The 49,746-nt window shown below is 70.9% G+C and carries 47 protein-coding genes and 5 pseudogenes; 24 read left to right on the top strand and 28 right to left on the bottom strand.

All coding sequences use genetic code 11. From position 1 onward, the window contains the following. From C1I99_RS05860 to rpmB, 15 genes are all read right to left on the bottom strand, one after another. Window positions 1-448, bottom strand: a 448-nt coding sequence (locus tag C1I99_RS05860; RefSeq protein ID WP_233512355.1) for a carbohydrate-binding protein, incomplete at its 3' end; no start/stop codon positions are given. A gap of 177 nt (window positions 449-625) precedes the next feature. Further along, window positions 626-1,603: an ATP-binding protein gene (locus C1I99_RS05855; RefSeq protein WP_111133174.1), complete on the bottom strand. Its 978-nt coding sequence runs from the start codon at window positions 1,601-1,603 to the stop codon at window positions 626-628. 151 nt (window positions 1,604-1,754) lie between these two features. Next, a complete protein-coding gene (locus C1I99_RS05850; RefSeq protein WP_111133173.1) occupies window positions 1,755-2,831 on the bottom strand; it encodes an LLM class flavin-dependent oxidoreductase in 1,077 nt (358 codons plus the stop codon). Continuing rightward, window positions 2,821-3,213 (bottom strand): SCO5389 family protein, encoded by a 393-nt coding sequence (locus C1I99_RS05845; RefSeq protein ID WP_111133172.1) that lies wholly within the window; start codon window positions 3,211-3,213, stop codon window positions 2,821-2,823. Before C1I99_RS05845 ends, C1I99_RS05850 begins: the two co-directional genes overlap by 11 nt. 459 nt (window positions 3,214-3,672) lie before the next feature. Next, a complete protein-coding gene (locus C1I99_RS05840) occupies window positions 3,673-4,317 on the bottom strand; it encodes a choice-of-anchor M domain-containing protein (protein ID WP_111133181.1) in 645 nt (214 codons plus the stop codon). A gap of 5 nt (window positions 4,318-4,322) precedes the next feature. Next, entirely contained in the window at window positions 4,323-4,976 is a 654-nt protein-coding gene (locus C1I99_RS05835) for a choice-of-anchor M domain-containing protein (protein ID WP_111133171.1), read from the bottom strand. A gap of 149 nt (window positions 4,977-5,125) precedes the next feature. After that, window positions 5,126-5,995, bottom strand: a complete 870-nt coding sequence (locus tag C1I99_RS05830) for an anchored repeat-type ABC transporter permease subunit (RefSeq protein WP_111133170.1) — start codon at window positions 5,993-5,995, stop codon at window positions 5,126-5,128. Next, window positions 5,992-6,741 (bottom strand): anchored repeat-type ABC transporter ATP-binding subunit, encoded by a 750-nt coding sequence (locus C1I99_RS05825; protein ID WP_111133169.1) that lies wholly within the window; start codon window positions 6,739-6,741, stop codon window positions 5,992-5,994. The genes C1I99_RS05830 and C1I99_RS05825 overlap by 4 nt, the downstream gene beginning before the upstream one ends. After that, window positions 6,738-8,327 (bottom strand): TIGR03773 family transporter-associated surface protein, encoded by a 1,590-nt coding sequence (locus C1I99_RS05820; RefSeq protein ID WP_111133168.1) that lies wholly within the window; start codon window positions 8,325-8,327, stop codon window positions 6,738-6,740. The genes C1I99_RS05825 and C1I99_RS05820 overlap by 4 nt, the downstream gene beginning before the upstream one ends. Next, complete coding sequence (locus tag C1I99_RS05815; protein WP_111133167.1) at window positions 8,324-9,841, bottom strand: anchored repeat ABC transporter, substrate-binding protein; 1,518 nt, start codon at window positions 9,839-9,841, stop codon at window positions 8,324-8,326. The genes C1I99_RS05820 and C1I99_RS05815 overlap by 4 nt, the downstream gene beginning before the upstream one ends. Further along, entirely contained in the window at window positions 9,838-11,022 is a 1,185-nt protein-coding gene (locus C1I99_RS05810) for a WxL protein peptidoglycan domain-containing protein (RefSeq protein WP_111133180.1), read from the bottom strand. Before C1I99_RS05810 ends, C1I99_RS05815 begins: the two co-directional genes overlap by 4 nt. 101 nt (window positions 11,023-11,123) lie before the next feature. Then, window positions 11,124-12,596 (bottom strand): choice-of-anchor M domain-containing protein, encoded by a 1,473-nt coding sequence (locus C1I99_RS05805; RefSeq protein WP_111133166.1) that lies wholly within the window; start codon window positions 12,594-12,596, stop codon window positions 11,124-11,126. A gap of 101 nt (window positions 12,597-12,697) precedes the next feature. After that, window positions 12,698-13,003 carry a 30S ribosomal protein S14 gene (gene rpsN, locus C1I99_RS05800; protein ID WP_111133165.1) on the bottom strand — a complete coding sequence of 102 codons (306 nt, stop codon included), beginning with the start codon at window positions 13,001-13,003 and terminating at the stop codon, window positions 12,698-12,700. Continuing rightward, on the bottom strand, window positions 13,003-13,170 hold the full coding sequence (gene rpmG / locus C1I99_RS05795; RefSeq protein ID WP_111133163.1) for a 50S ribosomal protein L33: 168 nt from the start codon (window positions 13,168-13,170) through the stop codon (window positions 13,003-13,005). The genes rpsN and rpmG overlap by 1 nt, the downstream gene beginning before the upstream one ends. Continuing rightward, window positions 13,170-13,406, bottom strand: coding sequence for a 50S ribosomal protein L28 (rpmB, locus tag C1I99_RS05790; RefSeq protein WP_111133161.1), 237 nt, complete (start codon window positions 13,404-13,406; stop codon window positions 13,170-13,172). The genes rpmG and rpmB overlap by 1 nt, the downstream gene beginning before the upstream one ends. Window positions 13,407-13,645: 239 nt before the next feature. Here rpmB and C1I99_RS05785 point away from each other — a divergent pair, with 239 nt between their 5' ends. The 6 genes and pseudogenes from C1I99_RS05785 to C1I99_RS05760 all read left to right on the top strand — a co-directional run. Further along, complete coding sequence (locus C1I99_RS05785; protein ID WP_199561997.1) at window positions 13,646-14,950, top strand: CobW family GTP-binding protein; 1,305 nt, start codon at window positions 13,646-13,648, stop codon at window positions 14,948-14,950. After that, complete coding sequence (locus C1I99_RS05780; protein WP_111133157.1) at window positions 14,947-15,198, top strand: type B 50S ribosomal protein L31; 252 nt, start codon at window positions 14,947-14,949, stop codon at window positions 15,196-15,198. The genes C1I99_RS05785 and C1I99_RS05780 overlap by 4 nt, the downstream gene beginning before the upstream one ends. Before the next feature lie 1,173 nt (window positions 15,199-16,371). Further along, window positions 16,372-18,138: a thiamine pyrophosphate-dependent enzyme gene (locus C1I99_RS05775; protein ID WP_111133155.1), complete on the top strand. Its 1,767-nt coding sequence runs from the start codon at window positions 16,372-16,374 to the stop codon at window positions 18,136-18,138. Continuing rightward, a complete protein-coding gene (locus C1I99_RS05770; protein WP_111133153.1) occupies window positions 18,135-21,239 on the top strand; it encodes an FAD-binding and (Fe-S)-binding domain-containing protein in 3,105 nt (1,034 codons plus the stop codon). The genes C1I99_RS05775 and C1I99_RS05770 overlap by 4 nt, the downstream gene beginning before the upstream one ends. Continuing rightward, window positions 21,230-22,309: an enolase C-terminal domain-like protein gene (locus C1I99_RS05765; protein WP_111133179.1), complete on the top strand. Its 1,080-nt coding sequence runs from the start codon at window positions 21,230-21,232 to the stop codon at window positions 22,307-22,309. The genes C1I99_RS05770 and C1I99_RS05765 overlap by 10 nt, the downstream gene beginning before the upstream one ends. A gap of 82 nt (window positions 22,310-22,391) precedes the next feature. Next, window positions 22,392-22,694 (top strand): annotated as a pseudogene (locus C1I99_RS05760) (SDR family oxidoreductase); the annotation flags it as partial. A 162-nt stretch (window positions 22,695-22,856) separates the two neighbouring features. Here C1I99_RS05760 and C1I99_RS05755 read toward each other — a convergent pair. Then, window positions 22,857-23,480 (bottom strand): maleylpyruvate isomerase family mycothiol-dependent enzyme, encoded by a 624-nt coding sequence (locus C1I99_RS05755; RefSeq protein ID WP_111133151.1) that lies wholly within the window; start codon window positions 23,478-23,480, stop codon window positions 22,857-22,859. 113 nt (window positions 23,481-23,593) lie between these two features. On the opposite strand from C1I99_RS05755, the gene C1I99_RS05750 reads away from it, so the two are divergent. The 3 genes from C1I99_RS05750 (at window position 23,594) to C1I99_RS05745 (ending at window position 25,408) form a co-directional block, all read left to right on the top strand. Beyond that, a complete protein-coding gene (locus C1I99_RS05750) occupies window positions 23,594-24,556 on the top strand; it encodes a sigma-70 family RNA polymerase sigma factor (protein ID WP_111133178.1) in 963 nt (320 codons plus the stop codon). Window positions 24,557-24,727: 171 nt separating this feature from the next. Next, window positions 24,728-24,886, top strand: a complete 159-nt coding sequence (locus tag C1I99_RS33195) for a hypothetical protein (protein WP_199561995.1) — start codon at window positions 24,728-24,730, stop codon at window positions 24,884-24,886. Window positions 24,887-24,931: 45 nt separating this feature from the next. Next, window positions 24,932-25,408 carry a DUF2269 domain-containing protein gene (locus tag C1I99_RS05745; protein WP_199561994.1) on the top strand — a complete coding sequence of 159 codons (477 nt, stop codon included), beginning with the start codon at window positions 24,932-24,934 and terminating at the stop codon, window positions 25,406-25,408. 183 nt (window positions 25,409-25,591) lie between these two features. On the opposite strand, the gene C1I99_RS05740 is transcribed toward C1I99_RS05745, so the two are convergent. Together C1I99_RS05740 and C1I99_RS05735 are read right to left on the bottom strand one after the other, a co-directional pair. After that, entirely contained in the window at window positions 25,592-26,311 is a 720-nt protein-coding gene (locus C1I99_RS05740) for a hypothetical protein (RefSeq protein ID WP_111133148.1), read from the bottom strand. Then, window positions 26,304-26,891 (bottom strand): RNA polymerase sigma factor, encoded by a 588-nt coding sequence (locus C1I99_RS05735; protein ID WP_111133146.1) that lies wholly within the window; start codon window positions 26,889-26,891, stop codon window positions 26,304-26,306. The genes C1I99_RS05740 and C1I99_RS05735 overlap by 8 nt, the downstream gene beginning before the upstream one ends. Before the next feature lie 114 nt (window positions 26,892-27,005). Here C1I99_RS05735 and C1I99_RS05730 point away from each other — a divergent pair, with 114 nt between their 5' ends. Next, window positions 27,006-28,220 (top strand): YncE family protein, encoded by a 1,215-nt coding sequence (locus C1I99_RS05730; protein ID WP_233512352.1) that lies wholly within the window; start codon window positions 27,006-27,008, stop codon window positions 28,218-28,220. Window positions 28,221-28,426: 206 nt separating this feature from the next. Beyond that, window positions 28,427-28,651 carry a hypothetical protein gene (locus C1I99_RS32230; RefSeq protein WP_199561993.1) on the top strand — a complete coding sequence of 75 codons (225 nt, stop codon included), beginning with the start codon at window positions 28,427-28,429 and terminating at the stop codon, window positions 28,649-28,651. A 300-nt stretch (window positions 28,652-28,951) separates the two neighbouring features. On the opposite strand, the gene C1I99_RS05725 is transcribed toward C1I99_RS32230, so the two are convergent. From C1I99_RS05725 to C1I99_RS05715, 3 genes are all read right to left on the bottom strand, one after another. After that, a complete protein-coding gene (locus C1I99_RS05725; RefSeq protein ID WP_111133177.1) occupies window positions 28,952-29,731 on the bottom strand; it encodes a formate/nitrite transporter family protein in 780 nt (259 codons plus the stop codon). 134 nt (window positions 29,732-29,865) lie between these two features. Then, window positions 29,866-30,723: a hypothetical protein gene (locus C1I99_RS05720; RefSeq protein WP_111133143.1), complete on the bottom strand. Its 858-nt coding sequence runs from the start codon at window positions 30,721-30,723 to the stop codon at window positions 29,866-29,868. Window positions 30,724-30,748: 25 nt separating this feature from the next. Next, on the bottom strand, window positions 30,749-31,474 hold the full coding sequence (locus tag C1I99_RS05715; protein WP_111133141.1) for a YoaK family protein: 726 nt from the start codon (window positions 31,472-31,474) through the stop codon (window positions 30,749-30,751). A gap of 495 nt (window positions 31,475-31,969) precedes the next feature. Here C1I99_RS05715 and C1I99_RS05710 point away from each other — a divergent pair, with 495 nt between their 5' ends. Further along, window positions 31,970-32,269 (top strand): hypothetical protein, encoded by a 300-nt coding sequence (locus C1I99_RS05710; RefSeq protein ID WP_111133139.1) that lies wholly within the window; start codon window positions 31,970-31,972, stop codon window positions 32,267-32,269. A 120-nt stretch (window positions 32,270-32,389) separates the two neighbouring features. Here the strand turns inward: C1I99_RS05710 and C1I99_RS33800 are convergent. The 4 genes and pseudogenes from C1I99_RS33800 to C1I99_RS33795 form a co-directional block, all read right to left on the bottom strand. Next, window positions 32,390-33,615: pseudogene (locus C1I99_RS33800) on the bottom strand (low temperature requirement protein A). A 323-nt stretch (window positions 33,616-33,938) separates the two neighbouring features. After that, a complete protein-coding gene (locus C1I99_RS05695; protein WP_199561992.1) occupies window positions 33,939-34,451 on the bottom strand; it encodes an SgcJ/EcaC family oxidoreductase in 513 nt (170 codons plus the stop codon). A gap of 300 nt (window positions 34,452-34,751) precedes the next feature. Then, entirely contained in the window at window positions 34,752-35,390 is a 639-nt protein-coding gene (locus tag C1I99_RS05690; protein ID WP_233512351.1) for a LysR substrate-binding domain-containing protein, read from the bottom strand. Between the two features lie 146 nt (window positions 35,391-35,536). Beyond that, a pseudogene (locus C1I99_RS33795) lies at window positions 35,537-35,581 on the bottom strand (hypothetical protein); the annotation flags it as partial. A 147-nt stretch (window positions 35,582-35,728) separates the two neighbouring features. Between C1I99_RS33795 and C1I99_RS05685 the strand changes: the two are divergent. The 3 genes and pseudogenes from C1I99_RS05685 to C1I99_RS05675 form a co-directional block, all read left to right on the top strand. Next, window positions 35,729-36,658, top strand: a complete 930-nt coding sequence (locus C1I99_RS05685) for a serine/threonine dehydratase (RefSeq protein ID WP_111133134.1) — start codon at window positions 35,729-35,731, stop codon at window positions 36,656-36,658. 34 nt (window positions 36,659-36,692) lie between these two features. Beyond that, window positions 36,693-37,223 (top strand): GNAT family N-acetyltransferase, encoded by a 531-nt coding sequence (locus tag C1I99_RS05680; protein WP_233512356.1) that lies wholly within the window; start codon window positions 36,693-36,695, stop codon window positions 37,221-37,223. A 203-nt stretch (window positions 37,224-37,426) separates the two neighbouring features. After that, window positions 37,427-37,961 (top strand): annotated as a pseudogene (locus C1I99_RS05675) (transposase family protein); the annotation flags it as partial. A gap of 83 nt (window positions 37,962-38,044) precedes the next feature. Here the strand turns inward: C1I99_RS05675 and C1I99_RS05670 are convergent. Then, complete coding sequence (locus tag C1I99_RS05670; RefSeq protein ID WP_199561991.1) at window positions 38,045-39,406, bottom strand: HAMP domain-containing sensor histidine kinase; 1,362 nt, start codon at window positions 39,404-39,406, stop codon at window positions 38,045-38,047. Then, window positions 39,403-40,119 (bottom strand): response regulator transcription factor, encoded by a 717-nt coding sequence (locus C1I99_RS05665; RefSeq protein ID WP_267897478.1) that lies wholly within the window; start codon window positions 40,117-40,119, stop codon window positions 39,403-39,405. The genes C1I99_RS05670 and C1I99_RS05665 overlap by 4 nt, the downstream gene beginning before the upstream one ends. A gap of 401 nt (window positions 40,120-40,520) precedes the next feature. Here C1I99_RS05665 and C1I99_RS05660 point away from each other — a divergent pair, with 401 nt between their 5' ends. The 6 genes and pseudogenes from C1I99_RS05660 (at window position 40,521) to C1I99_RS34540 (ending at window position 45,568) form a co-directional block, all read left to right on the top strand. Continuing rightward, window positions 40,521-41,765, top strand: a complete 1,245-nt coding sequence (locus C1I99_RS05660) for a pectate lyase (protein WP_111133128.1) — start codon at window positions 40,521-40,523, stop codon at window positions 41,763-41,765. Window positions 41,766-42,137: 372 nt separating this feature from the next. After that, window positions 42,138-42,374 carry a Rossmann-fold NAD(P)-binding domain-containing protein gene (locus C1I99_RS33790; protein ID WP_233512350.1) on the top strand — a complete coding sequence of 79 codons (237 nt, stop codon included), beginning with the start codon at window positions 42,138-42,140 and terminating at the stop codon, window positions 42,372-42,374. A gap of 261 nt (window positions 42,375-42,635) precedes the next feature. Next, window positions 42,636-43,724: a hypothetical protein gene (locus tag C1I99_RS05650; RefSeq protein ID WP_146603900.1), complete on the top strand. Its 1,089-nt coding sequence runs from the start codon at window positions 42,636-42,638 to the stop codon at window positions 43,722-43,724. Window positions 43,725-44,084: 360 nt separating this feature from the next. Further along, window positions 44,085-44,753 carry a hypothetical protein gene (locus tag C1I99_RS05645; RefSeq protein WP_111133125.1) on the top strand — a complete coding sequence of 223 codons (669 nt, stop codon included), beginning with the start codon at window positions 44,085-44,087 and terminating at the stop codon, window positions 44,751-44,753. 121 nt (window positions 44,754-44,874) lie between these two features. Next, window positions 44,875-45,243: pseudogene (locus C1I99_RS34545) on the top strand (TetR/AcrR family transcriptional regulator); the annotation flags it as partial. Between the two features lie 79 nt (window positions 45,244-45,322). After that, window positions 45,323-45,568, top strand: a complete 246-nt coding sequence (locus C1I99_RS34540; RefSeq protein ID WP_267897477.1) for a TetR/AcrR family transcriptional regulator C-terminal domain-containing protein — start codon at window positions 45,323-45,325, stop codon at window positions 45,566-45,568. Between the two features lie 321 nt (window positions 45,569-45,889). Here the strand turns inward: C1I99_RS34540 and C1I99_RS05635 are convergent, their stop codons facing one another. Then, entirely contained in the window at window positions 45,890-47,101 is a 1,212-nt protein-coding gene (locus C1I99_RS05635) for an FAD-dependent oxidoreductase (protein ID WP_111133123.1), read from the bottom strand. A gap of 92 nt (window positions 47,102-47,193) precedes the next feature. Between C1I99_RS05635 and C1I99_RS05630 the strand changes: the two genes are divergently transcribed. The 3 genes from C1I99_RS05630 to C1I99_RS05620 form a co-directional block, all read left to right on the top strand. Further along, window positions 47,194-47,820 (top strand): TetR/AcrR family transcriptional regulator, encoded by a 627-nt coding sequence (locus tag C1I99_RS05630; RefSeq protein WP_146603899.1) that lies wholly within the window; start codon window positions 47,194-47,196, stop codon window positions 47,818-47,820. Between the two features lie 256 nt (window positions 47,821-48,076). Further along, window positions 48,077-48,487, top strand: coding sequence for an SCP2 sterol-binding domain-containing protein (locus C1I99_RS05625; protein WP_146603898.1), 411 nt, complete (start codon window positions 48,077-48,079; stop codon window positions 48,485-48,487). Next, window positions 48,484-49,746 (top strand): amylo-alpha-1,6-glucosidase (locus C1I99_RS05620; RefSeq protein WP_325049194.1); only part of this gene is annotated, 1,263 nt, incomplete at its 3' end. The genes C1I99_RS05625 and C1I99_RS05620, both read left to right, overlap by 4 nt.

Here is a 49,746-nt window from a genome sequence, read left to right as displayed (position 1 = left end):
GGCTGCTGGTGGGGGGCGGGTTGCCGCAGGTGTAGGGGTCCCAGTACCAGGTGCTGATGGTCGGGTCGTAGCCGGGGTTGTCGTGCTCGGCGATGTAGTACAGGCCGTTGGTGTACCGCACGATGGTCCCGGTGACGTACCAGGTGCCCGCGACCCAGTTCTGGTAGGTGCAGGTTCCGCCGGGGGGCGGCGAAGGGCTGGTGCCTCCGCAGGCGCCGAGGTCCTGCCAGACGCCGGAGGTACCCGGTGGGGTCTCGTTCTGGGTCCACCACTTCGCCTGGTAGTTGCGGCCGCTGTGGGAGACCTGCATGCCTCCCGTGTAGACGGCCGAGGACTGCCACGGTGTCGCGCAGGCCGCAGCCGACGCCGCCGTCGACGGGATGATCGCCACCAGTCCGCCCGCGATCGTCAGTGCCGCGAGCGCGACTATGGCGCGCAGTCTCGACATGTGTCACTCCCTCCTGTGGATGCCAGGGTCGACGCGGGTTCGCACATCGACGAGAGTGACTGTAACACTTACTGTTCATAATCCTTACTATTGAGGGATGGTGGAGCGCGCAGCCGGCCCGCGGGCGCCCGGTCCCGACCCGGAACACGCCACCGGGGACCCGTCACCGCGTACCGCTCAGGCGGTCACGGCCGTCGGGACGCTGACCGCCTGCGGGCCCATCCGGAAGTCGGGATCGATCTGCGCGGTGAGGTCACGTCCGGCGCGGTCGTTGGCCCACGCCGCGGCGTTGCGCCGGTGGAACTCGTGCGCCCACCGGGTGAAGGCCGCCCAGTCCTGCCCAGTGCCGTCGACGGTGTCGGTCAGTTGGCCCAGCACCGCGCGATTGGCCGCTTCCAGTTCCGCCAGTGGCCCGACCGTGCCACGCTCCGCCCGGCGCACGTACGCCGAGCGGCTCACCCAGGTCAACAGGTCCGCGCCCACGTGCTCACGCAGGAAATCCACGTCCGCCGCGTCCTCGACCTTGTTGCCGATCACCGACAGGGCCACGTTGTAGTCGCGGGCGTAGCCGGCGTACTGGCGGTAGACCCCGACGCTGCGCACGGTCGGCTCGCAGACCAGGAAGGTGCGGTCGAAGCGGGTGAACAACCCGGAGGCGAACGAGTCGGCCCCGGCGGTCATGTCCACCACCACGTACTCGCCGGGCCCGTCGAGCATGTGGTTGAGCAACAACTCGACGGCGCCGACCTTGGAGTGGTAGCAGGCCACACCGAGGTCCTCGGCGGTGAACTCGCCGGTCATGGCCATCCGCACCCCGCCGACCGTGCCGACACAGGCCGCGTAGACCGGGTTGTCCTCGACGACCCGCAGCAGCCGCGACCCGGCCCCCGGCGGGGTGGTCTTCACCATCTCGCTGGCAGAGCCGATCCGGCGGTTGTCGCCACGCAGGTATTCCTTGATCGCGGGCAGGTGCTCACCCAACGGCGTCATCGCCGTCGTCGCGTGCGCCGGCCCGCCGAGGGCCACGGCGAGGTGTTGGTTGATGTCGGCGTCGATGGCCAGCACCGGCCGGCCCTCACCGGCGAGGTGGCGGGCGTACAGGGCGGCGAGGGTGGTCTTCCCGCTGCCGCCCTTGCCGACGAACGCGACCTTCATCGCTGCCGCTCCCGAAGAATGCTAACGGTAACCGTTTCCACGAGCGCCACTGTAGCCGGTCGGTCCGCCGGCCGGAGCGAACTCGCCGAAAGGGGTCGGATGAACGGCGCGGTGAATGGGAGCCGCCAGCGGCAGGGAAACACCGCGCGGGTCACCCCCTCGGCGTGGCGTGCTCGTACCGGGATCCCCTGGCGGGTAGGTCGAGCACGTCCGTGGCCACGCGGTGGATCGTGTCCAGGGTGCGGTCGCGGCCGCCGGCCGCCTCCACCATGAGCAGCAGGTGCCGCACGCCCGGCAGGGCGGCGGCCCGGTCGATCGCATCCCGGCAGCGGCGGGGCGAGCCAACCGGGTGGATGTCGATCAGGCGGTCCACATAGGCAACCAGGTCCCGCCGTCCGGCCGGGGTGCCGTCCAGGCGGACGTACTCCCGGGTGCCGGCCAGCAACGCGGGAAGTCCGGCACGCACGGCCCGCGCCGCCTTCTCGTCGCCGTCCTCGACGTGGGCCAGGTGCGCGCTGGCGTGGGCGACGCTGTCCGGGGCGTGGCCGTGGGCGGCGGCCACCCGTGCGTAGCGGTCGAGCAGGCTCGCCTTCTCCGCCAGGTCGGCATGTAGGCCGAGCAGCAGTGGCATGCCGTGCCGCGCGGCGAGCTCCACCGTGCCCGGCGAGGTCGCGGCGACCCAGACGGGCATCCGACGGCGGGGGCGTGGCACCACCGGCACCGGCCGGAACGGGAAGCGGCGGTTGCCGGCCACGGCCGGCTCCCCGGAGAGCCACCGCGCCAGAACGTCCAGGGAGTCGCCGAAGCCGTTCTGGAAGCGATCCAGGCCGGTGCCGAAGACTTCCAGGTCGACCCACGGGCCACCCCGGCCTACGCCCAGCCGGAACCGGCCGCCGGACAGCTCGTCGAGGAGCACCGCCTCCTCGCCGAGGGCGACCGGATGGCGGTCCGACAGGATGCACGCCGCGGTGCCGACCTCGATGGCCTGGGTAGCGCCGAGCAGGTGCGCGGCGAAGGTGATCGCCGAGGGACACACCCCGTAGGAAATGAAATGATGCTCGGCGATCCAGACGCCGGCGTATCCGGCAGCCTCCGCCGCGCGGCCGTAGTCGTGGGCGTCGGCGAGGGTGTCGGCGTGGATGGCACCGGGGCGGTTCCCGGCGAGCAGGAACAGGTGCGCGCGTACGTCCCGTCCTGCCCGCCGGGCGGCGGCCGGATCAGCAGTCACGCAGCTCGGGCGACTGGTTGAGCAGTTGGCCACGGACGGAGACGAAGCGGCGGTAGGTGTCGGAGTCGACGGCGGACAGGCGGAACGCCGCGACCCGGTGGCAGTTCTGGAAGGCCAGCTTGACCCCGAAGTGGCGTTCCAGGCTGGACCGGATCGCGTCGCTGGCCAGGGCACGCAGCAGCTGACCCCGCTCCGCCTCGGTCGGCGGAGGGACGACGTTGTCGGCGAACTCGGCCTCGGACGACTCCAGTTCCGCCGCCACCCGGCTGACGGTCTGCCAGGCGTACGGCAACGAGTCGCGCACGCAGGCCACGAAAGCCTCGTCGTCCACGGTCCCTGACTCTGCGGCCCGCAGCAGGCTCGGCGGCACGGTGAGAGACATGCTCCTCCTTACGCACGTTAACGATCACGGTTGTCGTTAGCGTTGCGTGGTGAGCACATCACGTCACCGTGACGACGTCAATGGCGCGTCCGATCCGGACCCGCATGGCACGGCCAGCCGCTTTTCTCGACGCCTGCCCCGCCCCGCCGACGCTCGGGCGCGAGATGCCGAGCGACCGCGGCGGCGCCGCGTGCCGGCGCGCCGGGCGGCCGGCCCGCCACTCGTCACAACGCAACGGTCGTCGCTCGCCTGACCACGAGCGACCAGGGTGCGCACCACTCGTCGCGGTACGCCGATCGGCCGCCGAGCCCGGTGACCCTTGGGGCCCCGTGTACGGCCTGGCGGCCGGCCGGCGCGGCGTTCGGTGGGTGTGAGCGCCGCGCCGGCCGGATCCGCCGCCCGGAGGCACCCCCTACCTCGGCGGAACCGCACATGGTAATGGGTTTCGTTATAGCTGGATCAGGCGAGGACCTCGAACGTGAAGGTCTTCGCGCCGGAGGTGATGGTGCTGCCGTTGGCGGCGAGCGTCCCGGTCACCTCGAAGGTGACCGAGTAGGTACCGGCGGCGTCGAAGCCCCAGTTGGCGTGGGCGTGGATGTTGCGGTTCACGGTGAGGCTGTCGGGCAGCCCGTTGCCGCTGTCCAACAGCACCGTCGGCGTGCCGCCGGAAACGGTGTAGACACTGAACCCGGCAGGCCCGGTGACGCTGGTCAGCTTGAACGTGACGCGGTTGTTCTGGAAGATCCCGCTGGGCACCTCGAGGGTGTTCCATCCGGCCCAGAGCAGCCCGCTGGTGTTCGACTGGGGCAGGATCCACGCCTGGCCGCCGGTGCCGAGGAAAGACCAGGCCGACCCGGAGGGCACCGCGGTCTTCGCGGCGGCGGGCACCTGGAACAGGACGTCGGCCGGGTTGCGTTCGACGTCGGTGGTGCCGGTGTAGTCCATGACGTTGACGGTGAGCGCACCGGCGGCGTAATCGACGTCGATGACGTCGACATGCCCGCTGGAGAGGGTGACCGTCGCCGCCTGAGCGGGGCTGACGGCCCCCGCGAGCAGTGCGACGGTCAGGGTGAGGCCGGCGAGGACGCGACGCGGCGTACGCATGGCGGTCACGCCTTGACCACGATGCGGAGGGTGGCCGGGTCGGAGGTCACCTGCTGGCCGTCGGCGAGGGTACCCGTGGCCCGGAAGGTGACGCAGTAGGTGCCGGCGTTGTCGAAGGCCCAGTTGGCGTGGGCGTGGTCGCCGACAGTGAGGGTGAGGGCGTCGGGGACGCCATCGCCGCTGTCGGCGAGGACGACCGGCTGGCCCACCGCGTTCTCGGTGTAGATGGCCAGTTGGCCCGGACCGACGACCGACTGCAGGTTGAGCGTCAGCTGGTCGTTGGCGAAGACCCCGGCCCCGACCTCCTCGGCGGCGATGCCGGGCCAGACGAGGTCGGTGTTCTGGATCTCGGGCAGGATCCACACCTTCGACACGCCGGGCGTTCCGAGGAAGCCGAACGCGGGGTCGTTCGGCACCGTGACCTTGGCCTGGCGCTTCACGACGATCTTGACCTCGTCGGTGGCGTACTCGACGTCGTTGTCCTCGTCGTGGACACCGATCTCCAGCTCGCCGCCCTCGTACGCGACGTCGGCGAGATCGACGTGTCCGGTGCTGAACACGACGAGCGAGGTGGTCGTGGCCTGCGCCGGCAGCGCGGACGCGACCAGCGCGGTGGCGACGGCGCCCGAGGCGAGCAGCAGGCGGAAGGAATTTCGCACGTGGAACTCCTTTCCCGGATCCCCAGTGGACCCGGTACTGAAAATGGTAGTCGTTTTAGTTAGGTCGGAGAAAGGGCCGAACGGATGAGCGCCCGCGTCCGATCCCGGGTGCGGGATCGGACGCGGGCGCTCATCCGCCGACGTCGGGCTCAGGCGGGAACAGTCGCCGCACCGCTCTGCCGCCGTCGACGCCACCGTCCGAGCAGGCCGTAGCGGGGTGCGGCGATCCAGCAGACAGCGAAGACGGCGGTCAGGGCGAGCACGATCAGGCCGCCTGAGGCGAGGTTGTAGTAGTAGGAGACGTAGAGGCCGGTGACGGCGCAGGCCGCACCGATGCCGGCGGCCAGCAGCATCATCACGCCGAGCCGGTCGGTGAGCATCCGCGCCGCGGCGGCCGGGGTGATCAGCAGGGCGAGGACGAGGATGTTGCCCACCGCCTGCAACGAGATGACGATGGCCAGCGTGACCATCACGTAGAGGGCGGTGTCCAGCCAGAAGACCGGAAGCCCGGACGCGGCCGCGGTCTCCCGGTCCAGGGTGACCGTGACCAGTTCCTTGCGCAGCAGCAGGGTCACCGAGATCAACAATGCGCCGACGACGGCGACGGTGATGACGTCACCGTCGGAGAGGCCGAGGATCTGCCCGAACAGGAACGAGGCGAGATCGCCAGTGTAGCTGCCCTGCGTGCTGACCAGGACGATGCCGAGGCCGAACGCGAAGGCGAAGAAGACGCCGATGACGGCGTCCTCCTTCAGCCGTCGGTTTTGCGCCACCGCCGCGATGGTCAGCGCGGTGACCACACCCGCCACCGCCCCGCCGAGGGCGAGGTTGGCGCCGAGCACGTAGCCGACCGCCACCCCGGGGAAGACGGCGTGCGCGACGGCGTCCCCGATGAAGGCCATCCCGCGCAGCACCACGAAGGTGCCGACCACCGCGCAGACGACGCTGGACAGCACGGCGACGGCGAAAGCGCGCTGCATGAAGACGTGCTGCCACGGCTCGGTGATGACGTCGATCATGACGTGATCCCGAGCGTGGTCAGCAGCTGCTCCGACGAGGTCACGCCGAAGGCCCGCAGCCACACGGCCGGCTCGCGCAACTCGCCCGGCGGGCCCTCCGCGACCACCCGCTGGTTGAGCAGACAGAGCCGGGTACAGGCGCCGGCCGCCGCGGGCAGGTCGTGGGTGGTCATCAGCAGCGCCGCGCCGTCGGCTGCGAGCCGGGCGAGCAGCTCGGTGAGCAGCTCCTGCGTCGGCACGTCCACGCCGGTGAACGGCTCGTCGAGCAGCAGCACCGCCGGGCGCAGCGCCAGCGCCCGGGCGACGAGCACCCGCTGGCGCTGCCCGCCAGAGAGCTGCCCGATCGGTCGTCCCCGCAACGCGGTGAGGCCGACCCGCTCCAGCGCCTCGTCGACGGCCGCACGATCGACGGCACCGGCTCGGCGCAGCCAGCCGATCGACCGGGTGCGGCCAGTCAACACCGCACCGGCCACGTCGACCGGGAAGTCCCAGGCGAACTCGTGGCGCTGCGGGACGTACCCGATCAGGTGCCGGACCCGCGCGGCCGGCTCGTCACCGACGAGTACCCGCCCCGACTCCGCCGGGGTGAGCCCCAGCACCGCACGCAACAACGTGGTCTTTCCCGCGCCGTTCGGGCCGATCAGTCCGACCAGCTCGCCCGCCGCGACGGCCAGGTCCACGGCGTCGACCGCGAGCCGCTCCCCGAGCCGGACGGTGAGCGACTCGACCCGCAACACCGGGCTCATGACACGTCCGTTCCGCTCGCGCCGGCGGCGGCACGCCGACGCCGGGTGACGACCACCAGCAGCGCGCCGGCCGCGACGAGGACCCCGCCGACACCGACCGCCGACAGGACCCACCCCGCGCCGGTACGGGGCAGCGGACCGGCGCCACCCCCGTCTCCGGCGCCGCCGGAGTCGATGGAGCCACCACCGAAGCCGCTGCCCGGGTCGGTGCCGTCACCGACGGCGATGGTGAGAGTCTTCGTGTCGCTGACCGCCGCGCCGGCGGTGGTGGTGCCGCTCATCTGTACGGCCAGGCGGTACAGGCCGGGCTTGCTGAACGCCCAGTTGCCGTGCGCGTGGGTGTTCGGTGGGATGCTCAGCTGCTGCGGGAACGCCCTGGCGGAGTCGAAGAGCATGTCGGGCTTGCCGAACGAGCCGGTCAGGAACAGCGCGAACCGCCCCGGGCCGGTCACTTTCCTCAACGTCCAGGTGACGCTTCCCCTGGTGCCGGAGACGACGGATTCGTGCTGGGTGTTCCAGCCCGGCCAGATGATGCCGGCCTGCTGGGACTGCGGCAGCAGCCAGACCGTGTCGCCCTGCGCGCCGAGGAAGTCCGCCCCGGCCGGCACGGTGATCTTGGCGTTGTCCTTGACCTGGAGCACCACGTCCGAGGTTTCCCGCCACACCGCGGGGCTGACCGTGTCGTCCTTGATCCGGATGGTGAAGGTGTCACCGGTCAGCTGCGGACCCATGTCCAGGTGCCCGTCGGAGATGACCTTCCGCTCGCCGGTGCGGGCTGCGGCCGGGACGGCGTTGGCGGGCGCCGCGGGCGCCGCCAGCACCTGGGGTGCCGCTGCCGGCCGGGGCTGCGGCACGGGTACGCGCAACTCGGTCGGCGCCGGTGGGCCGGTCGCGGCGACCGCCGGCGCGGGCAGCGGTGCGGCGGGAGACGGATCGATCGCCGGGACCCGGACCCGGTAGGTCCTCTCCGTCGACAGGGTCTTCCCGGACGGCAGGACCACCGAGGCGGCGAGCGTGACGTGGTGCTCCCCCGGGGCGTCGAACATCCACACCGTGGGGCCGGTCCGCACGGCGGCGGGCAGGCGCAGGGCGCGGGGCGCGCCCCGACCGCTGCCGAACAGCAGGGTTGGCACGCCCAGCGGGGAGAGGGTGTACGCGGTGAACCGGCCGGGCCCGTCGACCGAGCGCAGCGACACGTCCACCGCGTCACCGGCCGTCGCTCCGGGTCGTACGCCCGTCGCATCCAACCCGGGGAAGCCCGCGTCTCCGCCGGTCAACGACCAGACGGGGTGGCCCGGCTCACCGAGGAAGGCGAACGCCTTCCCGCCGGGAACCCGGCCGGCGGACCCACCGCCCGCGTCGACGACCACGTCCTCGGGGTCATGCCCGGGGAGACCGAGGTTGGCCTGTACCGCGTCACGGATCCGCAGGGCGAGCACGCCGTCGTGGAGGGAGACCGAGACGAGATCGGCGCCTGCCGCCCGGACGCCGGCCGCAGCGGCGGTGGCCGGGGTGGGGCCCGTCAGCAGCGTGAGGACGCCGAGTGCGAGGCCGGCGGCACCGGCACGGATACCTCTGATCTTCATCGTGTCCTTCCCAGACAGCGCAGGAGTTCGTCGGCGTTGTGCCGCATCATGGCGACGTAGGTCTTGGCGTTGGCGTCGAAGGCGTCGCCGTAGACCAGGCAGATGTCCACCCCCTGGTCGGTGGCGACCCGGCGCAGCACGCTGGCGCGGGCGGCGAGGTTCGGCTCGATGAACACCGCCGGCACCTGCAGGTTGCGGACCGTCTCGGACAGCTTCGTCACCTGCGCGGCGCTCGGCTCCTGCGCCGGGTTCGGCACGACGAAACCGGCGATGGTCATCCCGTACGCCTTGGCGAGGTAACCGAACGCGTCGTGGGTGGTGATGAGCTGCCGGCGGTCTGGCGGGAGCTTCGCGAGCTGGGCCCTCACGTAGTCGTGCAGCTCGCTCAGCTCGCGCAGATAGCGGTCCCGGTTGGCCTGGTAGGTGTCGCGACCGTCCGGGTCGACCTCGGCGAGGGTGTCGGCGATGACCTGGACGTAGGCCTTGGCGTTGCGGACGTCCTGCCACAGGTGCGGATCGATCTCGCCGTGGACGTGCTTGCCCAGCACCGCCTGCGGCAGCTGCCACACCCTGCTGCCCGGCGTGCCGACGAAGGCGAACCGTTCGTCGTCGGGCACTTCCTCGATCGCCCGGTTCGGCACGTCGATGACGACCTGGTCGGCGGGGATGTCGCCCTGCTCGTCGGTGCGGGCGAACACCTGCGCGGTGTCCAGGTCGACGGCGAGGTCGGCGTGCCCGGCATCCAGCAGTCGGGTCCTGCCGTCGCGCAGCAGGGTCTGCGGTGCCACCCCGACGGCGAAGGCGAACGTGCCGGACCCGAGTTGCCGGGCCGGGCTGCCGTCGCCGGCGTCGACCTGCGCGGACAGGGTCAGCCGGTACTCCCCAGGCTGGCTGAACGCCCAGTTGAGGTGGGTGTGTGCGTCCGGCGGCAACACCGCGACATCGCGCGCGTCCAGTCCGTCGGTCGAGTCGATGTAGACCTGCGGCTGACCGAGCGCGTCCGTGAGGTAGAGCGCGAACTCCCCCGGGCCCGTCATCTTCGTCGCCGACAGCCGGATGTCGGCGCTGCGGCTGGGGCCCTTGCCCCGGACCGCCAGACCGAGCCAGAGCACGTCGAGACCGACGTCCTCCACCAGCGGGATCAGCGTGGCGCCGTACTGTTCGGCGCTCTCCGCGAGGGAGATGTTGGGCGCCCCGTCGGGGACGTTGTTGTCGAAGAGCTTGATCAGCGCATGCTCTTCGAGCAACAGGTGGTTGGTGAAGGCGGCGTCGGCGCGCGCGACCTTCGCCGCGTCGGCAGGGGTGGGTTCGTAGGAGTGCGGATCACCCCCGGCCGGCACCACGGTTTCCACCGCGACGCGGTCACCGCCGACGTTGCGCGCCAGGTCGGCCAGGATCTCCGTGCTGACCGCCACCGTCACCCGCCCGTCGTCACCCGGTCGGCCCGGCGCACAGCCGGCCGCGGCGACGGTCAGGGCCAGCGCGAGACCGCAGGCCCGGCGGTTTCGTCTCATTGGTCGTCCTTCCCCATGTCTCGGTCAGGCGGGGTGTCACCGACCGCCGGGCCGGCGGCGCGGCGCACCGATGTGGCCGGCTGTGACTCGCGGGCGGCCTCGGCGCGTCCCTGCGCGCGGGCCTGGTCGAGCGCGAGCGCGAAATGCGTCCGCCGGCGCCGGCGGATGAGGGTCACCGTCCATCCCCCCAGTCCGAGCGCGAGTGCGAGCAGCAGTTGCGGCCAGGGCAGGGCCCAGAGGCCGGCGTCGGCGGTGGCGGTCGGTGGCGGCGGGTCGAGCACCTGGTCTCCCACCGGCCGGGGCTGCGCGGCGGCGGTGGCGCTCAGCCGGACCAGCGGCGGCACACCCGTCATCCGCACCGTGGTGCGTAGCGACCCGCCGGGCAGGATCTCCGGCAACGGCGCGGCCCCGGCGGTGCGGGCGGCCACGCCGAACGGGCCGGCCACCCGCAGGGACGGACCGGCGGTCAACCGGACGTTCCCGGTGTTGCGGACGGTGAAGGTCGCGGTGACCGTGCCGCCGGCGAGGGGGTTGATCGCGCCGGCGTGCCGGATGACCAGGTCCTCGACCGCCAGGGCGGGTGCCAGTTCTCCGGTGACCCGCAGGTGGATCCGGGAGCCGACCCGGTGGTCGACGCTGACCTGGTTGCCCTGCGCGTCCGTGGTCGTACCGGCCAGGGAGGCGACGATCCCGCCGGCGTGGTCGCCGGGCGTGGCGTTGTCGGGCACGGTGAGGGTGAACGGCACGTCGAGGCGGGAGGTCGACGGCACCGTGACGGTCCGAGACGGCAGTCGTACCCAGGAGCCGACGTCGACCGGCTGACGGCCCGCGGGCAGGAGGTCGTAGCCGCCCTGGGCGGTGGTGAAGGCGTCGCTGGCGTACACCGACACCGTGATCGGGCGCGTCGAGTGGTTGACGATGCCGACGTGGTCGGTGATGGCGGCACCCGGGTTCAGCTTGTAGACAAAGGCCGACCGTCCGTTCGGCCCGGTCGGGGTCGAGGGCACGACCCCGACGGTCATGGCCGGTGGGGGGTCCGGTACGGCGACTTTCGGGCCGCCGGACCCTGCGGGCACCGGGACGGCGGTCGGTCGGGGCGCCAGCGGGGCAGCCGCGACCCGGGGCGCTGGTGTGACGGCGGCGAGGACGAGGGCCGCGGCGAAGACGGCGGGCAGGCGCATGCGGTCGGCGATCCGTTTCACGCGGGAGGGGGCCTCGGGTGGACTGGACGGAGCGGCCGGGCCGGGGCGGGCGCGGACGCACCCGCCCCGGGTTCGGGTGGTCAGATCGCGGTGAGGGTGAGCGTCGCGGTGTAGGTGCCCGCGGCGGTCTCCGTGGGCAGGCTCAGCCGCAGCCCGGCGCCGAGCCGCGCGGTGCCCCGGCCGGCCCCGGCCGGCGCCGAGCCGAGCACCGCGCTGCCGCCCAGCCCACCACCGACCCCGACGACGTACGGCGCCACCTCCGGTCCCGGCACCACGCCCTGGCCGGTGCCCTGGCTGAGCACCCGCGGCGTCCAGCCGAGGAAGCCGGCGCTGAAGCTGGCCCCACCGTCAGCCGTGAAGTCCTGCGGTATCTGCCCGGACGCGCTCCACCCCGGGCTGTCGGCCCGGGTGTCGGTGACCGTCACCGGCCGCAGCTCACCCAGGCTCTCCCACCGGTCGCCCGCGGCGGTGAGCTGCGCGGGCGGCAGCACCACGGCGCGGTCGTCGGGGTTGACGCTGATCGTCAAGGCCCCGGCGGTCGCGTCGATTGCCGCGGTGATGGTCTGCGACGCTCGCGGCTCCTGCGGTGGGAACGCCACCCACAGCGACACCGGTTCGCTCGCGGCGGCGACGTTGTGGTCGTCCTCGTAGAGCTTCGCGACGTATTCGCAGGCGTTCAACTCGCGGGTGGCGGTGAACGAGTAGCTCGCAGCCGCCTCCCCCGGGATCACCGCGAACTCCTCGGCGCCCGGGCACCTGCTGAACCAGCGGTAGCGAGCCAGCTCGGTCTGCGGCGTCTGCGTCGCGTGGAGGGTGACCGTGTCCCCGGGCTGGTACTCGTCGGCCATCCCGGTGACCGCGAGGGTCACTCCCGGACCGGTGCCCGGCAGCTCGCCGACGATGAACGAGTAGTTCACCGGCCCGGTGCTGACCTGCGTGCCGTTGGTGAGTGTGGCGTCGGCCTGGAACGTCAGCGTGTAGCTGCCCCGCGCGGTGAACGCCCAGTTGGCGTGGGCGTGCGTGGCCACCGGCACGTCGATCGCGTCCGGCAGGCCGTCGTTGCCGCGGAACTTGACCAGCGGCCCGCCGAACACGTCCTGCATGAAGAGACTGACGTCGCCCGGGCCGGTCACGCCGACCAGGCTCAGCCGCACCTGGTTGCCGGAGAACACCCCCGAGGCGAGCTTGGTGGTGTTCCAACCCGGCCAGAGCAGCTGCGGATCCTGCGTCATGGGCAGCAGCCAGACCTGCGAGCCGGCCGGCCCGAGGAAGGCGAACCTCGGGTCGTCGGGCACCGGCGTCGCCGCCTGCGGCAGCACCTGGAAGGTCACGTCCGCCGGGTCCCGGGACACCGCAGGAGTAACCGTGTCGTCGTTCACCTTCAACGACAGCTCGCCGTTCGCGTAGTGCACGTCGACCGCATCGGTGTGCCCCTGGGACAGCACCACCCGGTCGGCCGCCGACGCGGTGGCCGGTGCCAGCACCACGCCGGCGGCGACCACCGCCCCGGCGATCAGGGCCGCGATCCCGCGCGGCCTCGTGGCAACCTTCATATCTCCCCTTCCGGGGCACGCACCTCGCGGCGCGTGCCCGGCTTCCCGAGAACCGGCCGGTCGGCAACCGGCCGGAGGTCACACCGGCAGCACGCTGCGGGTCACCAGGACGCCTTGCGGATGCCGGGGAGTTCGCCGCGCAGGGCCATCTCGCGGAACCGCACCCGGGACAGGCCGAAGCGGGTCAGCACGCCACGCGGCCGGCCGTCGATCACGTCCCGGCTGCGCAGCCGTACGCGGCTGCTGTTCCGGGGCAGCCGGGCGAGCTGCCGGACGGCCTCGTCGCGTACGCCGGGCTCGGTGTCGGGGTGGGCGATGGTCCGCTTGAGGTCGGTGCGGCGGGCGGCGTGCCGCGCGACGAGCTCCTCGCGGCGGGCCTGCCGGTTGCCCAGGCTCTTGCGGGCCATCAGCGTTCCTCGCGGAAGTCGACGTGCCGCCGCACGAGCGGGTCGTACTTGCGCAGCACCAGCCGGTCCGGGTTGGTGCGCCGGTTCTTGCGGGTGACGTAGGTGTAGCCGGTGCCGGCGGTGCTGCGCAGCTTGATCACCGGCCGGATGTCGGTCTGCCGGGCCATCAGATCTTGACCCCCCGGCCGCGCAGCTCCGCCACGACCTTCTCGATGCCCTTGCGGTCGACGGTCTTCAGCGCCTTGGCGGTGAGGGTCAGGCTGACCCACCGCCGCTCGGACGCCAACCAGTAGCGGTGGTTCTGCAGGTTCGGGTTCCACCGGCGGCGGGTGCGGCGGTGGGAGTGGGACACGGCGTTGCCGAAGCTGGGCTTCGCGCCGGTGACGTCACACCGTCTGGACACGGGGGCTCCTCCTTCGTACGGTCTTGACCATAACGACAATCGTTTTCGTTTCTACATCGGCCGATCGGTCAACCTTTTTGCGGGGTGATCTCCCGGCATGACCGAGCCCGGGCGTCGACCGACGCCGCGCACGGGAGTACCCGCAAACGACAGCGGGGCCGAGCCGTAGGGCCCCACCGACGCCAGCATCAGACACTCACTATATAATGACAACCGTTTTCAACAGAGTCGAGAGGACCCTGATGTCGACGTCACCACTCGCGCCGGCCGACGCCGGCGCCTCGGCGGCCGACACCCGCCCGTCGCTGACCGTGCTGAGCGGCTTCTGGCCGGCCGCCACGTACGCCGTCGCCCGTACCCTGCTCGCCGCGGACCCAGCCCTGCTGCTGGTCCGGCACGACCTCACCGCCGTGCGCAACGGCACGGTGCACCGGGTGGTGCGCACCGGCGAGGGCCTGCTGGAGGACGAACGGGTCGCCCTCGCGCACGGCTGCGCGTCCTGCACGCTGCGCGAGGACGTGCTGCCCACCCTGGCCCGACTGGCCCGTACCCACCCGCACCGGGGCCTGGTGTTGATGCTGCCCGAGGTGGTCGAACCGGAGGCGGTCGCCGCCGCCTGCGCCCACTGCCTCGTCGACGGCGCACCGATCACCGACCTGATCCAGGTCGACTCCTACGTCACCGTCGTCGACGCCGAGCACCTTCTCGATGGCCTGGCCAGCACCGACGACCTGACGACCCTCGGCATCCACGCCGCCGACAACGACGACCGGGCGCTCGCCGACGTCGTCGTCCGCCAGATCGAGTACGCCGACACCCTCGTCCTGTGGGGGCAGTCCCGCGACGGGGCGTACGACACCAGCCGCCTGTCGGTGCTGCTGGAACGGATGGTGCCGTGGGCGGCACAGGTCCGCGTCGACGGCGATGTCGTCGACGCCGCCGAGCTGACCCGCCAGCTGCGCGACACCCACCGGCACCGCCCGGAGACCCCCGGCGTCCTCGCCCGCGGCCTGGAGGGCTACGCCGTCGGCGTACACGAACCGCACCCCGACTGCGGCGTCGTCTCCGCCGTCTTCCGCGCCCGGCGCCCCTTCCACCCCCGCCGCCTGCACGACGTCCTCGAGGACGTCAACGCCGGGGTGATCCGCTCCCGTGGACACCTGTGGCTGGCCAGCCAACCCGAGACCGTCATCGCCTGGGACTTCGCCGGCGGCGGCCTCGGCCTCGGGTCACTCGGTCACTGGCTCGCCGCCCTCCCCGACGCCCACTGGGACCACGCGTCCGCCCACCGGCGTCTCGCCGCCGCCCTCGACTGGGACCCCTACTACGGCGACCGCCACCAGCACCTGGTCTTCATCGGCCTGGACCTCGACCCCACCGACCTGCACCGCGCCCTCGCCGCCTGCCTGCTCACCGACGACGAACTCGCCGACGGCGAGGACACCTGGCGGACCTACGACGACCCCTTCGCCGGCTGCTTCCCCCGCACCGCCCTCGACCCGGATGACACCGACACCGACACCGAAGGAGATCTTCCGGCATGAAGCCCGGTATCCACCCCACCTACCGTCCCGTCGTCTACCGTGATCGCGCCGCCGACTTCGCCTTCCTCACCCGCTCAACCGCCACCAGCGACCAGACCATCGAATGGACCGACGGCAACACCTACCCCGTCATCGACGTCCAGATCTCCTCCGCCAGCCACCCCTTCTGGACCGGCCGGCAGCGGCTGCTCGACACCGCGGGCCGGGTGGAGAAATTCCGCGCCAAGTACGCCCGACGCGGTCGCTAACCATCCGCCCCAACCCCTACCGGGTACTCAGACACGTCGCCGCGACCCTCGGCGAGGAAGACCGTCGAGCATGATCCGTTGCCGACATCAGCTCGACAGGCCAACGAGCAGCAGCCTCCGACCGGCAGAGCAGGGCACCCAGCGAGGACCTCCTCGACACCTGGTCGAGCTGCCCCATCCGTGCGCCCACGCTCGACACCTCAAACCCCGCCACCCACCGACTCGAACTCGACACCTCGCAAACCGCGCCGCGCCCGACCCCACCGCCCCATCTGTGCGGGCAGCTCGACAGCACGCCGAACACACCCACCGTCGCGAAGACCGACAGGACACCGCCCGGCCGCCACACAGGCACCACCCGACGGAGGGGCGGGCACCGGTTCGCATGCGACGCAGCGCGCGCCCGCACCAGCCCAGACGATGAGGACCTGCACGCGCGGAGCCGGCTGCTGCGGTTGTGGGCCACCCGATGCGCTTGACCTGCGGACGACGCCTGGCTGGGCCTGCCCGCTGATCTGGGGGGCGTGCTTGAGGCCCAGCGCCCGCCCGGGGCGCTCCTGACGCCACGACCGGTGTCGAGGGCCACCGCCGCGCAACCGCGCCACGGGGCCGAGGCCGGCACCGCAGCGGCAGGCGATGCCACGAGCCATGGCGTGACGCGGCCCAGGTGGAGCGGCCCGGGCGGTGCTCGTTTGGGGCCGAGGACGCGGTGCGGGGTGGTCTCTCCACTCGCGCGCCCGTGGCGCTCCGGCCGACTATCGCCCGAGCAATACGTCGCGGATCGACGCATCAGGTGACAATTCCCCTAAAGCGTTTATAACCGGATGAACAATACTAGCGTCCATCGTGATGACCAAGACAGGGAGGTCGACGAGCGGTGTGCTGGCGCGGGCGCTGCGCCACAGCGACGTCCCCGACCCGGGGCTCGGTCCACGTGGCGATCCTCGAACAGCCAGGCCGGCTCTCGGTCGGACGGACGGGTACCGCCCTCCGGTCGCCGATCGCCGGCACGCACCGTCGCCCTCCGTCCGGTTCTTCCCCGGCAGCGAGGTTTGCTGCCGAAAACGGCGGGTAGCCGCCGCACCGTCGGGCTCCCGGGTTCGTGGGCCCACCTGACCGTGACCGCAAGAACCGCGGTGCACACATCCCAGCTCCACAGCCAGGAGGAATGACGTGCAGGAAATTGTTGGCGAGAGCCTGGCCCGACGGTTGCTGGAGTGGGGGGTGGACACCATCTTCGGCCTGCCCGGCGACGGCATCAACGGCTTGATGGAGGGCTTCCGGCGGCAGCGCGAGAAGCTGAGGTTCGTACTGGTGCACCACGAGGAGGCGGCGGCCTTCATGGCCACCGGCTACGCGAAGGCCACCGGCCGCCTCGGGGTATGCGCCGCGACGTCCGGGCCGGGCGCCATCCACCTGCTCAACGGGCTGTACGACGCCAAGCTCGACCGCGTGCCGGTGCTGGCCATCACCGGCATGCAGGAGACCTCGGTCCTCGGCTCGTACTACCAGCAGGAGGTGCAGACCCCGCTGCTCTACCAGGACGTGGCGGCGTACAACCTGATGGTGACCAACCCGCAGCAGATGCCGGGAGTGGTCGACATCGCCATCCGCAACGCTCTGGCCAAGCGAACCGTCGCGCACCTGACCTTCCCGAACGACGTGCAGGTGGCTGCGGTCAGCGAGGACCCCTACCGGCACGTCAGCCCGGGTAAGCCGCCGATGAGCAGTCCCGTGCTGTCGCAGCCCCCGGTGCCGGCGTCGCAGGCCGAGCTGGCCCGTGCGGCGGAGGTGCTGAACGCGGGGAAGAAGGTCGCCATGCTGGTCGGCGTCGGGGCGCGCGGCGCCCGGGACGAGGTGCTCGCCGTAGCCGACGCGCTGGCCAGCCCCATCGTCAAGACGTTGCCCGGCAAGCTGGTGGTGCCGGACGACCATCCGCTCACCACCGGCGGCCTGGGCCTGCTCGGCACGAAGCCGAGCGAGGAGCTGATGGAGGAGTGCGACACGTTGCTGATGGTCGGCACCTCCTTCCCGTACGGGAAGTACCTGCCATCGCCGGGTCAGGCGAAGGTGGTCCAGATCGACCTGGACGCCAGCCTGATCGGCATGCGACTGCCGGTGGAGGCGGCGGTCGCCGCCGACGCCCGGCTGGCGTTGCAGCAGTTGCTACCGATGCTCCAGACCCGCACGGACCGGTCGTTCCTCAGCAAGTACCAGGCGGAGCGCGACGCGTGGCGTTCCGCCATGGTCGCGTTGCAGGACCCGAGCCGCGACCCCATCGCCCCGCAGTACCTGATCAGCTGCGTGGACGAGGCGGCCACCTCGGACGCCATTCTGACCTGCGACTCCGGCACCATCGCCACCTGGGCGGCCCGGCACTGGACCATCCGTGGCGGGCGGGAGTTCTACCTGTCCGGCAACCTCGCGACGATGGCGCCCGGGTTGCCGTACGCGATCGCCATGCAGCACGCGTACCCCGGCCGGCAGGTCATCGCGTTCGTCGGGGACGGCGGGTTCGCCATGCTGATGGCTGAGTTCCTCACCGCCGTGCGGCACGAGCTGCCGGTCAAGGTGATCATCAACAACAACAACGCCTACGGCGAGATCCTCTGGGAGCAGATCATCCTCGGCTACCCGGAGTACGCCGTGCGGCACCGCCAGCCGGAGGCCGATTTTGCCGCCTGGGCACGTGCCTGCGGCGGCTACGGGGCCAAGGTCACCGACCCGAAAGCGCTACCCGGTGCGATCCGGGAGGCGCTGGCCCATCCCGGACCCGCGCTGGTGGACTGTGACGTCAACCCGAACGAGCCGCCGATGCCCGGTAAGGTCCGGTACGAGCAGGCGAAGCACTTCACCGAGGCCTTCCTGCGCGGCCAGCCGCACAAGGTCGCCACGGTCACCTCGGTGGCCCGCGACAAGATCAACGAAATGCGCTCGTGAGCGGTGTCCTGCTGCCCGAGCCCGTCCTGCGGCCGCCCGGGCCGGTCGGCGACATCGATCTGGCCGCCCTCGCCGCCGACCTGCGGGCGGAGGTCGACGGGGAGGTCCGCTTCGACGCCGGCTCCCGCGGCGCGTACTCGACGGATGCCTCCAACTACCGGCAGGTGCCGCTCGGCGTGGTCCTACCCCGCACGGTGGAGGCAGCGGTGGCCGCGGTCGCCGTCTGCCGCCGCCACCGGGCGCCGCTGGTGTCTCGAGGCGGCGGCACCAGCCTGGCCGGCGAGTGCACCAACACCGCGGTGGTGCTGGACTGGTCGAAGTACTGCCACCGGTTGCTGGAGGTCGACCCGGAGGCTCGGACCTGCCTCGTCGAGCCCGGCATCGTGCTCGACTCGCTCAACGAGCAGCTCGCGCCGACCGGCCTTGAGTACGGCCCCCGTCCGGCCACCCACAACCACTGCACCCTGGGCGGGATGCTCGGCAACAACTCGTGCGGGTCCACGGCACAGCGCACCGGCAAGGTGGTGGACAACGTCGTGGAACTGGACGTGCTGCTCTATGACGGCACCCGGATGTGGGTGGGCGAGACCAGCGACGAGGAGTACGCGGAGATCCAGCGCCGGGGCGGGCGGCAGGCGGAGATCTACCGGCAGCTGCGGGCACTTCGCGATGAGTACCTGGGTGATCTCCGCACCCGGTATCCCAAGATCCCTCGGCGGGTCTCCGGCTACAACCTCGACAGCCTGCTGCCGGAGAAGAACTTCCACCTCGCCCAGGCCCTGGTCGGCTCCGAGGGAACCCTGGTCACCATCCTGCGCGCCCGGCTGCGCCTGGTGCCCATGGTCAAGGCGGCGTCCCTGGTCTTCCTCCGTTACCCCGACATCGCCGCCGCCGGCGACGACGTCCCGAGGATCCTGGAGCACCAGCCGATCGCGCTGGAGGGCTTGGACGACAAGCTGATCAGCTTCGAACGGCGCAAGAGCCTCCATCCCCGGGTCCTGCACGAGCTGCCCGGGGGCGGCGCCTGGCTGATGGTCCAGCTCGGCGGCGACACCAACGAGGACGCCCAGGCGGCCGCCGACCGCCTGCTCGCCGCCGTGTGCCGCGACGGCGGACCGACCGTGCAGAAATTCGCCGACCCCGCCGACGAGCAGCGCATGTGGGAGGTACGGAGCTCCGCACTCGGCGCCACCGCCCACGTGCCCCACGCGCAGGACACCTGGCCCGGTTGGGAGGACTCGGCCGTCGCCCCCGACCGGCTGGGCGACTACCTGCGCGATCTGCAGAGGCTCTACCAGGAGTACGGCTTCGAACAGGTCTCGCTCTACGGGCACTTCGGCCAGGGCTGCATCCACACCCGGATCCCGTTCCGGCTGCGCACCGCCGACGGCGTACGGCAGTTCCGGTCCTTCCTCGAACGCGCCGCCGATCTCGTCGCCGCCTACGGCGGCTCGTTCTCCGGCGAGCACGGCGACGGGCAGGCCCGCGGCGAACTGCTGCCGAAGATGTACGGCGACCGGCTGGTGCGGGCGTTCGGCCAGGTCAAGGCGATCTTCGACCCGGACGACCGGATGAACCCCGGCAAGGTGATGCCGCCGCACCCGCTGGACCGGCAGCTGCGTCTCGGTGTCGACTACAACCACGGCGACGTCGACACCGTCTTCGCCTACCCGGACGACAGCGGCAGCTTCGGCAAGGCGGTGCTGCGTTGCGTCGGGGTCGGCAAGTGCCGCCGCCACCACGGCGGCGTGATGTGCCCGTCATACATGGTCACCCGGGAGGAGGAGCATTCCACCCGGGGGCGGGCGCGGCTGCTGTTCGAGATGCTCGACGGTGCCGCCCGGGGCGGTACCGTCGACGACGGCTGGCGCTCGCACGCGGTCCGCGACGCGCTCGACCTCTGCCTCGCCTGCAAGGGCTGCAAGGCCGACTGCCCGGTCAACGTCGACATGGCCACCTACAAGGCCGAGTTCCTCTCCCACCACTACCGCGGGCGCCTGCGTCCGGTGCCGCACTACGCCATGGGCTGGCTGCCGGTCTGGGCGGCGGCGGCCGGCCTCGCGCCCCGGGTGGTGAACGCGCTCAGCCACGCGCCGGGGCTCAGTCGGCTCGCCAAGCTGGCCGGCGGGATCGACCAGCGCCGGGACATCCCCGTCTTCGCCACCGAGACCTTCCAACGCTGGTTCACCGGGCGGACCCCCGCTGGCGACGGTTCGCGCGGTGAGGTGCTGCTCTGGCCGGACACCTTCACCAACCGCTTCCACCCCGGCGTCGCCCGAGCGGCGGTGGAGGTGCTGGAAGCGGCCGGCTGGCGGGTACGGGTACCGGAACAGGCGGTGTGCTGCGGGCTGACCTGGATCTCGACCGGACAGCTCGGCATCGCGAAGGCGGTGTTGCGGCGGACGGTGGAGGTGCTGCGACCGCACGTGCGCGCCGGCACCCGGATCGTGGGGCTGGAGCCGAGCTGCACGGCGGTGTTCCGCAGCGACGCGCACGAGCTGTTCCCGGCCGACGATGACGTCACCCGGCTGCGGGAGCAGACGGTCACCCTGGCGGAGCTGCTGCACGACCACAGTCCGGGCTGGCAGCCGCCGGCGCTGCCGGCGCACGCCCTGGTCCAGACGCACTGCCACCACCATGCGATCCTCGGCACCGCCGCCGACCAGGCGGTGCTCGACGCCGCCGGGGTGCGGGCCGACTTCCTCGACTCCGGCTGCTGCGGCCTGGCCGGCAACTTCGGCTTCGAGAAGGGGCACTACGAGGTCTCCGAGGCCTGCGCCGAACGGGTCCTGCTGCCGGCCGTACGTGACGCCGACGACGCCGACGTCATTCTCGCCGACGGCTTCAGCTGCCGTACGCAGGTCGAGCAGAGCGCGTCGGGCGGCCGGGAGGCGATGCACCTCGCCGAGCTGCTCCGCGCCGGCCTCCACGGCAACGAGGTGCCGACCCGGCCGGAGCGCTGGTGGGCGGAGCGGCCGGCCCGGCCGCCCCGGGCCGCGCGGCTGCTCGCCACCGGCGCGGCCGGCCTGGCCGCGATCGGCACGGTGGCCGCGCTCGCCGCATGGGCCGGCCGGAAGGGCCGCGACCGGCGATGCGGCTGACCGCCACCGCGTATCGGGTGCCGACCGACGCGCCGGAAGGCGACGGCACGCTCGCCTGGACCAGCACCACGATGGTGCTCGTCCGGGCGGAGGCCGACGGGCATGTGGGCATCGGATGGACCTACGGGCCGGCGGCGGCGGTCTCGGTCCTGACGGAACTGCTCGCCCCGGAGGTCGGCGATCTTGATCCGGACGACGTGCCGTGCATCTGGGCGGCCATGCAGCACCGGCTGCGTAACGCCGGGCGCCCGGGGGTTGCCGGGCTGGCGCTCTCCGCCGCGGACTGCGCGGTCTGGGACCTCAAGGCCCGCCGGCACGGCCTGCCGCTGGCCCGGCTGCTCGGCACCGCCCGCCGACAGGTCCCGGTGTACGGCAGCGGCGGATTCACCACCTACGACGCCGAGCGCCAGCGCCGGCAGTTGTCCGGCTGGGTGCACGACGAGGGTATCCCCCGGGTGAAGATCAAGATTGGTGAGTCCTGGGGGGCCGACGTGGGGCGCGACCTCGCCCGGATGGCCGACGCCCGGCGCACCATCGGCGACGGCGCCGAGTTGTATGTCGACGCCAACGGGGCCTACCAGCGCAAGCAGGCGATCCGGGTGGCGCGGGCCGCCGCCGACCTCGACGTGCGCTGGTACGAGGAACCGGTCAGCTCCGACGATCTGGTCGGGCTCGGACTGGTTCGTGACCAGGTGCTGCCCGACGTGACGGCCGGGGAGTACGGCTACGACCTCGACTACTTCCACCGCATGGCCCCGTACGTCGACTGCCTTCAGATCGACGTGACTCGGTGCGGCGGAATCAGCGAGTTCCTCCGGGCGGCGGCGGTGGCCGCGGCAGCGGGGCTGGAGGTGTCGGCGCACTGCGCGCCGCACCAGCACCTGCCGGTCGCCGCCGCGGTGCCGAACCTGCGGCACATCGAGTGGTTCCACGACCACGTCCGGATCGAGTCGATGCTGTTCGACGGCGCCATGCCGGCGACCGGGGGCGCCGCACCCGTGCCGCTCGACCGACCCGGCAACGGGCTGGAACTGCGGGCCGTCGAGGCCGAGGCGTACCGGGTGGGCTGAGGCGGTGCCGCCGTCCGGAAGAGGGAGGGCGCGATGAACTCGGCAACCGGGGGTGCCGGTGCGGCTGGCCAGTGCGGTCGTGCGGGTGGTCTGGGGCGGGATGCTGACGGCAGAGAACCGGGTCGCCCCGGGACTGCTTGACCGGTACCTGGCCCGGACCGCGTACGGCTCGCAGCAAACCGACCAACCGGCCGACCCGGACCGGCCGGCGAACCTGTGGCAGCCGGTGGACGGACCGGGCGGCGAGGACTACGGGGCGAGGGGCAGCTTCACCGGCCGGTCGCACGGCCGCAGTCCGCAGGCATGGCCGTCCCGCCACCGCCTGGTCACCGCCGCCGGCCTGACCGGAGCCGCGGTCGGCGCCCTGGCCTGGCGTCGGCACTGACGATCCGTCCGGCGGGCCCGAAGAGGACCGGAAGTTGCGGAGCTTGTTCCGGGCGGGTGCCGGCGGAGCGAGCCCTGCCCGACGACACGTGGCGGGTATGACGGCGCTGGCCGAGATCCAGGAGCGCCGGCCGGCAAGTCCAGCGGCGGCGGCCGTCGCCGGCTACCGGGAGAAGCGGGCCGCGGCCTCGCCGTCGAGTTTTCCTGGCGGCAGGCGGCGGCCGCAGAGGACGAGTAGCAGATCCTGGGCGAGGCCGCGGACCGGCTGCCCCGTGCCGTAGGTCCAGTCAAGGTCGGTCGCCCGCAACGCGACCCCGGTCAGGTCCGTTCGGAAGAACGCGATGTTTCTCGGCCGCATCCCGGCCAGTACCATCGCGACCCGTTCTGGCGGAACTCGGCGGTCCAGGTCGAGGCCGACCGTGATGTCGAGTCCGTGGATGACGTCGTGCGAGAGCGCCCCGTGGGCCCCTCCGCCAGGAGGGGTCCACGGGTGCGCGACGTTGTCCCGCAGCGACGCGAGCAGCTCGTCGGCCGGCAACCTGGCCGCGTCGCGGCGGGCGGACCGATCGGCCATGCGGTTGACGTTCCCGCGGGCCCTCGCCAGATCCAGCACCATCCGTCCGGCCGTGGTCCGGAAGGGCATCGTCGTGTGAGCGACGACCTCACGCACCCGCCAGCCCTCACACAGCGTGGGGGCGTCCCACTGTTCCGGTCGCAGGGTGGCGAGCAGGTCTGCCTGCTCGCCACGCTCCGCCACCACCGCAGCCCGAATTGGATCGCCAACCATTGCCTGCCTCCTGTCCGGCGCGCCCCTCGGCGCGCTGTCGTCAGGAGTACGCGCCGAGCGCCGGAAACTCATCGGTCGCCGCGGGGTGTGTGCGGGGGCGTATGGTCACACCGATGGTGGAGACGCCGACCGGCGAAGCCTCCCGGCTGGAGCCGTTCCGCACCGAACTGACCGGCTACTGCTACCGGATGCTCGGCTCCGGCTTCGAGGCCGAGGACGCGGTGCAGGAAACGCTGGTGCGCGCCTGGCGGTCGTTCGACCGCTATGACGAGCAGCGCGCCTCGCTGCGGACCTGGTTGTACCGCATCGCCACCAACGTCTGCCTCGACATGCTCCGCAGCGCCCAGCGCCGGGCCCTGGCCATGGATCTCAGCCGGGCAGCGAACGTGGGGACGGGCATCGGCGAGCCGGCACCGGAGCAGACGTGGGTCCAGCCGATTCCGGACGCCCGCGCGCTGCCGATGAACGGCAACCCGGAGGAGCTGGCCGTGCAGCGCGAAACGATCCGCCTGGCGTTCGTCGCCGCGCTGCAACACCTGCCGCCACGGCAGAGGGCTGTGCTGATCCTGCGCGACGTGCTGTGCTGGCGGGCCGAGGAGGTCGCACGCCTGCTGGACACCACCGTCGCGTCGGTGACCAGTGCCTTGCAACGGGCAAGGTCCACGCTCAAGACGGTTGACCGCACGTCCGGCGAACCGTTCCGGCCGTCCGACCCCGCGCAACGTGAACTGCTCACCCGCTACTGCGGCGCCTTCGAGCGCCACGACATCCCGGCGCTGGTAGCACTGCTGCACGAGGACGCCACCATGTCGATGCCGCCTTTCAGGTGGTGGCTTCGCGGCCGTGACCAGATCCGGCAGGCCCTGCTGGACCCGGAGGCGTCCTGCGCAGGCGCGCGCCTCGTCCCGGCCGCAGTCAACGGTTCGCCGGCGTTCTGGCAGCTGCGGCCCCGCCCCGACGGCCGATACGAGCCCTTCGGGCTGGTCCTTCTCGACGTGTCCCACTGTTCGATCATCGGTATCACCACGTACCTCGACCCCGACCGGCTGATCCCGCTGTTCGCACCTGCGGCCTGACCGGTCAGCTGGCGGCCGGGGGTGCAGCGCGGCGAGGGTGAGGGTGAGGAGCCGACGCAGCCCGGCCTCGGAGGTCACGGCGTTGACTTAGCGCGGACATATCGTATCGATAAAGCTGGCACGGGTGTCTCTCCAGGTGACGACGGGAGAGGCAGATGGCGAACCAGTCGGGTGACCGGCGAGGGCCTGCGGGAGTGCCCGCGGTGGGTGAAGGTGGTGGGAATCTTCGCGGCCGCGTTGCTGGTCGCGTTGGTGGTGGTGGTGGTGGTGCAGGTCGGCGGCGTTGGTGGTGAGCACGGTCCGGGCCGTCACCTGCCCGGCGGGCGGTGACGCGCGTGCTGCGCCCGCGCGCGCAAAGCGGCCCTGACCGTGCACGTGGCCAATTCGCTGGGCTGGCTCGGCGCCGTCGTCGTCTTTCTCGTCCTGGCCGTCGCGGCGGTGCGCAGCCGAAATCCGGCGGCGATCCGGGCTGGGTACATCGCGATGGATCTGTCGGTCCGGTTCGCCGTCGTTCCCCTCGCGGCTGCGTCGCTGCTCAGCGGTCTGGTGTCGTCGCTCGGTACGCCGTGGGGGTTGGTGCGCCACTGGTGGGTGGTGGTGAAGCTGATACTGGTCGTGGTGGCCACCGCGGTGCTGATGCTCCAACTCGCGCCCATCCGTGAACTGGCCGAGGCGGCGATGGCTCCCGGGCCCGCCGCGGTTGCCGGGCAGTGGCGCGAGGTCGTGTCGCTCGTCGTGCACGCCGGCGGCGGGATCATCGTACTGCTCGCGGCCACGGTGCTGGCGGTCTACAAGCCACGGGGCATGACCCGGTACGGCCAGCGGCGCGCGGTCACCCACGGGCAGGTGTGATCACCTTTCTCCGCCCGGCGGGGTGGGCGGGACACGGGATGATGGCCACCGTCGCGTACCCCGCCTGACGCCCCTCGGCGGCCGCTACGCCCCCACTCGTGGCGGTAGCGGGGCACCTGATGGCGAAGGACGCCTCGGCCCGATCGGTCAGCCACGTAGGCGGTGCGCAGCACGCCGGTTCCCCTAGCTCAGCGAGGAGGCGATGTCGATGGCCTCGAGCTTGGTGATGTCGCCTTCAAGCCGGTAGCTCACACCGGCGTCCTGCCAGATCAGAGTCGAGGCGGCGAGCCGCGCGGTCTCCACGCGGGTTTGGCCCGAACGATCCACATAGGTCAGGCCGTGCGGGCCCCCGATCCAGACAGCCACGTCATCGTTGACCTGGACCCAGTCCGCGCCCGGGCCGCTGGCCTGCTTCTGGAAGACCGGGTCGAGGTGACCGTCGAAGGCATCGACGCGCAGTGCACCTCCGCGATACAGCAGCGTCACCACCCGGTAGGTGCCTGTGTCGTCGACATCGGCGACCAGGACCTGCTCGGGTTGGCCCAGCTTCGCCGGTAGGCGGATCGGGAAGCGCACTTTCCGCTGCGCCTCATCGAGGGCGGCGGGCCGCTGCGACGGCAACGGCGACGGCGTTCCGGTCGGTGGTGCTGGTGCGGGCGAGGTGGCGATGACGATCCCGGCGAACCGCAGCAGCCCAGTCACCGCGTCGGCGACGGCGGCGCGCCCGGGCGGTAGCAACGCCACGAGCAGGGCGACGAGCGCCGCGGCGACGTAGTAGCGCCACCGGCGCCGAATGCGCGCGGGTGCGGCGAGCCGGGTGCGTACGCGGGCGGTCACATCGGGGGCTTCCGGGGTCTCCAGCCAGGCGGAGAGGTCGTGCAGTTCCCTTTCGAGGTCATCCACGGCCAACCTCCTCGCGGTCGAGCAGGCCGCGCAGCTTCGCCAGCGCCCGGGACGTGCGCGACTTCACGGTGCCCCGGGGCCACCCCAACATCGTCACGGTCTCGTCCTCGCTGAGGTCGAGGAAGAACCGGCAGACAATCACTTCACGGTCCTTCACCGGCAGCAGGCGCAGGGCCTGTACCAGCCTGGCGCGTCGTTCCCGGGCGAGGACGGTGCCGACGGCGACATCCTCGGCGATCTCCGACGCCGGGTTCGCCACCGCGACCCGCAGGACCAGGCCATCCCGCCGGTTGCGGGAGCGGTGGAGGTTGCGGGTCTCGTTGGCGACGATCGCCAGGAGCCAGGCGCGGAAGGAGGACTCCCCGCGATAGCGGGAGAGTTTGCGGTACCCCTTCACGAACGCCTCCTGGATAACGTCCTCCGCGTCCGCGTCCGCGCCCGCACCGAGCAGCACCGCCGTCCGATGCGCGGACGCGGTGTGCCGGGCGACCAGGAGTTCGTACGCCTCCAGGTCACCTGCTCGAGCGCGGGTGACGAACTCTTCGTCGTCCAGTGGAGCCTCCGGTGGAATCGCACTCATGACACCGCCCGCGCGGTGCGGGTTCCAGTAGGCGGGGTGGAACTTCGGCGGGACTGGCGGTGTCACCCGGACATGACGGTAAGGACATCGATCTCGCGTCGCACCATTCTGACCATGCTCGCCGGTAGCGGCGTCGCCGCGTTGGTCGGCTGCACCCCAGCTCGGAGCCGGAGTTCGGCCTCCGTCGTCACCCTGCCCGACGCACTGCTCGTCGAGGTCGACGACGGGCTGGGCGTACTGCGCGGTGCCGACCGGCAGATGGTGCCGAACTCCGTCGCCACCGCTGACGGTTCGGCGATCTACGCGACCGCGCTCGCGGGCGCCGACACCGACTTCTGGCGGATCGACACCGCCACGGGCCACGCCTCCGCTCGGCTCAGGCTGCCCGGCCGCTGGGTGCCGCAGGCCGTCTCGGCCAGCGGCACGCGGGTGGCGCTCACGTCCAGCGAGGTGAGCGTCACCGGGGGGCGCCCGGACGGGCGGGACGTGACCCCGGTGCTGATCGCCGACACCACCGGAGTCCAGCACCGGCTGGAGCTGCGGGGCAACTTCGTACCCGAGACGTTCACCGAGGATCTCGCCGGACTCTTCGTCCTCGAGTGGCTCCCGGCGAAGGCGCCGGACCGCTACCGGGTGCGCGTGGTCGATCTTCAGACCCGGGTGCCCGGCCCGCTCGTCACCCGCAGCAAGGCGCCGATCCCGTCCGGTGCCGAGGAGGAGATGCGTGGCGACGGACGCCAGGCGGTGCTCGCGCCGAATCGTACGATCCTCTACACGCTCTACACCCATCAGCCCGACCACCAGCACACCCGCGACCTGGTCAGCGGACGGCCGGGCAACGTGCACGCGTTCGTGCACACGCTGAACCTCGCCGAGCGATGGGCGTACTGCATCGACCTGCCACACCCGTTCGGAGAGGCGCCCGCGAACGGTCATGCCATGGCCATCAGCTCCGATGGGGGCCGGCTCTTCGTCGCCGACGTCACGTCGGGCAGGATCGCGGAGATATCCTCGGAGGACCTGACGGTAAGCCGGACAACCACGATGGCCGAGGGCGCCGGCACCGGCCACGCCGTCGCCGACCGTGACCGCCTCTTCGTCGGCGCCGGCACGATGGTGCGTACGGTGGACCTCGCCGGTCTCGGCCTCGCGGCCGAATGGCCGGTCCGCGAACCCGTCACCGGTCTCGTGCTCAGCCCCGACCGGAAGCGCCTCTACGTGGGCCAGACCGATGCCGTGAGCTGGCATGATCCCGCCACCGGCGCCGAGCTTGGCCGCGCGCCCGTGCCGGGCCTGGTCGTGCTGCACGGCGCGGCGGGAGGGGCCTGACGCTTCGCTCCAACTCGGCGGTGGGCAGCCGCGGTGGCGGAAGTGCGGCCGTCGCGCAGGCCGGCCTGGCCAATCGCCGCCCCGCCCTACCTCGGACGTTGCAGGTGTCGGCGTCAGCGCTCGATAGGCCATCATGAGTGGATGTGGCACGACGCATAGTGATCATCGGGACCTGCGTGGCCGTGGCTGGGCTGACGGTGTTGGCCGTGGCCCGGTGGGATCAGGCGAACCAGGTCGCCGCCGTCGTGTCGGCGCTGGCCGCGGTGGCGGCGCTCGGCGTGGCGGTGTGGTCGGCGTTGCCGAGTTCCGCCGGCGCCGTTCGGGTGTCGAAGACCGGGACGGCGACGGCGCAGGGAGCGGGCAGCGGCAAACAGCGGGTTCACTGGTTCCCGGTCGATGAGTGGACCGGTGGCGGTGGACCACTCGGGTGACGTGAGGTCGGCCGGTGGCGGCAGCGCCAACAGCGGCGTTCAGCGGTCGTCAGCCTCGCAGGCCCAGACCGGTACGACTGGCGGGCTGGACGGCTGGCCTGGTGGAGACGCGGACGGACAGCCACCCTGGAGCCCTGGAGATCGCCGAGGCGCTCAGCCTGCGATGGGGCGAGTGACGCCATCGTGCCGCGAGCGCCTCGCGGCGGAGCTGGCCAGGAGCCGGCGCGCCACGGCCTCGCCCGCTATGGATACCTGAAACCGCGGGGCGGAACGCTCACCGCGCAGGTCTCTCGCTTGGGGTCACAACGCGCCCTTAACCTGCACCGCGTGGGTCAGCGTCATCAGGAGCAGCCCACCGACCAGGTTGCCGGCGCCGGCGAGGAGGACGTTGAGCCCCAGGTCGGCGTACCCGACGTCGGCACCGAGCCAGACGCCGAACAACAGGTGCAGGCCGGAGACCACGACGTGGTCGAACGGGCCGAGGGCAAGGAAGAAGCCAGCCACGTACGCCAGGGCGGCCCGGCTGCCGGCCGTGTCGACCGCGTGCAGCAGATAGGACAACAGGGTGAGCAGCGTTCCGGCGGCGATGCCGCGGGTGACGGTGGCCAGTCCGTCCTTGGCGGCGATCTCCTCCGCCACGAGGGCGAGGGTGTGGTGGGCACCGGACGGGAGCGTTTCCCGTACGGTGAACACGGCGGCCATCACCGCACCGCCGACGAGGTTGAGGACGAGCACCAGGGCCCATAGCCGGGCCAGTTGCCCAGCGGCCGTCAGCCGACGGCGCGCCACCGCCGCGGCGACCGGGTCGAAGAAGTTCTCGGTGAACAGCTCCGTGCGTCCGACCACCACGAAGACCAGGCCGATGCCGAACGCCAGCGCGCCGACCAACTCCCCCACGCCCGCGGAGTAGTCCGCTGCCACCAGTTCGCGGGTCATGCCGAGCGCGACGATCCCGAACACGATCGTGACCCCGGCGATGAAGCCGGTGGAGGCCTGCTCAAGCGCGCTCGCCGACAGCCGACGCTCGCCCTCGCTGCGGGCGCTGGCGTAGATCTCCTCAGGGCTGGGCGCTTGTGCCACCTGCGCCACATACCCGGCCCGTCGGGAGCGAACCGGGCCGGTTCCGCCCGCACGCGTGTGCCCCCGGTGAGTCGGTTGAGCAGGGCCACGCCACACCGGCAGCGACACGGCTCTCCCTGCCGAATCGCGGACGCTCAGGAAACGATCAGCGCGTAGACCAGACCCACCACGGCGCCGTAGACGACGTGAACCATGAGCATTCCGGGGGCGGTCGCCGCACCATAGTTCTTGGCGAACGGGCCGGGCGGGTCGAGCCGCAGCCCGCCACCGTGGCCGGCGCTGGCGGTCGCCGGCATGCGTGGGTGCACCGCCTGCAGCATTCCCATGGCCAGGCCGGCTCCGACGCCGTGGACCACGCCGATGAGGGCACCGACCCACCAGGCGTTGACCGCCGCCACGTCGAAGGCGACGAACAGCAGCGCATAGATCGACCCGAAGACCACGCCGCTGAGCACGACGAGGTGGATGAAAACCCCGATCCCCTTGGCCCTGCCGGGATCGCCGGTGAACATCGCGCCCTCGATCAGCGAGATGTCCATCGACGTCTTGCCGGCCCTGCGCATCACGGCCATCAGGCCGCTCATCACCGCCCCGCCGACGATGCCGGCCAGCACCGCCGGCACGAACTCGAATCCCATGGTTGCCCTCCATCGTCGTGTGCGTCCCTCGCCGACCCAGCCGCCGGGGAACTCGCAGTCCAGCTCCACCTCCGCCCGGCTGCCGTCGCCCCGGTCGTGCCCGATTTGCACCATCCGCACTATCCCGCCGCCCGCGGCCTCGGTGACGGCGACCCGCTGCGGGCGCTCCAGGTGACTTCCCCACGCCAGGGCGGGAACACCGGAGAGCCTGCCCGGAGGTCGCCCTGCCTCGTGACCCCGGTCAGCTCTGGTGCGGCGGTACCCGTGCCGGTCGGTGCCGCACAGGGCGCCGGAGGTGATCCGCACCAGCGGGTCGGTCTCCGCCTGCACCGTCGCGTCGGGCGCCTCGCGCACCCCCCGACGGTCCGAACGTCGGTTCTCATCGAGGTGCCTTCCGATCGGTGATCCTGGCTCGGGTCAAACCCACGGTGACGAGCACGACGGCCACCACCAACGCCGCCGCCAGGGCGGGGGTCCAGCTCGGCGCCACGCGCAGCGTCAACGCGCCGAGCACGGCGCCGCCGAGCAGCCCGAGCAGCCGGCTGACACCACCCGCCCCAGCGGCGAAGCGGTGCGGATCGAGCACGATAGTCCGGACCACGTCCGTCAGCGAGCCGGTCAAGTAGGTCGTCGAAGCGCCCCGCAACCCGGAGCTGATGGTGACCGCGGTCTGCATTCCGCTCGCCGCCGAGGCGGCACCTAGCAGCGCGAGCCCACCGGCGTACCCGGGGCGCTCCGCCGTGCTGAACCAGAACGCCGCGACGCCGACGAGCAGCGCCGCCTCGGCCCCCGCGACCATCCCGGTACGGCGTCGCCAGCCGGTACCGGCGTGGCGTAGGTGCGCGGTGGCAGCCGCCACACCCACGGCGTATCCGCCCACCGCCGCCAGGCCGCCCGCCACCGGGCGGGTGTCCGCCGTCACGATCGCGTCGCCGAACTTCACCAGATTGCCGGTGATCACGCTGGCGAAGAAGCCCCCGAGTCGGGTCAGGCAGAACACGTCGAGGCAGCCGGATGCGGCGGACAGCACCACCAGCAGCCGGACCACCACCCGCCTGGACAGGACGGGTTCATCGGCTTCGTGCCCACCGCTTGATCCAGTCAACCCCGGCTCCGGATGTCACCCGTGTGACGGCCCTCCTCCACCCCTGTCGCTGACTGTGGGAGAACCGCTTCTTCCCGCGGTTGTGCCGTTCATGCCACCGCCGGGCAAACGGAGGTCCCGACGGGGGCGTCGTGAGGCGACCGCGCTGACCGTCTCGTCCGTCGACTACCCGGTCGGCAGGGGACGGGCGGTTGTGCCAGCAGCGCCTGCGCCATCCCGCCACTCGACCGCCGCGGCGAGGTTCTGCCAGGTGCCAGCCGGCGGTCAAGCGCGGGAAGCATGCATAGCGGCGTCGAAAGGTGCTCCGGCCTGACACCCTGATCCTGAGCGCCCGCGCGGAGTTGCGTCGCTGGCAGTGCGAGCCGGGGTGGTCGCGAGGCCGCCCTGGCAGGTACTCGAGCGGTACCGGCACGTGATGACGCTCGCCTCTGGCCTGCTGTTGATCGAGTGGGCACCGGCCCCTGAGGGGACAGAGTGGTTGCATGGGAGGCAGCCGTGAACGAGCTCGCTGACCGCCTAGCCGCGATCGACCCGAAGCGGCTGGTCGCCCTCATGGGCATGGCCGGCTTCGTGCAGGCCGGAGAGGAGGCCGGCGTCCACGCGACGTTCCGCTGGCCGCATGCCGCCGAGCCACGCGAGCCGTCAGTGATCGTACCGCTCGACCAGGGCGCCCCCGACTACCTGGACAAGCTCACCGCGGCGCTCCGCCTCTTGGGCGACGCCGTCCAGGCCGGTGACATGGCCCGGGCCGTGCTCGATGCCTTCGGCGGCCCACTGCCGAAGCCCTCAAGCTGACCCAGCTGCCGTCCCGACCACACGCCACGGGCAACAAGGTGCGCCGAACGCCTTCGAGCCGGTAGCTCACGCCGGCCTCCTGGCAGATCAGCGTCGAGGCAAGAGTGGATGTCAGCGGGGTCAGAACGGTGGTGACGGGGCCTCCGGCGGCCGGCCGGCGGCGTGGCGGGCGTCGGCCACGGCCATGCCGAGCAGGACCCCGGCGGCGGCGGTCGCCGCGATCAACGGTGTGGTGAAGGCCAGCGGCACTGCCAGGACCATCAACGCCGCGATGCTGAGGAGGCGGCGCATGGAGAAGCGGTTGAAGACCAGGCGTTCCAGCCTGATCCTGCCGTAGAGGAAGATCGCCGGGCCGCCGAGGATCATCGCGAGCCAGGCTGGTTGCACCTGGTCGGTCGGATGGACCTGCACGATGCCGTCGGCGATCGCGACGGCCATGATGCCGATGACCATCAGCACGTGCGCAGCCCCGACGGCTCTGCCTGCCCGCGCCCGGTCTCCGGCTGTCGCCAGAGCCTCGGCGAGCACCTGCCCAGAGCGGTAGAAGTAGATCCGCCACAGCAGGACGTGGACGCGACCACCAGCGCCAGGGTGGTGGGGCCGTTGGTGGGGCCGGCCGTGTACTTGGTCCCCACCGACAGCACACTCTCACCGAGGGCGATCAGCAGGAACTGCTGGTACCTGTCGGCGAGGTGATGGCCAGTACCGACGGCCCAGGCGCTGGCCGGTCGCCGGCCCAGTCCCGGCACCGGCCAGCCCCGCCGCGCCGAACCGTATTCCATCGTCACGGCCAGAGCCCACAACACGACTCGCGGCCCGCCCATCACCAGGGTGCCGGCCAGCCAGGGCACCGCGGACGCGGCGAACCAGATCATGGACCGCGCGTAGACCACCCGCAGGGGGTGGTCGCGAAGGAGTATGACCAGGACCAGAGGGCGACCCACCTGCAGGAGCACGTACGGCAGGGCGAACGCGATGCCGCGTGCCGTGAACGCGAACGGCAACGAGGTCGTCATGATCACCAGGCCGAAGGCGCTGCTGAGGACCATCACCTGAACTACCGGCAGACGCGGGTCGAATCGGCTGGTGATATGCGCCGTGGTCGTCCACAACCAGATCAGCGGCAGGGCCAGCACTAGGACGTAGACCAGCGACCCCCAGCGCTCCACCGCGCTGTCGCCCACCATGCCCGACACGATCCGTGAGACGACCCCGAACAGGGCGAAGACCAGCACCAGATCGAAGAACAACTCCAGGAAGTTCGCCTGCCGCGCGCCTCCCTGTTCACGCAGTGGCGCGGCGGGTCGCTTACCGGCAGGCGGCCGACCCCTGAGCAGTCTCAGCATGATCGGCTGCGGGCGGTCATCCTCGGCCACCGCCCGATTGTTCCGCCCAACGCGGGCCGACCAGGCGCAAACGCCGAGACCGCAGATGACGCGAGTGTGGCGGCTCGCGGTAGCCACCGAATCCAGAAAACCATCACCTCCTCGGATGGTTCTCTGCTCCTCCCACTCCTGCGTCCGGTCCGGCCCAGCGACCACGACCTGGACCACCACCTGACTCCGCCCAGTCGGCGCGTTGACCGAGGTGGACCACACGACACGCAGGTGGCGAGCGTAGGTGCCCTCCGCGCCGCCGCCGAGGACACCTACGCCGAGTCGACCGGAATCTACTTGGCTTCCGGCATGGCCGACGAGTGGTGGTTAACGATCATCCACTTGCCGTCACGCAGCTCGTAGACGTACGTGTAGCGCGCCTCGACTTGCTGACCACTGGCGGCCAGCGTGAATACGTAGACGCCGGTGTCGATGGCGGTGTTCTCATCGAGGATGTTGATGTACGAGTTCTGGATCTTGCCCTGCGGCTTGTTCTCGAGGAAGTGCTCGAAGTAGTCGACAATCTGGGCACGGTTGGTGCGCACCTGGTTCGAGACCGTCGGCAGCAGTACGGCGTCGTTCGCGTACAGGTCCGCTACCACTCGCGGGTCGCCGGTGGCCAACGCCGCGTTCCACTCGGCGAAGAGATTCGCGATCGTGTCCTTGGTCGGCATCTGCTTCTTGGTCGCCGCGGTGGCCTTCGGGCGCTTGGTCTCGCTCGCGTCGGCCCAGGCGTACGCGCCGGTTCCACCCACCAGTACCGCCCCGGCGGCGCCCGCGACAACGATTCGAACTATCCTGCGCACTGTCCAACCTCTTTCTGTCGAATTGCTTCGGCGTGAACAACTATGGGCCAGAGCCGTGCAGCAACCAGACAGCGCAGGGAAAGCGAATGGCAAAGGTTTCACCAGGAAAGTGTTGACCGGAGGTTTAGTTAACTAATACTCCAACCGCACGTTGAGATCTCGCTCTCGCTGCGATCTCCCGGGGAGGGGGTGGACCGGCTCGGCCCGGCGTGACTATCGCCGCACAGCTCCGGTGATCGGCGGCGCGGCTGCGGTGGCCCGCCCTGAGGACGCCAACGTCATCAGGATGGCGGTCGAGGATCATCTGGATTTGCCATCCCCGTGTTGTTGGGCGGCCTGCCAGAGCAGGTTGACGAGTTCAGTAACCAGCGGGGTGGGTCGTTTGCGGTGGACGATGCTGATGTGGCGTGCCGGCCGGCCGCTATCGAGTTCCCGCACCCGAATGCCCGGATGCTCGTGGAGCACCATTGCGGGTACTAGCGCGATGCCGAGGCCGGCTCGGACCAGCGCGAGGGTGAGGGCGTAGTCGGCGGTTTCGTAGCTGATCCGCGGGGTGAAGCCGGCTCGGGCCGCGAGCGTGTCGAGGCAGACGCGGTTGGGGACACCAGCCCCGCCGGAGATCCAGTGCTCGGTGTCCAGATCGGCGAGGTTGAGCTTCGCGGGCGCCGTGGCAGCGAGCGGGTGGGTCGCGGGCAGCACAAGCCTCAGCGGGTCGGTGAGTAGTGGCTGGCGGGCGAGCCCCTGAGCGGGTACGGCGGCGATGCCGGGATACCGGTGGGTGATCAGCAGGTCGAGGTCACCGGACGTGACCAGGCCATATCCGTCGGGCGGCTCCAGGTCGCGCAGAGACAGTTGGACCGTGCGGTGGCGCCCCCGCAATTCGGCCAGGGCCGCGGGTACCAGGGCAGCACCCGCGGTGGCGAAGGTTCCGATCGCCATGCGGTGCTGCTCGGCGCCCAGCGCTGCGGCTGCGGCTGCCTCGGCCTCCCGTAGCTCGCCGAGTACCCGTTCGCCATGCCGGACGAGGACGGTACCGACCTCGGTGAGCCGCTGCGCTCGAGCAGACGCGCGCGCAGCTCCGCTTCGAGCTTGCTGAGCTGTTGGGACACCGCCGAGGGCGTGTACGACATCCGGCGGGCCGCCTCCGCGATGGAGCCGGCGCGAGCGACCTCGACGAGCACCCGCAGCCGCCCCACGTCCAACGCCATTAAGAGATACTAACGGGCCCACACAATTGCGCGCTGGCGCTTAATGCTTCGGCCGCTGATCATCGGGACATGACCGCAACCGCTCTCCACTCCGCTGTCCCGACTACGGCTGACGTCACCGAGGCGGCGGTTACGATCCGCCCGTACGTCCGGCGCACCCCGCTGCTGGACGCGCAGGTCGACGGGCGCCGGCTGCTGCTCAAGCTTGAGCACCTGCAGCGCAGTGGGTCATTCAAGCTGCGGGGCGCGCTCAACGCCATGCTGACCCGTCCACGTGTCGCACACGTGGTCACCGCCTCGGGCGGCAACCACGGCCTAGGCGTGGCCACCGCGGCCAGCATCCTGGGCCTACCGGCCACGGTTTTCGTGCCGAACACGGTGCCGGCCGGCAAGGCCCGGCGGATCGAGGCGACCGGCGCACGGCTAGTCCGCCACGGCGCGACGTACGCCGAGGCGGCCGCCGCCGCGACGGAGGCCGCCGACCGGCCGGGCCACTGCTATCTGCACGCCTACGACGACCCGGCCGTCATTGCCGGGCAGGGCACGGTCGCCGCCGAGGTCGTCGCGGATGTCCCCGAGGTCGACGCCATCGCCGTCTCGGTCGGCGGTGGAGGCTTGGCCGCCGGTACCGCGCTCGCGATCGGCCCACGCGCCACGGTCGCGGTCGAGCCCTACGACTGCCAGTGCCTCGCCGACGCGCTGACCGCGGGCCGACCGGTCGACTGCCAGGTCAACTCCGCCGCCGCGTCGGCGCTCGGCGCTACCCGGATCGGTGAGCTGCCGTTCGCGATCCTCCAGCAACGCCCGGCGGATTCGGTACTGGTCACTGACGCCGAACTGCTGGCGGCTCGCGACCTGCTGTGGGAACACTTCCGGATCGCGGCCGAACCCGCCGCGGCGGTCCCGTTCGCGGCCTGGCTCGCCGGGCGCGTCTCCGGGCGACTCCCGTGCGTGGTCATCTGCGGCGCGAACACCGACTGGACGCCGACGCACACGTAGGCCCTGATTTTGAAAAGGAGCACTCGTGGTGGCAATGACCTGGCACGACAAGAGGGTCAACTTTCGAATCGCCCAACCAGATCAGGCAGCCGAGGTTCTCGGCGTGCTCGACGAGGCGGCGGCCTGGCTCGCACAGCGGAGCATCCACCAGTGGCCGGCGCGGTTCGAGTCATCCTGGATCGAAGACGCCTTGCAGCGAGGAGAAACGTGGCTCGTCGAGGTCGACAACACGGTCACCGGAACCTTTACGCTGGACTGGGCAGACCCCCTCTGGAACGACGTCGCCGGCAACGCCGGATACCTACATCGCGTGGCCATCCGCCGGCGTACATCCGGCCTCGGCGCCGTCATCCTCAGCTGGGCGAAAGGCACCGTACACCAGCACGCTCGGCACGCCCTTCGGCTGGATTGTGTGACCGCCAACCCTCGGCTACGCGCCTACTACGAAGCAGCTGGATTCGTGCACCGAGGTGACGTACTCGTTGCTGGCGCCGCTCCTGGCCAACGCCAGACCCACGGCCAGACCACCCTGGTCAGCCGCTACGAGCTACGCCTGAACTGCTGAACCCAAATATCCGGCCATCCCTCTCGTGAATCCGCCCGCGTTAGCCGAGCACCCTATCGCCGCTGTCATGCTTCACAGGGAGCCTTTCCAAGCTGATCTTGCAGTTCCTGGCCGGTGCAGGCAGCCCGGACATCGATGAAAGCGAGGCTCCATTTAAGACGGCAGTCGACCAAGATCCGATGCCCCAACCGGGAGCCTCGCCTGTGCTGTCTCACCCCTCCACGATCCCGCTGTCCAGCCGGACCCTGAACCACCTGGCCCCGCATCCGCCAGCACCGCCCAGCGCCGGTACCGATGGCGGCGTCTCACGCCGGGCCGACAGGCGCTGCTCGCCCTGGCCCACCTGCCCAACGGCGACACCTACACCCGGCTCGCTGCCGGGTTCGAGATCGGAGTCGCCACCGCCTGGCGGTACGTGCGGGAAGCGATGGCCCTGCTCGCCGCAGCCGCCGAGGAGCTGGCCACGGCGATGCAGCGCATCCGACTGGCGTACGCGATCCTGACGGCACGCTGATTCCGATCGACCGGATCGCCGACCAGAAGCCGTACTACTCCGGTAAGCACAAGCGGCACGGCGTGAATGTGCAGGTCATCGCCGACGCCGCCGGTCGGCTCGTGTGGGCGTCACCGGCCCTGCCGGGCTCGGCACATGATCTGTCGGCCGCCCGGGCCCACGGCATCATCGACGCTTTGACCAGCACGCACGTGATGACTTTCGCCGACAAGGGATACCAGGGCGAGACCAGCCGCTACGCAGGATAAAAAGAACTCAATGATCACGATCTACGGTTGGGGTACCAACCGTCACGCCGAGAGACGAGTCAGGCGGCGCGCAGCGCGATACGCACCGCCACGCCGCCCGATGGAGCCTCGTCGAGGGCGACCGTCCCACCGATGTCCAGCACGAGCTGCTTCACGATCGCCAGCCCGAGGCCAAAGCCCGACCGTCCTTGGCCTGCCGGCCCGCGCCAGAACCGGTCGAACGCCCGTTCCCGTTCGGCAGTTGACATCCCAGGACCTTCGTCCAGCACCGTGGTCACGACCATGCCCTCCCGCCGGCGGATGGACACCGTCACGACGCCTCCGTTCGGGGAGAAGTCCAGCGCGTTGGAGAGCACGTTGTCCAGCACCTGCTCCAGGTGGCCGGGCGTGGCGAGTGCGAAGGTGTCCGACGCCGGGGCGTCCAGGCGTAGCTCGACGGCGCGGTCGTCGGCGACCGCACGCCAGATCTCGAACCGTTCGGCCACCACCCGGTTGACCGGCACCCGCGCCACCGCGGCCACCTGGGCCTGCGCCTTTGCCAGCGCCAGCAGGCCGTTGACGAGGCGCGTCATGCGGACCACCTCGGCCGTGGCCCGCTCGACGTCCTCGCGCACCGCGACGTCGTCGATCCCGTCCGCGATGTTGTCCAACGCGAGCCGCAGCGCGGTCAATGGCGTACGAAGCTGGTGCGACGCGTCGGCGACGAATGCTCGTTGCGAGCGGATCAGCACGTCGATCGTCTCTGTGGCGTTGTTGAGCGTACGAGCCAACGTCCGTATCTCGGCGGGCCCGGACTCCTTGGCGCGCGCGGTCAGATCGCCGTCACGGAGCACGCTCGCCATCTCGTTCAGCTCCCGAAGCGGCCTGGTCAGGCGCCGGGCGAGCAGGCTGCCGAGCATCGCTGCCACGATCAGCACCCCCACGGCCAGGGCCACGCGGAACAGCCAAATCTGGCGGATCCGCGTGTCGACCGGTGCTGCGGGATAGCTGATCCGTACCGCTCCCACCACCTCGCCGTTCTCGGCTTGCGCCGGCACGGCGAGCACCAGGCCTTCGGCGGCCAGTGCCGAGGCATCGCCCCAGCGCTGCCACTCCCGACCGGCCAACGCGGCGGAGAAGGCCGCGTCGTCGCTGGCGACCGGCATCGGCAGCGAGCCCGCCGGGCGTCCCCCGGCCAGCAGCACATCCATCCGCCCGGGTGTCTCCCGTTCGAAGGCGTCGACCAAGCTGGTCAACGCCCTTCGCGACGAATCGTCATCCACGGCAAGCAGCCGGGCGGCCGTCTCCGCCTCCCGGCGCACCGCGCTCTCGGTGTCGCCCCGCAACTGGCCGGACAGCGTGACGGCCACCGGGATCGTGAAGCCGCCGATGGCGAGCGCGACCAGCAGAACATAAGTCGCAACGAGCTGACGGACAATCATCTCGTGGTCAGCCGGTAGCCCACGCCACGTACGGTCTCAATGGCAACGACATCACCGAGCTTGCGGCGTAGTGCGGCGACGTGCACATCGAGCGTCTTGGTGGAACCGAACCAGTTCGCGTCCCACACCGCCTCCATAATCTGTTCCCGGGTGAACAGGGCGCCGGGCTCCTCGGACAACAGAGCGAGCAGGTCGTACTCCTTCGGAGCGAGCGAAACCTCGACACCGTCGAGCATTACCCGGCGGCCACGACGGTCGATCACCAGGCGCTGGGAGAGGGCAACCTGCTCGGCCGAACCTCCGGCCGCATCGGCGTTCACCGTTCCGACGCGGCGCAGCACCGCCCGCATCCGGGCGACCACCTCGCGGATGCCGAACGGCTTTGACACGTAGTCGTCGGCGCCGATCTCGAGCCCGACCACACGGTCGACCTCCTCGGAGCGGGCGCTGATGACGATGATCGGTACGTCACTGCGAGAGCGAAGGTGGCGACAGACGTCGAGGCCGTCCGTGTCCGGCAAACCGAGGTCGAGCAGGACGAGGTCTTGTCCGGGTGCCGCCAACGCCTCGCGACCGGTGCGCACCCAGTCCACCTCGAATCCGTACCGCGCCAGCCCGCGCTTCAGCGACTCCGCAACCGAGTCGTCATCCTCCACCAGCAGCACGCGCATCGCACCATCATTCCACGCGGCCCGGTTAGCGATCACGATCATGTACACCCCACGCGGTTACCCGAGACATACGTGGAGCCAATACTGCAAGCCGATGTCGTTACGTTCGGTGACCGATTGACACCTTTCCAGGATCGGCGAACCGAAGACCTTCACCAAGCAATGATCGGACCGGGTGTCGTCGGGAGCGTGGTGGTGTGTCTGCAACAAACCTGCAAACCCCATCCCTTGAAGTCCGGAAATCGCTTTTCATACCCTGGGGTTTCGTCGATGTTTCGTTTCCTTGACCGGGCCAAGGAACGCGGAACACGAGGCTATCTGCGGCGTTCGGGAAGCAGGGCAGCACCTGCGCCGTGGTCATCTCCGACAAGCGCCTTTCCTGCGCTCGACGCCGCGCCGATATCAAGGTCCGGTGCGGCAACCCCACGAAAGGGCACTCCGCAATGAAGCATCCGACCCGAACTCGACGGCGCTGGCGCGCCGCGGTCCTGGCTACCGTCACGCTGACCGCAGCGGGCGTCCTCACCGCGATCGGCGCTACTGGCGCCTCGGCGGCCACGATCGACACGAACGCCTGGTACCAGCTCGTCTCGCGGCACAGCGGCAAGGCCATCGACGTGTGCGGCCAATCCACCGCCGACCGGGCGTGTATCCAGCAATGGGATCGCGCCAACCAGGCCAACCAGCAGTTCCAGTTCGTCTCCTCCGGCAGCGGCTACTACCGGCTCAAGGCCCGCCACTCCGGCAAGGTCATCGACGTCCTCGACTGGTCCACCGCCGACGGCGCCTCCCTCATCCAATGGCCCGACACCAACGGCGCCAACCAGCAATGGCGGGTGATCGACACCGACAGCGGCTACGTCAAACTGATCAACCGGCACAGCGGCAAGGCGATGGACGTGTGGGAGTGGTCCACCGGGAACGGCGGCCGCATCTCCCAGTACACCGACACCAGCGGCCGGAACCAGCAGTGGCAGCTGAACAAGGTCGACGGCGGCGGCAGCCCGACCACACCACCCCCGTCGGGTGGTTGGCCGACGCCGACCGGCCAGGCCTCGGTCGACGGCACCGTCCGGGTCGACAGTGGCGAGGTCCGCGACGGCGGGATGCGCCGCTACTGCTGCATCGGTGACGGCAGTCAGGAGGAGAGCCAGGACCCGATGTTCGTGCTGGAGGACGGCGCAACCCTGCAGAACGTCATCATCGGCGCCCCCGCCGGTGACGGCATCCACTGCGAGGGTGACTGCACGATCCGCAACGTCTGGTGGGAGGACGTGGGCGAGGACGCCGCCACCTTCCGCGGCGGCTCGAACTACTACGTCATCGGCGGCGGCGCGCGCCGCGCCTCCGACAAGGTGTTCCAGCACAACGGCAGCGGCACGGTGCACATCTCCGGCTTCTACGCCGAGGACATCGGCAAGCTCTACCGGGCCTGCGGCAACTGCTCGACGTCGCACCAGCGCCACACGGTGATAGACAACGTGACGGTCCGCAACGCGGACGCGGTCGCCGGTATCAACGTCAACTGGGGCGACACCGCCCGCTTCACCCGGATCACCATCTACGGCGACGCCGACGTGTGCCAGAAGTGGGAGGGCGCACCGAAGGGCGAGGAGCCCACGCTCATCGGCACCGGCGCCGACGGCGTCCATTGCATCTACCGCGAATCGGACATCACCCGTCGCTGACCCGTACCCACCGGCGGTGGGGCGGCCGGTAGCCCGCGGACGCCCCACCGCCCCGGCGGCGCGGCCGGCCGGGAGGGCGGGGCGCTTCGCTGTGTCTGGGGTCAGTCGGTTACGCAGGCAGCGACGTGGCGGCTCAACCGGTCGGCCACCGGGACGATCGGGCCCGCTACTCTCGGGCGACGTCGATGCGAGCGGAGCCACGGGTAACGTGGGACGGCCGCTCGTACGGACGCTCGTCACGGCCGGCGAACAGGTGACGGCGGTGTCGCGAGGGATCTCAGCGCTGGACGTGCCAGCGGGGGTACGGCACGAGCAGGCCGACCTGGCCGAACCGGTAAGCCTCGCGCCCGCGCTCGACCTCGGCAGCAGGCGATGGCGATCGCCGACGCGCTGGGGGAGCCGGTGCGGTTCGTCGAGCAGAGCCGCGCGGAGGCTCGGGCACAGATGCTGCGGTTCATGCCTGAGCCGGTCGTGGAGACCACCCTTGACATCCTGGGCACGCCGAAGCCCGCTGAACAGCGGGTGAGCCCCGACGTCGAGCGAATCCTCGGCCGCCCGCCCCGCACCTTCGCCGACTGGGTGGCGCACAACTCCGCAGCGTTCGGATAACCCGCCCGGAGACGATCCCCGCACCGGTGCCTGCCCTCGGCCACCGCCTTCCCGGCCGAGGCGGCACCTTGCCACCTGACGGCTGCCCGGCCGCAATCCAGAGCAGGTGCCGGTTAGTTTGCGTCGAGGGCGAGTCCGACGATCTGGGCGAGGGGGGTCGGTGCCGTCGAGGGGTCCGCTGGTGATCGTGGCCAGCGGACGACGCGGGGACTGGTCGCGGGCAAGGCGCATCCGTCGCTGCGCGGATGGCGGCAGTCCGGTGTGTCGGAGAGTGGCCGACTGACCGCGTTAGGCACAATCGACGATTGTTGCTGGGCGATTGGGGACGAGCCGGGAGGTGTGATGCGGCGTCGCGGCCGACGGCTCGCTCGGGCGGCGCTGCACGGGATGCTCCTGTTCGGTGGCGTCATCGCCACCTGGAGCGCCTACGACGCGATCACGGACGAGCCGGCCTACGCCGCCGATGAGCCCCACCCGGGCATCGTCGGCAATCTGCTCGGCGGTGCCGAGGCGGCGGCCGAGGGTGTCCTGTCGCTCCCGCCAGCCACGCGCGGTGGCTCGGCGACGCTTGACCGCCGCCCAACTGGACTGGACGTGGTGCGCGAGCCGGCGTCCGTGACGGCGGGGACAGCCGGAGCCCGGGTGCTGGCCTGCGCGGAGCGGGATCCGGCGGTGCAGGTCCAGCGCGGTGATCTGCCGGCGGTGGTGGCGCCGGTGCGTCGCGGGGCGGAGCGGGCGGCGGGCGCGGATGGATCGACAGCCGTCGAGGCCGACCCGCCGGTTACCCGTCCGGTCGCCGGCGCTACGGCACCGCTGGTGCAGGGGATCGCCGGGACGGAGCTCCTCGACTCCGTCGACTCCGTTGTCGGGCCGGTGGCCCAGCCGATCGTTGAGACACTCGCCCCGGTCCTCGCCCCGTTGACCGGGGTGACCCGGCCGATCCTCGGCCAACCGGCGAGCGCGCTGGATCCGCCCTGCGATCCGGTCGAACCGCAGCCCGAGCACTGCCTCCGGATGCATGCCGTGGCCCCGACGCACCCGATCGCCGTACCGCCCGGGCGGTGTTGGAAGGTGGCTGTGGAGCGGTGCAGGGGCGGCGAGTCGGCCACAGGTGCTGCCGCTGACGCGAGTCGTGGCGCCGGGCGCATCGGTGGGACCGGCACTGGCGGCCTGACGCCGACCTCGCCCGGCAGCGCGACTAGTTCCGCCTCCTCAGGCGCCGGCACGGCGGCGGCGGTCGAGGTTTCTGGGCATCCATGGACGCCGGACCTGGTATCCGAGCCTTGCGCCTCCTCCGCGTGTGAGACCTTCAGAAGGCGCTCGCCCCAGCCCGATACCAGACCTGCCTGACCGTCACCTCGTCGTCGGCTGGTGGGTGGCTACGGCTGATTCAGCAGCCCAGCCCGGCAGGAAGCGAGGTGTGGCCGCGGCGTCGCCGCACCGGCCACATGAGCGGGAATGCGTGGTGGCTCCGGCTGCGGTGAACCACGGCGCATCACCCGCCTCACACGCCTTCGTGGTGGTGCCACCGGGCCGTGACCTAGGGACCCTGCACGCCCGATCAGCCGGCACATTCGCCGACGTCGATTAGCGATGACGGCGCACACCGCCTGTCCGCTCCACAGCGGGCGACCTCACCTGACCACACACCCGCCCCGAGAGGACGGCTACGCCGCCCCGGGGCAACCACGCCTAACACCGGAGGTATCCATGACAGCCATTCCCCCCATCGTCCGCGCCCGCTGGTGCGACAGCGGCCATATCGCAACCCTCGTCGCCGGCTCCCTGCACACCTCCGCGATCGGCGTCTGGCTCGTGCCCGACGACGACCAGCGGTGCAACGTGCTCACTGCCGTCTCTCGCATCTGGGTCGAACATGCACTTCTCTTCGGCGAGGTCTTTCTCCTCGCCGACCGCTCGGCCGCCGCCGTCTGGTTCCACCGCTACCGTCCCATCCCGCCGCCGGCGAGCTACCGCCAACGGCTCGCCGCTGCCTGCGGTGACCACCTGGACCGCTTTCGTTGCCTCGACCGCACCCTCAACGCGCACCGCCTGGTCGATGCCCACAACCACCTGGCATTTCTCGCGGTCCAGCCGGCCGCCTGGCGCGCCGCCCGCGCCTCCGCCCTGCTCGCCCGCTGCCTCGTGCGGATGGATCGTCTTGCGCTTCCCGCCTACGCGGAGGCCACGACCGGCGCCGAGGCTGCCCTCTACACCCGGCACGGCTACACCGCCCGCGATCCCTTCGCGCTCCCGGACGGCACCCTCGTCCACCCACTGTGGCGCCGGCCGGCAGGGCAGCGCGCTGCCCCGGCACTGCGATCGTCCAACAGCCGGCCAGGGTGGCCACGGGGCAAGACGCGACTAACGGCACCATGAGGATCCAGGCTCACCCACCTCCGCCGGGTTGCCTCGCGCTGTCCGACGCGCATCGCGAGTACTCCACGGCCGGTGCGGTAGGTGCCGTGGGTCGTCGAGGTCGGCGCAGACCGGAGCGCGCATGACGATCGAGTTTCTGTGGGGCCCCCGCCCCCAGCCGACCCGCGGTCCCAAGCCGGCGCTGAGCCTGGAACGCATCGTCGCCACCGCGATCGAGCTCGCCGATGCCGAAGGGCTGGCCGCGGTCTCCATGCAGCGAGTCGCCGCCGACCTCGGCTTCACCAAGATGTCGCTCTACCGCTACCTGCCCGGCAAGACCGAACTCGTGGCGCTGATGGTCGAACAGGCCATCGACGAACCCCCGGCGCTGACGACGAACGACTCGCGGGCCGGGCTGAAGCAGTGGTCACGCCACATACTGACCCGATTCGTACGCCACCCCTGGGCGTTGGAGGCCACCGTGGGCCCACGCCCGCTGGGCCCGAACGAACTTGGCTGGATGGAGCACGCCCTGGCGTTGCTGACCGAGACTGGCCTGACCGGCAGCGAGCGTTCTCGACACCGTCGCCGTGCTCGCCGGGCACGTACGCACCCTCGCCCAGCAGGCCGCAGCAAGCCAGAAGCCCGAGCACCATCTCGCCGCCACCATCGCCGAGGCGCTACGCCACCACAGCGACCGCTTCCCAGCCCTGTCCGCAACCATGGCCTCCGCAGCCACCGACGGCGCCCAGGACCAGGCGTTCGAGTTCGGGCTGGACCGCATCCTCGACGGCCTCGACATGCTGATAGCGCACCGGCGCCAACGCCCCGCATAAACGTGGCCCCAGCAACACCTGGCACGATCCGCCGTCCAAGTGGCGAACTCCCGGCTGGCCTTCGGACCGAAGGGAGATGGGAAGGCGAAGCGGCAAGGGCGGCCTGTTGCTGGCCGAGCTCGGGTCGGCGTCCGGCCCAGGGCGCCCGGCGCCCGCGCCCGTCTGAGATGAGTCGGGGCAGGTCCGGCTTGTCGCCGGCTCGTGCGGCCGCCGGCCGGGCGAAGATCGCCACCAGGCCGGCGCGCGTCCGCCACCAAGACAGGATCTGGACGATGCCGAACGCCATCTCGATGACGAAGAACAGCCACAGCAGCCCATGTTCTAGCGGGCAGCCGGTGAGGTAGCGGGTTGGGTTCGTAGCAGGCGGGTGATGGGCCGCAGTGCCGTGGTCAGGCTGACGTGCCGGCTGACCGTGTCGCGGACGGCGGCTAGGGACCGGCTGCGGCTGAACATGAGGCGGGCCAGGGTGCGTGAGTTGTTCTGGGCGGCCAGCACTCGTGGTTTCTGGGCCCTTTCGTAACCGGCCAGCAGATCGGGGACGCGGTCGATCGTTGCGTGCCGCAGGCAGGAGCACAGGACGTGAGCGGATTCGATGGCCATGCCGGCTCCGATGCCCGCGGTAGGCAGGAAGCCGGCGGCGGCGTCGCCGAGTAACACGACTCGGCCGATCGCCCAGGATGCGGCGCGCCGGTCGAAGAGCGGCCAGAAGTAGGCCCGCTGCGTGCTGATCGCCGCGAGGGCCGCTCGCATCCGGTCGTCGAGGCGCGGTACCTGACCACGGATCACGGTGGCGAATCGCGCCGGGCCGGCTTCGGTGTCGCGGCGGTCGCCACCGACGAACACGCCGGTCATACCCCTGACCGGGTAGGTGCCGGCGAAGAACCCGGCTCCCCATAGTTCCTCACCCAGGTCCATGTCGGCATCGGCGTCGGTCCAGGCCACCCAGCCGCCCCACCCGGAGTCGAACCCGGTTACCTGCGACGGCGGCAGCAGCAGGTCGCGGGTGGCCGAGTGCAGACCGTCCGCGGCGATGACCAGATCGAACTCCGTCTCGCGTACCTGCCCGTCGCCGCCGCGCAGGGTCACCTGGACGCAGGACGCTGTCTGTCGCAGGGCGGTCACGGTGGTGGCGTAGGCGACCGGGCCGTCGCCGAGCAGGTCAAGCAGGGCGGCTCGATCGATGCCCCGGTAGTCGCCGTAGCGGCCCATGAGGTCAGCCATGGCGTACTCGCGTAGCGGCCGGCCCCGTCGCCCGATGGCCCGGTAGCGGTCAAGGCCCACGCTGGCCGCCAGATACCGGTCCCGCAGCCCCAGTTCGGCGATGGCCGGGTCGACCAGTGGCATCAGTGCCAGCATGTAGCCGGCCCTGGCGTGCGCGTCGGCGCGTTCGACGACCGCGGCATGTAAGCCCTGCCTGCGCAACAACGCCGCCGCTGAGGCGCCGGCGATGCCGGCCCCGACGATCAGTACGCGGATACGGTCCCGGTCGACCGCCGCCAACGCCTCGTCCAGGTCACCCGTCGTGAACGGCATCCTGCTTCACCTCCACCGTTGGACCGGCCGGTCCAACGGCCACGCTAACACCGTTGGACCACCCGGTCCAACGGTGGTGGTAGCGTGGTCCGGTGAGTGCCACCGGACCCGCGCGGATGCCGCCCGGCCGGCAGCTGCGGCTGGCGCAGATCGCTGCGGCAGAATTCGCCACTTACGGCTACGAACGAGCGTCGCTCAACCGGATCATCCGCGCGGCGGGGATGAGCAAGAGCTCGTTCTACCACTTCGTCGGCTCCAAGCACGCCCTGTTCGACCAGGTCATCGTCCAGGGAGGTCGGGCGCTGATCGAGGCGCTGAACGTTCCGCGCCCGGCAGCGTTGCGCGAGCAGTTCTGGCCGCAGGTGACAGCCCTGATCGGGCGGCTCGCCGCCCTGGACGGCAGCCAGCAGTGGCTGGCCGACGTTGGCCGCATGTTCCACCTTCCGGACGCCCCCCGGACCCCGGGCAGCGCCCTCCATACGGCGTGGACCCGGATCGACGCCTGGATCCAGCAGGCCGTCACGATCGGCCGCCAGGTCCGCGCGATCGGCAACGACCTACCGGGGGATTTGCAAGCCGAGCTGGCGCTGACCGTGCTCGGGGTGATGGATCGCTGGTCGCTGCGGCAGGCCAGCGATCTCACTGTCCGGCAGCGCCAGGAGTTGGGGCGGGCTGAACTCGACGCGGTGCGCCGACTACTCGGCGGCGGCCGAGAGTAGTGCTATCGGAGGGCGTTGCGTGCCCGCTCACCCCAGGACAGGCCCGGCCGTACGGCGGAGCCGGATGTCGTCGATGCGCAACGCGTGGTTGAGCGCTCTGGCGGTGAGGTCGGGCCCGCGCACAGACGGTAGGACGAACCGGGCCTCACTTGTCGCCAGCGGCCGGCTCAGAGGGTGCCGTACGTGTGACCGGCCACCGTCATTCATGCTTTTCGGGTGAGGTCCGATCATCATCGGCGCTCCTATTCTCCGGGTGATGGACGGGGGATGGGAGGTGGCGATGGCGCATGTGATTGATGAGTTCCTTGAGCGGCTTGGCCGGGGCGAAATTCCGACGGCCGAGTTTCTGCCGCCAGCGGTACGCGGCACCGTCCGTCTCGACGTTGAGAGCGACAAGCGGACCGACCAGTGGTTTGTCACGATGCAGAAGGGGAAGGCGCGCGTGGCGCGCGCAGGCAAGGAGCCGGAGGCGGTGATGCGGGGTAGCCGGCCGGCGTTCGACCGGCTGGCCAGCGGTGAGGAAACCTTCGTGTCGTTGCTGTTCCGGAACGACATCATCGTCGAGGGGAACATACAGTTGGTGGACAGGTTCTCACGCCTCTTCCCCAGCCCCAGATCCGCGCACCATCCTCGCGAGTTCGCGCGTAAGGAGAGGCGGAAGACGTGATCGGGAAGACCGTCAGCATCTTGGACGGCAACACGTTCATCGTCACCGACGAGCGGGGTGATATGAGCCCCTCTCCAGCCTTTCCGACCGGGCTCTTCTACTTCGACACCCGCTTCCTGTCGGTCTGGGCACTCAGCATCAACGGGCAACGGCTCAGTGCGCTGTCCAAGGACGAGGTGCAGTACTTCGAGACCCATTTCTTCCTCGTGCCCGGCGAGCCGACGCACTATGTCGATGCGAAGGTCTCGGTGATCCGGGAGCAGTCGATCTCCGCCGACTTCATCGAACGCCTGACCGTACTCAATCACGACATCAAGCCCGCGCGTTTCACGCTGCGGCTCGACGTGAGCAGCGATTTCGCCGACCTGTTCGAGATCAAGGACGTGCGGCGGAAGAGCGGATCAACGTCGGTCCAGAGGGAAGATGGCCGCCTCCGCCTCTGCTACACGCGAGAGCAGTTCCGCCGAGAGACGATCATTTCCAGTAGCGCGGCGGCGCGTGTCGACGACGGTGGGATGTGTTTCGACATTGTGGTCGAGTCGCGCGGATCGTGGCATGTCGAGCTGCGTGTGCAGCCCATCATCCACGGGGCCCGGGCCGAGACCGGAGGAGGCGTCTGGGGTGCCCACCGGAAACGCCGGCTCAGCCAGCAGCTACGGCGTGATCTGGAGCACTGGCTCAAGCGGGTACCACAGCTGTCCTGCGACTATGAGCCCCTCCAAACGGCGTATGAGCGCAGCATCGTCGATTTGGCTGCCATGCGGTTCACCACACTGTCCGGCGGGATGCCGATACCGACCGCCGGTCTGCCCTGGTTCATGACCATCTTCGGGCGGGACAGCATCTTCATCTGCCTGCAGGCGCTGCCGTTCGCGCCGCAGTTGGCTCCGCCCGTGCTGCGCCTGCTGGCCGCCCTACAGGGCAGTCGACTCAACGACTTCCGCGAGGAGGAGCCGGGGAAGATCCCGCACGAGCTCCGGTATGGAGAGTCCGCCGCGTTTCAGGAGCAGCCGCACAGTCCCTACTACGGGTCGGCGGATGCCACTCCGCTGTTCGTGATCCTGCTGGACGAGTACGAGCGGTGGAGTGGAGACGCCAAACTGGTGCGGTACCTTGAGCACGACGCCCGGGAGGCGTTGGACTGGATCGACGAGTACGGCGACCTGCTCGGCAACGGCTACATCTCCTACTGGCGGCGCAACACCGTCAACGGCCTGGAGAACCAGTGCTGGAAAGACTCCCCGGACTCGATCTCCTAC

Source organism: Micromonospora deserti (assembly GCF_003236335.1).
Taxonomy (GTDB): domain Bacteria; phylum Actinomycetota; class Actinomycetes; order Mycobacteriales; family Micromonosporaceae; genus Micromonospora; species Micromonospora deserti.
This window is presented reverse-complemented; position numbering and strand designations above follow the sequence as displayed.

Coding starts and splice junctions, on each gene's coding strand:
- C1I99_RS05855 (WP_111133174.1), bottom strand. CDS start 1,603: ATGAAGGTCGCGTTCGTCGGCAAGGGCGGCAGCGGGAAGACCACCCTC.
- C1I99_RS05845 (WP_111133172.1), bottom strand. CDS start 3,213: ATGTCTCTCACCGTGCCGCCGAGCCTGCTGCGGGCCGCAGAGTCAGGG.
- C1I99_RS05840 (WP_111133181.1), bottom strand. CDS start 4,317: ATGCGTACGCCGCGTCGCGTCCTCGCCGGCCTCACCCTGACCGTCGCA.
- C1I99_RS05830 (WP_111133170.1), bottom strand. CDS start 5,995: ATGATCGACGTCATCACCGAGCCGTGGCAGCACGTCTTCATGCAGCGC.
- C1I99_RS05825 (WP_111133169.1), bottom strand. CDS start 6,741: ATGAGCCCGGTGTTGCGGGTCGAGTCGCTCACCGTCCGGCTCGGGGAG.
- C1I99_RS05820 (WP_111133168.1), bottom strand. CDS start 8,327: ATGAAGATCAGAGGTATCCGTGCCGGTGCCGCCGGCCTCGCACTCGGC.
- C1I99_RS05815 (WP_111133167.1), bottom strand. CDS start 9,841: ATGAGACGAAACCGCCGGGCCTGCGGTCTCGCGCTGGCCCTGACCGTC.
- C1I99_RS05810 (WP_111133180.1), bottom strand. CDS start 11,022: ATGCGCCTGCCCGCCGTCTTCGCCGCGGCCCTCGTCCTCGCCGCCGTC.
- C1I99_RS05805 (WP_111133166.1), bottom strand. CDS start 12,596: ATGAAGGTTGCCACGAGGCCGCGCGGGATCGCGGCCCTGATCGCCGGG.
- rpsN (WP_111133165.1), bottom strand. CDS start 13,003: ATGGCCCGCAAGAGCCTGGGCAACCGGCAGGCCCGCCGCGAGGAGCTC.
- rpmG (WP_111133163.1), bottom strand. CDS start 13,170: ATGGCCCGGCAGACCGACATCCGGCCGGTGATCAAGCTGCGCAGCACC.
- C1I99_RS05780 (WP_111133157.1), top strand. CDS start 14,947: ATGAAGCCCGGTATCCACCCCACCTACCGTCCCGTCGTCTACCGTGAT.
- C1I99_RS05765 (WP_111133179.1), top strand. CDS start 21,230: ATGCGGCTGACCGCCACCGCGTATCGGGTGCCGACCGACGCGCCGGAA.
- C1I99_RS05755 (WP_111133151.1), bottom strand. CDS start 23,480: ATGGTTGGCGATCCAATTCGGGCTGCGGTGGTGGCGGAGCGTGGCGAG.
- C1I99_RS05750 (WP_111133178.1), top strand. CDS start 23,594: ATGGTGGAGACGCCGACCGGCGAAGCCTCCCGGCTGGAGCCGTTCCGC.
- C1I99_RS05735 (WP_111133146.1), bottom strand. CDS start 26,891: ATGAGTGCGATTCCACCGGAGGCTCCACTGGACGACGAAGAGTTCGTC.
- C1I99_RS05730 (WP_233512352.1), top strand. CDS start 27,006: ATGCTCGCCGGTAGCGGCGTCGCCGCGTTGGTCGGCTGCACCCCAGCT.
- C1I99_RS05690 (WP_233512351.1), bottom strand. CDS start 35,390: ATGGCGATCGGAACCTTCGCCACCGCGGGTGCTGCCCTGGTACCCGCG.
- C1I99_RS05685 (WP_111133134.1), top strand. CDS start 35,729: ATGACCGCAACCGCTCTCCACTCCGCTGTCCCGACTACGGCTGACGTC.
- C1I99_RS05680 (WP_233512356.1), top strand. CDS start 36,693: ATGACCTGGCACGACAAGAGGGTCAACTTTCGAATCGCCCAACCAGAT.
- C1I99_RS05670 (WP_199561991.1), bottom strand. CDS start 39,406: ATGATTGTCCGTCAGCTCGTTGCGACTTATGTTCTGCTGGTCGCGCTC.
- C1I99_RS05665 (WP_267897478.1), bottom strand. CDS start 40,119: ATGATCGTGATCGCTAACCGGGCCGCGTGGAATGATGGTGCGATGCGC.
- C1I99_RS05660 (WP_111133128.1), top strand. CDS start 40,521: ATGAAGCATCCGACCCGAACTCGACGGCGCTGGCGCGCCGCGGTCCTG.
- C1I99_RS33790 (WP_233512350.1), top strand. CDS start 42,138: ATGGCGATCGCCGACGCGCTGGGGGAGCCGGTGCGGTTCGTCGAGCAG.
- C1I99_RS05645 (WP_111133125.1), top strand. CDS start 44,085: ATGACAGCCATTCCCCCCATCGTCCGCGCCCGCTGGTGCGACAGCGGC.
- C1I99_RS05635 (WP_111133123.1), bottom strand. CDS start 47,101: ATGCCGTTCACGACGGGTGACCTGGACGAGGCGTTGGCGGCGGTCGAC.
- C1I99_RS05625 (WP_146603898.1), top strand. CDS start 48,077: ATGGACGGGGGATGGGAGGTGGCGATGGCGCATGTGATTGATGAGTTC.